The 52,977-nt window shown below is 73.0% G+C and carries 55 protein-coding genes and 1 pseudogene; 34 read left to right on the plus strand and 22 right to left on the minus strand.

Going from position 1 to position 52,977, the window contains the following annotated elements; all coding sequences use genetic code 11:
* The first annotated feature begins 235 nt into the window (after positions 1-235).
* Positions 236-640, plus strand: coding sequence for a hypothetical protein (locus ACWEOZ_RS38070; protein WP_451915531.1), 405 nt, complete (start codon positions 236-238; stop codon positions 638-640).
* Here the strand turns inward: ACWEOZ_RS38070 and ACWEOZ_RS38075 are convergent.
* The 5 genes from ACWEOZ_RS38075 to ACWEOZ_RS38095 form a co-directional block, all read right to left on the minus strand.
* On the minus strand, positions 612-1,634 hold the full coding sequence (locus tag ACWEOZ_RS38075; protein ID WP_451915532.1) for a hypothetical protein: 1,023 nt from the start codon (positions 1,632-1,634) through the stop codon (positions 612-614). The genes ACWEOZ_RS38070 and ACWEOZ_RS38075 overlap by 29 nt on opposite strands.
* A 93-nt stretch (positions 1,635-1,727) precedes the next feature.
* Positions 1,728-2,006: a hypothetical protein gene (locus tag ACWEOZ_RS38080; RefSeq protein ID WP_451915533.1), complete on the minus strand. Its 279-nt coding sequence runs from the start codon at positions 2,004-2,006 to the stop codon at positions 1,728-1,730.
* Between the two features lie 60 nt (positions 2,007-2,066).
* Positions 2,067-3,176, minus strand: a complete 1,110-nt coding sequence (locus ACWEOZ_RS38085; RefSeq protein WP_451915583.1) for a M24 family metallopeptidase — start codon at positions 3,174-3,176, stop codon at positions 2,067-2,069.
* A complete protein-coding gene (locus tag ACWEOZ_RS38090) occupies positions 3,163-3,699 on the minus strand; it encodes a DUF309 domain-containing protein (protein WP_451915534.1) in 537 nt (178 codons plus the stop codon). Before ACWEOZ_RS38090 ends, ACWEOZ_RS38085 begins: the two co-directional genes overlap by 14 nt.
* Positions 3,659-4,867: an FAD-dependent oxidoreductase gene (locus ACWEOZ_RS38095; RefSeq protein ID WP_451915535.1), complete on the minus strand. Its 1,209-nt coding sequence runs from the start codon at positions 4,865-4,867 to the stop codon at positions 3,659-3,661. The genes ACWEOZ_RS38090 and ACWEOZ_RS38095 overlap by 41 nt, the downstream gene beginning before the upstream one ends.
* Positions 4,868-4,965: 98 nt before the next feature.
* Here ACWEOZ_RS38095 and ACWEOZ_RS38100 point away from each other — a divergent pair, with 98 nt between their 5' ends.
* The 7 genes from ACWEOZ_RS38100 (at position 4,966) to ACWEOZ_RS38130 (ending at position 11,950) form a co-directional block, all read left to right on the plus strand.
* A complete protein-coding gene (locus ACWEOZ_RS38100; protein ID WP_451915536.1) occupies positions 4,966-5,565 on the plus strand; it encodes a TetR/AcrR family transcriptional regulator in 600 nt (199 codons plus the stop codon).
* A 65-nt stretch (positions 5,566-5,630) separates the two neighbouring features.
* Entirely contained in the window at positions 5,631-6,191 is a 561-nt protein-coding gene (locus ACWEOZ_RS38105) for a hypothetical protein (protein WP_451915537.1), read from the plus strand.
* A gap of 61 nt (positions 6,192-6,252) precedes the next feature.
* The gene (locus ACWEOZ_RS38110; protein WP_451915538.1) at positions 6,253-9,168 is read left to right on the plus strand and encodes a WD40 repeat domain-containing protein; all 2,916 of its coding nucleotides are present in this window, start codon (positions 6,253-6,255) and stop codon (positions 9,166-9,168) included.
* A 78-nt stretch (positions 9,169-9,246) separates the two neighbouring features.
* Entirely contained in the window at positions 9,247-9,537 is a 291-nt protein-coding gene (locus ACWEOZ_RS38115) for a hypothetical protein (protein ID WP_451915539.1), read from the plus strand.
* A 29-nt stretch (positions 9,538-9,566) separates the two neighbouring features.
* Positions 9,567-11,102 carry a molybdopterin-dependent oxidoreductase gene (locus tag ACWEOZ_RS38120; protein WP_451915584.1) on the plus strand — a complete coding sequence of 512 codons (1,536 nt, stop codon included), beginning with the start codon at positions 9,567-9,569 and terminating at the stop codon, positions 11,100-11,102.
* Entirely contained in the window at positions 11,093-11,488 is a 396-nt protein-coding gene (locus ACWEOZ_RS38125) for a molybdopterin dinucleotide binding domain-containing protein (RefSeq protein ID WP_451915540.1), read from the plus strand. The genes ACWEOZ_RS38120 and ACWEOZ_RS38125 overlap by 10 nt, the downstream gene beginning before the upstream one ends.
* 3 nt (positions 11,489-11,491) lie before the next feature.
* Complete coding sequence (locus tag ACWEOZ_RS38130) at positions 11,492-11,950, plus strand: hypothetical protein (protein ID WP_451915541.1); 459 nt, start codon at positions 11,492-11,494, stop codon at positions 11,948-11,950.
* An 8-nt stretch (positions 11,951-11,958) separates the two neighbouring features.
* Here the strand turns inward: ACWEOZ_RS38130 and ACWEOZ_RS38135 are convergent, their stop codons facing one another.
* The gene (locus tag ACWEOZ_RS38135) at positions 11,959-12,489 is read right to left on the minus strand and encodes a DUF2267 domain-containing protein (RefSeq protein ID WP_451915542.1); all 531 of its coding nucleotides are present in this window, start codon (positions 12,487-12,489) and stop codon (positions 11,959-11,961) included.
* 203 nt (positions 12,490-12,692) lie between these two features.
* Here ACWEOZ_RS38135 and ACWEOZ_RS38140 point away from each other — a divergent pair, with 203 nt between their 5' ends.
* From ACWEOZ_RS38140 to ACWEOZ_RS38165, 6 genes are all read left to right on the plus strand, one after another.
* Entirely contained in the window at positions 12,693-13,289 is a 597-nt protein-coding gene (locus ACWEOZ_RS38140) for an ATP-binding cassette domain-containing protein (protein ID WP_451915543.1), read from the plus strand.
* Positions 13,286-14,524, plus strand: a complete 1,239-nt coding sequence (locus ACWEOZ_RS38145; protein ID WP_451915544.1) for an ABC transporter substrate-binding protein — start codon at positions 13,286-13,288, stop codon at positions 14,522-14,524. Before ACWEOZ_RS38140 ends, ACWEOZ_RS38145 begins: the two co-directional genes overlap by 4 nt.
* Positions 14,521-16,305: an ABC transporter permease gene (locus ACWEOZ_RS38150; protein WP_451915545.1), complete on the plus strand. Its 1,785-nt coding sequence runs from the start codon at positions 14,521-14,523 to the stop codon at positions 16,303-16,305. The genes ACWEOZ_RS38145 and ACWEOZ_RS38150 overlap by 4 nt, the downstream gene beginning before the upstream one ends.
* Entirely contained in the window at positions 16,302-18,677 is a 2,376-nt protein-coding gene (locus tag ACWEOZ_RS38155; RefSeq protein ID WP_451915546.1) for a hypothetical protein, read from the plus strand. Before ACWEOZ_RS38150 ends, ACWEOZ_RS38155 begins: the two co-directional genes overlap by 4 nt.
* Positions 18,678-18,777: 100 nt before the next feature.
* Complete coding sequence (locus tag ACWEOZ_RS38160; RefSeq protein ID WP_451915547.1) at positions 18,778-19,101, plus strand: YciI family protein; 324 nt, start codon at positions 18,778-18,780, stop codon at positions 19,099-19,101.
* Complete coding sequence (locus ACWEOZ_RS38165; protein WP_451915548.1) at positions 19,098-20,327, plus strand: RNA polymerase sigma factor; 1,230 nt, start codon at positions 19,098-19,100, stop codon at positions 20,325-20,327. Before ACWEOZ_RS38160 ends, ACWEOZ_RS38165 begins: the two co-directional genes overlap by 4 nt.
* Positions 20,328-20,338: 11 nt before the next feature.
* On the opposite strand, the gene map is transcribed toward ACWEOZ_RS38165, so the two are convergent.
* Positions 20,339-21,154 carry a type I methionyl aminopeptidase gene (gene map, locus ACWEOZ_RS38170; RefSeq protein WP_451915549.1) on the minus strand — a complete coding sequence of 272 codons (816 nt, stop codon included), beginning with the start codon at positions 21,152-21,154 and terminating at the stop codon, positions 20,339-20,341.
* A gap of 78 nt (positions 21,155-21,232) precedes the next feature.
* Here map and ACWEOZ_RS38175 point away from each other — a divergent pair, with 78 nt between their 5' ends.
* The 5 genes from ACWEOZ_RS38175 (at position 21,233) to ACWEOZ_RS38195 (ending at position 26,030) form a co-directional block, all read left to right on the plus strand.
* The gene (locus ACWEOZ_RS38175) at positions 21,233-21,499 is read left to right on the plus strand and encodes a helix-turn-helix domain-containing protein (RefSeq protein ID WP_360833978.1); all 267 of its coding nucleotides are present in this window, start codon (positions 21,233-21,235) and stop codon (positions 21,497-21,499) included.
* 119 nt (positions 21,500-21,618) lie between these two features.
* Positions 21,619-22,257: a hypothetical protein gene (locus ACWEOZ_RS38180; RefSeq protein ID WP_451915550.1), complete on the plus strand. Its 639-nt coding sequence runs from the start codon at positions 21,619-21,621 to the stop codon at positions 22,255-22,257.
* The gene (locus ACWEOZ_RS38185; protein ID WP_451915551.1) at positions 22,254-24,383 is read left to right on the plus strand and encodes a GAF domain-containing sensor histidine kinase; all 2,130 of its coding nucleotides are present in this window, start codon (positions 22,254-22,256) and stop codon (positions 24,381-24,383) included. The genes ACWEOZ_RS38180 and ACWEOZ_RS38185 overlap by 4 nt, the downstream gene beginning before the upstream one ends.
* A complete protein-coding gene (locus ACWEOZ_RS38190) occupies positions 24,380-25,036 on the plus strand; it encodes a response regulator (RefSeq protein WP_451915552.1) in 657 nt (218 codons plus the stop codon). Before ACWEOZ_RS38185 ends, ACWEOZ_RS38190 begins: the two co-directional genes overlap by 4 nt.
* A gap of 127 nt (positions 25,037-25,163) precedes the next feature.
* Complete coding sequence (locus tag ACWEOZ_RS38195) at positions 25,164-26,030, plus strand: RNA polymerase sigma-70 factor (RefSeq protein ID WP_451915553.1); 867 nt, start codon at positions 25,164-25,166, stop codon at positions 26,028-26,030.
* 44 nt (positions 26,031-26,074) lie between these two features.
* Here ACWEOZ_RS38195 and ACWEOZ_RS38200 read toward each other — a convergent pair whose 3' ends face one another.
* Positions 26,075-26,809: an SDR family oxidoreductase gene (locus ACWEOZ_RS38200; protein WP_451915554.1), complete on the minus strand. Its 735-nt coding sequence runs from the start codon at positions 26,807-26,809 to the stop codon at positions 26,075-26,077.
* A 113-nt stretch (positions 26,810-26,922) separates the two neighbouring features.
* Between ACWEOZ_RS38200 and ACWEOZ_RS38205 the strand changes: the two genes are divergently transcribed.
* The gene (locus ACWEOZ_RS38205; RefSeq protein ID WP_451915555.1) at positions 26,923-28,329 is read left to right on the plus strand and encodes a glucose-6-phosphate dehydrogenase; all 1,407 of its coding nucleotides are present in this window, start codon (positions 26,923-26,925) and stop codon (positions 28,327-28,329) included.
* Positions 28,330-28,383: 54 nt separating this feature from the next.
* Positions 28,384-28,946, plus strand: a pseudogene (locus ACWEOZ_RS38210) (IS5 family transposase); the annotation flags it as partial.
* Between the two features lie 152 nt (positions 28,947-29,098).
* Here the strand turns inward: ACWEOZ_RS38210 and ACWEOZ_RS38215 are convergent.
* The 6 genes from ACWEOZ_RS38215 to ACWEOZ_RS38240 form a co-directional block, all read right to left on the minus strand.
* A complete protein-coding gene (locus ACWEOZ_RS38215) occupies positions 29,099-31,456 on the minus strand; it encodes a glycoside hydrolase family 65 protein (protein ID WP_451915556.1) in 2,358 nt (785 codons plus the stop codon).
* A gap of 32 nt (positions 31,457-31,488) precedes the next feature.
* Positions 31,489-32,136, minus strand: a complete 648-nt coding sequence (locus tag ACWEOZ_RS38220) for an adenylate kinase (protein WP_451915557.1) — start codon at positions 32,134-32,136, stop codon at positions 31,489-31,491.
* A 77-nt stretch (positions 32,137-32,213) separates the two neighbouring features.
* On the minus strand, positions 32,214-32,546 hold the full coding sequence (locus tag ACWEOZ_RS38225; RefSeq protein WP_451915558.1) for a TraR/DksA family transcriptional regulator: 333 nt from the start codon (positions 32,544-32,546) through the stop codon (positions 32,214-32,216).
* Between the two features lie 16 nt (positions 32,547-32,562).
* Entirely contained in the window at positions 32,563-33,318 is a 756-nt protein-coding gene (locus tag ACWEOZ_RS38230) for a CBS domain-containing protein (RefSeq protein WP_451915559.1), read from the minus strand.
* The gene (locus tag ACWEOZ_RS38235) at positions 33,311-34,093 is read right to left on the minus strand and encodes a CBS domain-containing protein (RefSeq protein ID WP_451915560.1); all 783 of its coding nucleotides are present in this window, start codon (positions 34,091-34,093) and stop codon (positions 33,311-33,313) included. Before ACWEOZ_RS38235 ends, ACWEOZ_RS38230 begins: the two co-directional genes overlap by 8 nt.
* The gene (locus tag ACWEOZ_RS38240) at positions 34,090-34,323 is read right to left on the minus strand and encodes a hypothetical protein (protein WP_451915561.1); all 234 of its coding nucleotides are present in this window, start codon (positions 34,321-34,323) and stop codon (positions 34,090-34,092) included. The genes ACWEOZ_RS38235 and ACWEOZ_RS38240 overlap by 4 nt, the downstream gene beginning before the upstream one ends.
* Positions 34,324-34,466: 143 nt before the next feature.
* On the opposite strand from ACWEOZ_RS38240, the gene ACWEOZ_RS38245 reads away from it, so the two are divergent.
* Positions 34,467-35,684: a PucR family transcriptional regulator gene (locus ACWEOZ_RS38245; RefSeq protein ID WP_451915562.1), complete on the plus strand. Its 1,218-nt coding sequence runs from the start codon at positions 34,467-34,469 to the stop codon at positions 35,682-35,684.
* A 5-nt stretch (positions 35,685-35,689) separates the two neighbouring features.
* Here ACWEOZ_RS38245 and ACWEOZ_RS38250 read toward each other — a convergent pair whose 3' ends face one another.
* The gene (locus tag ACWEOZ_RS38250) at positions 35,690-36,799 is read right to left on the minus strand and encodes a globin domain-containing protein (protein WP_451915563.1); all 1,110 of its coding nucleotides are present in this window, start codon (positions 36,797-36,799) and stop codon (positions 35,690-35,692) included.
* Between the two features lie 109 nt (positions 36,800-36,908).
* Here ACWEOZ_RS38250 and ACWEOZ_RS38255 point away from each other — a divergent pair, with 109 nt between their 5' ends.
* Together ACWEOZ_RS38255 and ACWEOZ_RS38260 are read left to right on the plus strand one after the other, a co-directional pair.
* Positions 36,909-37,265 (plus strand): DUF488 domain-containing protein, encoded by a 357-nt coding sequence (locus ACWEOZ_RS38255; protein WP_451915564.1) that lies wholly within the window; start codon positions 36,909-36,911, stop codon positions 37,263-37,265.
* Between the two features lie 93 nt (positions 37,266-37,358).
* The gene (locus ACWEOZ_RS38260; RefSeq protein WP_451915565.1) at positions 37,359-38,960 is read left to right on the plus strand and encodes a methyl-accepting chemotaxis protein; all 1,602 of its coding nucleotides are present in this window, start codon (positions 37,359-37,361) and stop codon (positions 38,958-38,960) included.
* Positions 38,961-38,993: 33 nt separating this feature from the next.
* On the opposite strand, the gene ACWEOZ_RS38265 is transcribed toward ACWEOZ_RS38260, so the two are convergent.
* Positions 38,994-39,554, minus strand: a complete 561-nt coding sequence (locus ACWEOZ_RS38265) for a TetR/AcrR family transcriptional regulator (protein WP_451915566.1) — start codon at positions 39,552-39,554, stop codon at positions 38,994-38,996.
* Between the two features lie 91 nt (positions 39,555-39,645).
* On the opposite strand from ACWEOZ_RS38265, the gene ACWEOZ_RS38270 reads away from it, so the two are divergent.
* Both ACWEOZ_RS38270 and ACWEOZ_RS38275 read left to right on the plus strand, forming a co-directional pair.
* On the plus strand, positions 39,646-40,386 hold the full coding sequence (locus ACWEOZ_RS38270) for an SDR family oxidoreductase (RefSeq protein WP_451915567.1): 741 nt from the start codon (positions 39,646-39,648) through the stop codon (positions 40,384-40,386).
* A gap of 70 nt (positions 40,387-40,456) precedes the next feature.
* A complete protein-coding gene (locus ACWEOZ_RS38275) occupies positions 40,457-41,014 on the plus strand; it encodes a GNAT family N-acetyltransferase (RefSeq protein WP_451915568.1) in 558 nt (185 codons plus the stop codon).
* Between the two features lie 8 nt (positions 41,015-41,022).
* Here ACWEOZ_RS38275 and ACWEOZ_RS38280 read toward each other — a convergent pair whose 3' ends face one another.
* Complete coding sequence (locus ACWEOZ_RS38280) at positions 41,023-41,643, minus strand: TetR/AcrR family transcriptional regulator (protein WP_451915569.1); 621 nt, start codon at positions 41,641-41,643, stop codon at positions 41,023-41,025.
* Positions 41,644-41,736: 93 nt separating this feature from the next.
* Between ACWEOZ_RS38280 and ACWEOZ_RS38285 the strand changes: the two genes are divergently transcribed.
* A complete protein-coding gene (locus ACWEOZ_RS38285) occupies positions 41,737-43,881 on the plus strand; it encodes a 2Fe-2S iron-sulfur cluster-binding protein (RefSeq protein ID WP_451915570.1) in 2,145 nt (714 codons plus the stop codon).
* A gap of 23 nt (positions 43,882-43,904) precedes the next feature.
* A complete protein-coding gene (locus ACWEOZ_RS38290) occupies positions 43,905-45,269 on the plus strand; it encodes a hypothetical protein (protein WP_451915571.1) in 1,365 nt (454 codons plus the stop codon).
* A gap of 7 nt (positions 45,270-45,276) precedes the next feature.
* On the opposite strand, the gene ACWEOZ_RS38295 is transcribed toward ACWEOZ_RS38290, so the two are convergent.
* The gene (locus tag ACWEOZ_RS38295) at positions 45,277-45,960 is read right to left on the minus strand and encodes a SprT-like domain-containing protein (RefSeq protein ID WP_451915572.1); all 684 of its coding nucleotides are present in this window, start codon (positions 45,958-45,960) and stop codon (positions 45,277-45,279) included.
* 362 nt (positions 45,961-46,322) lie between these two features.
* Complete coding sequence (locus ACWEOZ_RS38300; RefSeq protein WP_451915573.1) at positions 46,323-46,718, minus strand: hypothetical protein; 396 nt, start codon at positions 46,716-46,718, stop codon at positions 46,323-46,325.
* Between the two features lie 265 nt (positions 46,719-46,983).
* Here ACWEOZ_RS38300 and ACWEOZ_RS38305 point away from each other — a divergent pair, with 265 nt between their 5' ends.
* Positions 46,984-47,115, plus strand: coding sequence for a hypothetical protein (locus tag ACWEOZ_RS38305; protein WP_451915574.1), 132 nt, complete (start codon positions 46,984-46,986; stop codon positions 47,113-47,115).
* Between the two features lie 124 nt (positions 47,116-47,239).
* Positions 47,240-47,578, plus strand: coding sequence for an STAS domain-containing protein (locus ACWEOZ_RS38310; RefSeq protein ID WP_451915575.1), 339 nt, complete (start codon positions 47,240-47,242; stop codon positions 47,576-47,578).
* A 9-nt stretch (positions 47,579-47,587) separates the two neighbouring features.
* Here ACWEOZ_RS38310 and ACWEOZ_RS38315 read toward each other — a convergent pair whose 3' ends face one another.
* Complete coding sequence (locus ACWEOZ_RS38315; RefSeq protein ID WP_451915576.1) at positions 47,588-48,145, minus strand: TetR family transcriptional regulator; 558 nt, start codon at positions 48,143-48,145, stop codon at positions 47,588-47,590.
* Between the two features lie 88 nt (positions 48,146-48,233).
* On the opposite strand from ACWEOZ_RS38315, the gene ACWEOZ_RS38320 reads away from it, so the two are divergent.
* Positions 48,234-49,070, plus strand: coding sequence for an SDR family oxidoreductase (locus ACWEOZ_RS38320; protein ID WP_451915577.1), 837 nt, complete (start codon positions 48,234-48,236; stop codon positions 49,068-49,070).
* Here the strand turns inward: ACWEOZ_RS38320 and ACWEOZ_RS38325 are convergent.
* Positions 49,050-50,774 carry a SulP family inorganic anion transporter gene (locus ACWEOZ_RS38325; RefSeq protein ID WP_451915578.1) on the minus strand — a complete coding sequence of 575 codons (1,725 nt, stop codon included), beginning with the start codon at positions 50,772-50,774 and terminating at the stop codon, positions 49,050-49,052. The two genes, ACWEOZ_RS38320 and ACWEOZ_RS38325, sit on opposite strands and share 21 nt — an antisense overlap.
* A gap of 163 nt (positions 50,775-50,937) precedes the next feature.
* Here ACWEOZ_RS38325 and ACWEOZ_RS38330 point away from each other — a divergent pair, with 163 nt between their 5' ends.
* Positions 50,938-51,270, plus strand: coding sequence for an ArsR/SmtB family transcription factor (locus tag ACWEOZ_RS38330; RefSeq protein WP_451915579.1), 333 nt, complete (start codon positions 50,938-50,940; stop codon positions 51,268-51,270).
* Between the two features lie 7 nt (positions 51,271-51,277).
* Here ACWEOZ_RS38330 and ACWEOZ_RS38335 read toward each other — a convergent pair whose 3' ends face one another.
* Positions 51,278-51,649, minus strand: coding sequence for a hypothetical protein (locus ACWEOZ_RS38335; protein WP_451915580.1), 372 nt, complete (start codon positions 51,647-51,649; stop codon positions 51,278-51,280).
* A gap of 186 nt (positions 51,650-51,835) precedes the next feature.
* Between ACWEOZ_RS38335 and ACWEOZ_RS38340 the strand changes: the two genes are divergently transcribed.
* On the plus strand, positions 51,836-52,198 hold the full coding sequence (locus ACWEOZ_RS38340; RefSeq protein WP_451915581.1) for an ArsR/SmtB family transcription factor: 363 nt from the start codon (positions 51,836-51,838) through the stop codon (positions 52,196-52,198).
* Positions 52,199-52,292: 94 nt separating this feature from the next.
* Positions 52,293-52,865 carry a hypothetical protein gene (locus tag ACWEOZ_RS38345; RefSeq protein ID WP_451915582.1) on the plus strand — a complete coding sequence of 191 codons (573 nt, stop codon included), beginning with the start codon at positions 52,293-52,295 and terminating at the stop codon, positions 52,863-52,865.
* Positions 52,866-52,977 lie beyond the last annotated feature (112 nt).

Below are 52,977 nucleotides of genomic sequence, written 5' to 3' on the forward strand. Positions count from 1 at the left end.
CCGGGGAGCCACCCGCGCTGCCCCGGCAGCGGGAGCCGGAGCCCGGCCCGCGGCAGCCGGCGGCTGACCGGGTCGCGGTGACCGTCGGTGAATGACCGCGCGGAATGCTTCCGGGAGCCCCTGGCGGGGGGCTCCCGGGAGGCCAGGGCCGGTCAGGCAGCGGGCCGACCAGGACGGCGGGCGGCGTTCCTGCTGCCATCCGACAGCAGAACCGGCGGGCGGCGGGTCACTACGGGTGGCGTGCACCAGAGAGGATGCCTATGTGCACACCCGCGAGATACCTGAGCACATTCTCGATCAGCTGCTGGTCAGCGTCGTGTTCTACGAGGCCGAGCTGACCCTGGAGCACTCGGAGCCGGGCACGGCCGCGGTGCTCGGCGACTCGTTCGGCTCCGTGTTCACCTGGCTGTGGCGGGAGAACCCGGCCAAGGCCACGGTGCTGATGGCCGACTTCCTGGCCGAGCTGCGGTTCTACCACCACAACGCCAACCGGGCGCTCGGCCTGGAGGAGGTGCTGCGCGGCCTGCCGGCCTGCCTGCGCGGCGTCTCCGCCGACGAGGTCCGGGCGATGCAGGAGCAGCTGCGCAGCGAGGTGCCCGAATTCGTCAGTCTCAGCGACACCGAGCCCCGGCGGAGGTAGGCGGAGCCGCGGCCAGGCGGTCGGACTCGTACCGTACGACCGTCAGCAGCAGTACGGTCACACCGAGCGCGGTGACGGCCGCGAACTGGTTGACCACGAACGTGAAGACCTGCCCGACCAGCAGGTTGACCAGCAGCGACAGGCGGAGCAGCCGGAACGCCCCCGCCCGGTTCCGGCCCAGTCGCAGCAGCGCCCCGGCGGCGAGCACGGACGACACCACCGCCGAGACCGCCACTGCCAGCGAGGCACCGAGTTCCGGGTCGCGGACGAGGTCACCGGTCAGAGCCTCACCGGCAGCGCCGATCATCGTGACGAAGGGCAGCGCGATGACTCCGCCGACGCTGACCGCCACCAACCGGGCCCGGCGGCCCGGGGTCAGCGTGGCCCGGATGAGGTCCACGACTGCCTGCCGGCGCTCGTCCCAGGCGTCGCGCCGGAGGGGCACCGCGGCGAGCAGCTGGGCCACCGCCCGGTCGGCTTCCCGGTCGGAGCCCTCGACCAGCTGGGCCGCGGCGGCGTGCTGCCGGGCGGTCAGCCCCGTGGTGACCCCGGCGGCGGCCAGCTGCGCGGCCTCGGCGGTGCGCTGGTCCGGCGAGGCCGGGCCGCGGCGGACCCGCCCGGTGAGCACGGCCGGCGCCGCGAAGGCGAGGTAGATCAGGCCGGCGGCCGGCTGATAGAAGTAGTCGGTCTGCGCGGTGACGAACTTGCCGACCTCGTCGATGAACAGCCCGAAGCCGACGCCGCCCAGCACGGCCGCGCCCAGCCGCCCCGGCCGCCCGGCGAGGGCCAGTGCGGCGCCGAGGCCGGCCAGCATGAGCAGACCGCCCCAGAGCACGTGCGCGATGTGCAGCCCACCGCCGCCCAGCTGGGGATAGCCGGTGGCCGCGAGGAAGCCGCGGGTGATCAGGACCGTCGCGATGCCCGACAGCAGCAGCACCCGCAGGTGCGGCACCGCGGCGTCGGATCGCACGAGCGAGGCTCGGACACTTCCCATGCCTGCGAGCCTCGCCCGCGGCGCGGCGGCGAGCCATCCGGTCATCCCCGGAGACGACCCCGGTAAGACCCCGAGGGCGCGGTCGGGCCGGCCTCAGAAAGGTGCGGGCCCGCGGCCGACCAGCGACATCAGCACCTGGGTGGCCAGCAGCTTGCGGACGCCGGTCACGGCGACCTCGCCGATCTGGTCGTAGGGCAGCTCCAGCTGCAGCCCCTCGGTCGCGTTACGGATCTCCGTGCTGACCTCGTTGGGCCGGAACGTGCCGCTCCAGCCGTTGAGGTTCCCCCGGTTGTTGGTGCCGAGCGAGGCCATGCCGGTGACGCGTGCGCCGTCGACGAGGATCAGCGTTGCCGGACCCGAGTAGGTCGTCATGTCGTAAACCGTAGCGGCTCGCCGCATTTGCGGTACCCACGGGTTGCGCCTGAACGAGCGCTAAAGATGGACCAGGCCGGTGTCCGTGGTGTTGAGCCGCCGTACGCCGTCGGGGGTGCAGACCACGATGTCCTCGATGCGGGCCCCGTGCGCGCCGGCCCGGTAGATGCCGGGCTCGACGGAGAACGCCATGCCTTCCCGCAGGGCGTCGGTGTTGCCCGCGACGATGTACGGGTCCTCGTGCGTCTCCAGCCCGATCCCGTGACCGGTGCGGTGCAGGAACAGCTCCCCGTAGCCGGCCTGCTCGATGGGGCCGCGCGCGGCGGCGTCCACTGCCTCGGCGCTCACCCCGGGTCGGACCGCGGCCACCGCGGCCCGCTGGGCGTCCTGGAGCACGGCGTAGTAGTCGGTGAAGTCCGCGGGCGCCGACGGCCCGATGACGTACGTGCGGGTGCAGTCGGAGCAGTAGCCGCTCGGCATCGTGCCGCCGATGTCGACGACCACCGGGTCGCCGCGTTCGATGATCCGGGAGCCGCTGCTGTGGTGCGGGCTGGCGGCGTTCGGGCCGGCCGCGACGATGACGAAGTCGGTGCGGGCGTGCCCGGCGTCGCGGATGGCCACGTCGATGTCGGCGGCGACCTCGGCCTCGGTGCGGCCCGGGCGCAGCCAGCGGTGCATCCCGCGGTGCACCTCGTCGATGGCCGCCCCGGCCTCGGCCAGCGCCGCGATCTCCGCGGGTGACTTCACCGCCCGCAGCGATCCGGTCGCCCGGCCGGCCTCCACCCAGCGCAGACCGGGCCGCAGGCGTTGCAGGGGGAGCAGGTGGGCGGCGGGCATCGCGTCCACGACGCCGACCACCCCGGCTGTGTCCGGCAGCGCGCCGGCCAGCAGCCCGGCGGCGTCACCGCCGTCGGGATGGTCGGTCAGCCGGAGCCGCAGGTCACCGAGCGCGGCCTCGGCGGCGGCCCGCTCCAGCCGGGGGACGATCAGGGTGGCCTCGCCGGCAGCCGGCAGCACCAGGCAGGTGAGCCGTTCCAGCGGCATCGCCTCGTACCCGGTGAGATGGCGCAGGTCCGGGCCGGGTGTGACCAGCAGGGCCGTCCAGCCCTGCCGGGTCACTTCCCGGCGGGCCCGGTCCAGCCGGCGGTGCAGTTCCTCAGCTGTCCACAGCACCCGCCCACGGTAGCCCTGCCGGCCGGAGCTGCGGTGTCAGCGCCTGCTCGGACAGGCTGCCGTCCGCACGGTCGATGAGCTGCGCCGTGCTCCGCGCCCAGGTGGTCAGCGCCGCCACGGGTACGCCGTACGGCGGCGCCGCCGCGTAGTCCTCGATCCGGTCCGCCGCCCGCCGCAGCAGCCGGGCCGCGCCCTCGGTGTTGCCCCGGCGGGCGTGGGTCAGGCCGACGGCGAGCTGGGCCAGGCCCCGCCAGAACTCGCGTTCCGGCCGGCCCGACGCCTTCCAGGCCCCTTCGAGCACCTCGTGGGCGTGGAACGGCCGCCCGGCATCGAGCAGGCGCTGGGCCTCGCGCAGCGCCTCCACGGGCGGCAGGACCAGGTCGTCGGGCGTGGTCGGCACGCCGGGCATCCCCTTGGGCAGCGGCCGGCCCAGCCCGTCGCGGGGCCGGGCGTTGCGGGGCCGCCCGGCGGCGTCTCGATCACGTGCCTGAGGCCCGGTGGCCGGTTCGCTCGGTTCCATACTGCGATTCTTCCCCAGCCGCCGGTCCGGCGCGGCGCTGGTCGAGCCCGGAGAGCCGGTAGGCCAGGCGGCGGCGGAACGCCGGGATCCGGGCGAGCGTGGACAGCAGCGCGTTGCGGACGGGGCGCAGCGGTGCCGGCACGGTCGCCAGCCGGGTCAGCTGCGAGGCGAAGCCCACCACGGCCTGGGCCACGGGACGGCGCTCGGCCGCGTACCGGTCGAGGGGTGCCTCGGAGCCGGACCGCAACGCCTCGGTGAGGGCGCCGGCCAGCGCGAGGCCGTCCTTGAGGCCGAGGTTCATGCCCTGGCCACCGGCCGGGCTGTGCACGTGGCCGGCGTCGCCGGCCAGCAGGACCGGCCCGGCGCGGAAGGTGTCCGCGACGCGGTGATGGACGCGGAACCGGGAACCCCAGACCACGTCGGCGACCCGCGCGGGGGAGCGGGCCGGCCCGCGGTGGTCCAGCAGGGACTGCACGTAGGCGGTGTCCGGGTGCTCGGGGGCGTCGTCGACGGCGGCCACCAGGCGGACCGTGCCGTCGGGCAGCGGCGCCCAGACGAGCAGGCCGGCGCTGGAGAAGTACAGCACGACCTCGTCGCGGGGCGGTCCCCCGTCGACCTTCACGTCGGCCAGGGTGAACGACTCGCCACCGGAGGACGGGTTCCCGAAGCCGATGCCGGCCAGCTCGCGGATCGTGCTGTGCATCCCGTCGGCGGCGACCACGTAGCGGGCGGTCACGCTCTCGCCGTTGGCGAAGGTCACCGTGCCGCCGGACAGGCCGACGGCCTCGTAGCCGCGCAGGACCCGGCCACCGGCGGCCACCAGGCGGTCGTGCAGCACGGCCTCGGTGGTCGACTGCGGCACCATCAACGCGTACGGGAAACGGGTCGGCAGGCCGGCGAACGAGATCGGGACCAGGGTGCGGTCGCGGTCGCGGATGGTGAAACGCGGCGCCGGGATGCCGGCCGCGGCCAGCGGGACGGCCGCGCCGATCCGGTCGAGCACTTCGAGGGTGTGTGCGTGCACCACGGCGGCCCGGCTGGTGTGCGCGGCGGTCGCGGCGCGGTCGACGACCGTGACGTCGACCCCGGCCCCGGTGAGGGCGGCGGCCGTGGCCAGGCCCACGGGACCAGCGCCGACGATCAGGACATCGGTGGTTGCGGGGAGCATCGGAGTCACCTGCCAACGTTTGTTTGCCAACATCTGTTGACCTGAAGGTAGCCCTCCTCGGCGCGCGGGTCAACAGGTGTTGGCATACACTTGTTGGCATGAGCGAAGAACGACCACGGCGGTCCGACGGGACCCGGGCGGCGATCCTGCGCGCGGCCCGGGAGCGGTTCGCCGCCGACGGGTACGAGCGGGCCACCATCCGGGCCATCGCGGCGGACGCGGCCATCGACCCGTCGATGGTGATGCGCTACTACGGCACCAAGGAACGCCTGTTCGCCGCGGCGGCCGAGTTCGATCTGCGGTTGCCGGAGCTGTCCGGCGTACCGGTGGACGACATCGCCGCCCTGCTCGTCGGCCACTTCCTGGACCGCTGGGAGGGCGACGAGACGCTGATGGCGCTGCTGCGGGCCGGCGTGACCAACCCGGCCGCCGCCGAGCGCATGCGGGAGATCTTCGCGGCCCAGCTGGGCCCGCTGGCCGAGCGGATCGCCCCGGACCAGCCGCACCTCCGGGCCGGGCTGGTGTCCAGCCAGGTGCTCGGGCTGGCGCTGTGCCGGTACGTGCTCAAGCTGCCCCCGGTGGTCGCCATGGGACGGGCCGACCTCATCGCCTGGCTCACCCCGACCGTGCGGCAGTACCTGCTCGGCCCGCCGCCCGTGGGGCCGAAGGTCCCGGAAGGTACGGCAGTGCGGCACTGATCACGGGCGGGGTTCGCGGCTGGAATAGGGGTGTAGCCAACGAACTCGGAAAGGACGTGGACGCCATGACCGCCGTCCAGCACCGCACCACCCGGGTCTCCCGCGAGACCGGTGGCACGACCGTCACGGAGTCCCGTCGCAGCAAGGCCACCCGCTTCACCCTCGCCGGACTGCGTCTGGCGCTGGGCTGGGTGTTCCTGTGGGCGTTCATCGACAAGCTGTTCGGTCTGGGTCTGGCCACCCCGGACAAGGGGGCCTGGATCAACGGTGGCAGCCCGACCAAGGGCTTCCTGGGCAACGCGGTCGCGGGCCCGTTCGAGGGTGTCTACCACTCCATCGCCGGTGCGGCCTGGGCCGACTGGCTGTTCATGCTCGGTCTGGCCGGGATCGGCATCGCTCTGATCGCTGGTATCGGTATGCGTCTGGCCGCGGCCGCTGGTGGTCTGCTGCTGGTGCTCATGTGGACCGCGGTCCTGCCCCCGGAGAACAACCCGTTCATGGACGACCACCTCATCTACGCCGGTGTCCTGGCCGTGCTCGCCCTGACCGCTGCCGGTGACACCCTGGGCCTGGGCAAGATGTGGGCGCGGCTGCCGCTGGTGCAGCGCCTGCCCTGGCTCAAGTAACCCCCGATCCCGCACGACCGGGCGGCACCCACCACGGGTGCCGCCCATTAGGCTGCCGCGGATGGAAGCCCCGACATCCCCCACAGTGGAGTCCGGATGGGCCGAGGATCCGGACGTCGCGCCCCATCTCGTGCTGCGCGGGCCGGTCGACCGGGCCCGCGCCGCGACGATGGTGACGGCCGCGGGACGCCCGGTGCTGGTGGTTCCGGCCCCGGACGACGGCGAGCCCGGCTTCGTCAGGGCAGTCGACCTGACCACCGGCGCGGTGCTGCCGGACCGCTCAGGACTGCGCCGTGAGCAGCACGACTCCCTGGCGCTGGGCGCGGGTGGCCTGGTCGCGACCGCGGGCCGGCCCAGCGGAACCGTCGTCGTCCGGGACGCGGTGACGGGTTCACCGGTCGGCGTCCCGCTGCCGCTGAAACCCCGGGGCATCTCCCTCGCCGTGCTCGACGGGCGGCCGGTCGTGATCGCCGCCGGATCCGGCCTGGCGGTCCACGACGTCCAGACCGGCGCGCCGATCGCCCGGCACGGCCGCCGCAACGGCTGGTGCCTCACCGAGTTCCAGGGCCGGCACCTCCTCGTGGCGCAGGAGTCGGCCACCTCCCTGCGGCTGTACGACGCACTGACCGGGGAGCCGTACGGGCAGCCGTTCAGCTGTGACTTCTCTGGGTCCGTCTTCCGGATGGCGGCGGTGGACCACGACGGCCGCATGCTGGTCGCCTTCCTCGATCATCACGCCGCCTGCAAGGTCTCACTGTGGGACGTGACCACCGGTGCGGCGCTGCCCACGGCGCCACCGTTCGACGACGTCCAGGAGATCGATGTCGCGACGGTGCACGGACGGCCGCTGCTGCTCGTCGCCCGCTCCGGCAAGGCGGCCTCACCACTGACCCTGTGGGATCTGGCCACCGGGCAGCAGGTCTTCCCGGACTGCTTCGCCGGATATCACGGCCATTGCGCGCGGGTGGCGCTGGGCAGCCTCGCCGACGGCTTCTTCGCGGTCACCGTCGATCGGGACGGCTCGTCCGCGCTGTGGGTGTGCTCATCGCGGGGGACCCGGCGGACCGCGCTGACAGACGGCGGTGTGTCGCGGACAGCCCTGGGCGAGGTCGGCGGCTCGGCCACGGTGGCGCTCGGCGGCGCCGGCGGAGCACTGCGCCTGTTCGACGCGCGGACCGGTCAGGAGTTCAGCAGCCCCTTCTACGGCGGATCACCGGACGACAGCGTCATCGGTGCCACGGGCGACGTCGGTCGGGCCGTCGTCCTGCAGCGCGGGCGGCCCATGCGCCTGTGGGACGTCGAGGCCGGCGTTCCGGTGGCCCGGCTGGAACGGTCCGCCGACCGGATCGCCGCCGGCGAGGTGGCCGGGCGCAGAGTGTTCGCCCTCGTCACCGGCGGCCGGGACGGCGGGGCCGGCCTCAGTGTCTGGGATGCCGATGCCCAGGCGCTGGTCGCCGAGGTCACGCTGGCGCACACCACGGCCGACGACGACCCGGCCGGCGTGGTGTTCACCCGGATCGACGGCCGCGCGGCGGTGGCCCTGGCGCTCGGCCGTACGGTCCGATCGTGGGACGCCCTCACCGGTGAACCGCTGGGCCGGCCGTACCGCGGGGCGGCCGCGTCCGTGTCGACGATCGCCGCCGGCTGGATCGGCGACCGTGCGGTGCTCGTTACCGGCGGCCGGGACAACGCGGTGCACCTGTTCGACCCCGCCACCGGCGCGCCCGTCGTGCCGCCCATGGCCGGCCACTCCCAGGGACTGACCGCCCTGGCCGTCGGCACCGTGGCCGGCCGGACCGTGGTGGCCTCGGGAAGCTGGGACAAGACCGTACGCGCCTGGGACGCCGCCACCGGTGCCTGCGTCGGCGGGCCGTGGAGCGGCCACGGCGATCGCATCGTCGCCGTGCACGTCACCGAGCGGGACGGCGAACCGGTCGTGGTGTCCCACGCGGCGACCGGCCCACCGCGCCTGTGGCGACTGCGCGCACCGGCCGCGAGCAGCGGACACACCGACGCCGTCCACACCGTCGCCGCCGGCCGGTGGCAGGGCCGCCCGGTGTTCGCCTCCGGTGGCGCCGACCGGACCGTGCGCCTGTGGGACGCGGCCACCGGGCAGGCCCTCGGCCCGGTGCTGACCGGCCATGCCGCGGAGGTCACGCACGCCGCCTTCACCGGCCCGGACCGCGACGTCCTCGTCACCGGCGACGGGAACGGGGTGCTGTTGCGCTGGCAGGTCCACGCCGGTGTTCCTCGGAGCAAGCCGCTGGCCCGGCTGGACCGGCCGCTCGCCGGGATCAGCTCGGCCGAGGTGGGTGGTCGCGCGGTGGTGGGGACCGGTACGGCGGACGGTGTCCTGCGGATCTGGGACGCCGTGACGGGCGAGCCCGTCGCCGAGTTGCACCCCGGCGCAGACCTGCGGGTGAGCCGCACCGACCTGGGCGTGCTCGACGGGCGGCTCGTCGCCCTGACGATCGGCTACGACAGCACCGGTGACTGCGACAGCCCGACGCTGACCCTGTGGGACGTCGCCGCCGGCGAACCGCTGTACGAGCCCATGACCGTGCCGGAGGAGTGCGAGGTCGGGACGCTGGCGATGCTGGACGGGCGGCTCGTGGTCGTCCAGGGCATCGACGCCGCCGCGGGTGGCCCGCAGTACCACCCGGAAGAGGCCGCCGACATCCAGGTGATCGACGTCGCCACCCGCACGGTGCTCAGCCGGCACCGGCCGGAGCGGGGCTGGAGCTACCGGGCCACGACCGCCCCGGGCGCCGTCGTGCTGGTCACGGCCGAGGACTCGGTCGTCGGGGTGAACGCGTACGGGACCGGCGGACCCGGGAAGTTCCGGTACGACGGGCACCGCGAGTTCGTGAGTTGCGTGGCCACCGCCGACGTCGCCGGGCGCACGATCGTGGCGTCCGGCGACCGCGGCAACGCCCTGCACTTCTGGGACGCGGACACCTGCGAACGCCTCCGCTGACGCCGCTGCCGGGCCCCGCGTGGTCGCACGAGTATCCGGGCCCGGGACGGGTAGACCGGGTTCGTCAGGAGGTGGGCCATGGTTGACCGGATCGCCGAGCCGTGGGGGCCGCGCACGCCGTACGGGCCGGGGGAGGCCTGGCCGGTGCGCGTCGACACGTTCCTCGACGGTGATCTCACCGAGGCTGACGTCGACGCCTGGCGGCAGAGCGCCTCGGTGCTGCACGCCAACGGCGACGCCATGGACATCGCCGTCAAGGACGGCCGGATCGCCGGGGTGCGCGGCCGGGCGGTCGACCGGATCAACCACGGTCGACTCGACCCAAGGACCTGTACGGCTGGCAGGCCAACAACAGCCCCGACCGGCTGACCCGGCCGCTGGTCCGCGAGGGCGGGAAGCTGGTCGAGAGTGACTGGGACACCGCCATGGGCCGCATCGTCGAGCGGTCGCGGCAGCTGCTCGACGGCCCGGGCGGGTGGGGGCACTTCGGCTTCTACACCTCCGGCCAGTTGTTCCTGGAGGAGTACTACACGCTCGCGGTGATCGGCAAGGCCGGCCTCGGCACCCCGCACATGGACGGCAACACCCGCCTGTGCACCGCCACCGCCGCCGCGGCGATGAAGGCGAGTTTCGGCGCCGACGGCCAGCCCGGCTCGTACACCGATGTCGACTCCTGCGACGCGATCGCCCTGTGGGGGCACAACGTCGCCGAGACGCAGACCGGGTTGTGGAGCCGCATGCTGGATCGCCGCCGCGGGCCCAACCCGCCCGCGATGCTGGCGGTCGACCCCCGGGTCACCCCGGTCGCCCGGGAGGCCGATGTGCACCTGGCGGTGCGGGCCGGCACGAACGTGGCCCTGGTCAACGGCCTGCTGCGCGAGATCATCCGGCGCGGCTGGCACGACCGGGCGTACGTCGGCCGGCACACCATCGGGTTCGACGAGCTCTGCGCGACCGTCGACAGATATCCGCTCGACCGTGTCGCCCGGATCTGCGATGTGCCGGTGGCGCGGCTGGAACGCGCCGCGGAGCTGCTGGGCACCTCGCAACGCCTGCTGTCGACGGTGCTGCAGGGCTTCTACCAGTCCAACCAGGCGACGGCCGCCGCGTGCGGGGTCAACAACCTGCACCTGATCCGCGGCATGATCGGCCGGCCGGGCGCCGGGCTCTACCAGATGAACGGCCAGCCCACCGCGCAGAACACCCGCGAGACCGGCGCCGACGGCGACCTGCCCGGCCCGCGCAACTGGAACAACGAGGAGCACATCGAGCAGCTCGCGCAGCTGTGGAACGTCGAGCCCGGCACCATCCCGCACTGGGCCCCGCCGACCCACGCCATGCAGATCTTCCGGTACGCCGAGCAGGGCTCCGTCAAGCTGCTGTGGATCACGGCCACGAACCCGGCGGTGTCGCTGCCCGAGCTGGCCCGGATCCGGCGCATCCTGGCCGCCCCCGAGCTGTTCGTGGTGGTGCAGGACCTGTTCCTGACCGAGACCGCCGAGCTGGCCGACGTGGTCCTGCCCGCCGCCACCTGGGGCGAGAAGCTGGGCACCTTCACCAACGCCGACCGCACCGTGCACCTGAGCGAGAAGGCCGTGGACCCGCCCGGGGAGGCCCGGGCCGACCTGGACATCTTCCTCGACTACGCCCGCCGGATGGACTTCCGCGACCGCGACGGCGACCCGCTGATCACCTGGCAGGGGCCCGAGGACGTGTTCGAGGCCTGGAAGAAGTGCTCGGCCGGCCGGCCGTGCGACTACACCGGCATCACCTACGGCAAGCTCCGCGGCGGCAGCGGCATCCAGTGGCCGTGCGACGGCGACCACCCGGAGGGCACCGAGCGCCTCTACACCGACGGTGTCTTCGCCACCGACCCAAGACCGGCCGTACCCCGCAGCTCGACGCGGCCGCGCCCGACGCCTGGGTGGAGCTGAACGCCGGCGACGCCGCCCGGCTGGGCATCGCCGAGGGCGACGTCGTCGGCATCGCGTCGCCGCGCGGCGCGATCCGGGTCCGGGCCCGGATCGGCCGGGTCCGGCCCGGCGTGGTCTTCGTGCCGTTCCACTACGGCTACTTCGACGTCGACCCGGCCGACCGGACGCCCCGGGCCGCGAACGAGCTGACCCTCACCGCCTGGGACCCGGTGTCCAAACAACCGATCTTCAAGGTCGCCGCGGTACGCGTGGCCAGGCTCGCGGACGGTGGCGGCACCCCGGCCCCGGCCCCGACCATCGGCGGCAGTGCCCCGCTCGACGACACCGTGCCCGCCACGACCGGCGGTCCCGCGGCCGAGGCGACCTCACGAACCGAGGGGGACTGACCGATGCACCTGGCCCACTACCTCGGACTCCTGCACCGGGCCCAGCTCGACCTGGCCGACGCCTTCCGGCAGGTGGCCACGGCCCACGCCGCCGAGCCCGACATCTTCCACCTGTGCCGGCAACAGGCCGTCGTCTGCGACCGCCACGCCGAGAAGCTGCAACCGTTCGCCCGGAGCTACGCCGAGGAGGCGCCGGAGGAACCCGACCGGCTGCACTCGGAGCTGTTCGGCGGCACCCGTACCGGGGGCATCGGCCTGCTGCGCGATCTGCAGGACCTGTACCTGATGGCCGCCGGGTGCGACATCTGCTGGACGGTCGTCGGCCAGGCCGCCCGCGGCGCCCGCGACGACGACCTGCGCCAGGTGGTGCAGGACTGCGAGGACGAGACCGCGATGCAGCTCAAGTGGCTACGGACGCGGATGAAGGCCGCCGCCCCGCAGGCGCTGGTGGTGGCCGGCTGAAAGCCGGCTCAGCTCGCGAGGTGGCGTTGCCGCCGGGCGGTCACCGCCGGACGGTCGGCCGTTTCCTCCTCGGGACGGACCGGCACGCGCAGGCTGAGGCCGGCGACCGCCGAACTCAGCGTCCGCACCAGCTGCCGGTGCCGGTGGGCCGGATCCTCGGCCCGGGCGGACATCAGCGGGCGCAGGCCGGCGGGAAGCGACGCGGCGAGCCCGGCCGGGGTGGTGCCGCGGCAGTAGGCATTGAGCTGCTCGAGGGTCACGCGGGTGTAGAAGGCGGCGTCCGGCTCACTGACGTGCAGCTCGTCGGCGACATCCCGGATGAGCTGCTGAGCTGAGCCGGCCCCGCCGGTGTGCTCCCGGCGAGCGGTCACGACGAGACCGACCTCGGCCGGCAGCTGCCGGGCCAATCCCAGGTACGCCGGATCGGGAAGGACGTTCCGCAGCGCGTGCATGACGGCTCGGATGACGCGTCCGGTGTGGTTACGGCCGTACAGGCGAGCGCGTATCCGGAGCTCGGTCACCAGGTCATCGCGATGCATGATCACCGTCTTTCCGGATTCAGCTTGGGCCGACCGGATTACCCCACCACTCCGGCTCCAAACCGACAGGACCCGCTCCTCCGGCGCCCGCCGGGGCCGGCAGTGCCACGGGACACCGGGGACGGGCACGGGATCGATAGGCTGCAGTGACCGACTGTCGATGTCCGGGCCGGTGACCGGGGAGGTGTGGGGCGATTCTCGACGTGGTTCAGCTGGTGGTCGTGGTGTCCGGCGTGGCCCGGCCCGCGGTCTCGTTCTCCGCCCTCGAGGCCGGCCCCACTGCGGTGCTCGCCGACGCGCCGACCGCCACGGCGCTGGCCCGTACGGTGGCCGGCCTGGCGCAGCCGCTGTCCGGACGGGTCCTGGTCGGCGACCGCGACGTCACCGAGCTGCCGCCCGGCCGCCGGCAGATCGGGTACGTGCCCCGCGGCGGAGCCCTCCTGCCGCACCTGACCGTCCGGCAGAACATCGAGTATCTGGTCTGGCGGCAGGAGTCGGTGCGCGAGATCGTCCGCGGCTGGGCGTCCACCTTGATCTACCAGCTCGAGCTCGGGCCGGTGCTGGAGCAGCGACCGCACGAGATCACCGCGCAGCAGCGGATGCGCGGCGCCCTGGCCCGGGCGGTCGTCTCGATGCCCGAGGCGCTGGTCCTCGAACGGCCCGACCCCGCTGTCTGCGGCCCGCTGGACGATCTGCTGGCCCGGATCGAGTCGCCGGTCTCCGCCGCCCCGGCCACGGTTGTCTTCGGTGATCGGCAGTCAGCCCCCGAGGGTGCCCTGACTGTGGCGGTGACACCGTGACGAGCCGGCGCACCGTCCTGGGTGGAGCGCTCGGCGCCGTCGTCGCCGGGACCACCGGCTGCGGCCGACCCCGGCGGCCGGTGCAGGTCGCCGTGGTGTGGAGCGGCGGGGAGCTGGTCCGGTTCCGCGAGGTCGTCCGCCAGTATCCGCAGCCGGTCGACGTGATCAGCACCCGCAACGACATCGACGCCTTCCTCAGCGCCCGCTACCGGGCCGGCAACCAGCCCGACGTGGCGATCGTGCCGCAGATCAGCCTGATCGCCGACTACGCCCGGCGGGGCTGGCTGCAGCCGGTGCCGCAGGAGGTGACGCAGCGGTTCACCGACCAGTGGCGGGCCATGGTCACCGTGGACGGGCGGCAGTACGGCGCCTGGGTGAAGGCCGCGCACAAGTCGCTGGTCTGGTACCACCCCGACCGCCTGCCCGCACCGCCCGCCACCTGGGCCGAGTTCGTGTCGCTGGTCCGCGGTCTCGCCTCCGGCCGGCCCGCCCCGCTGGCCCTGGGCGCGGCGGACGGCTGGGTCCTCACCGACTGGCTGGAGAATCTGCTCATCGGTTTCGCCGCGTCCGGCGAATACCAGGGCCTCGTGGACGGCACCGAGCCCTGGGACGGCCCGCTGGTGCGCACCGCGCTCACCCAGCTCGCCGCGGTCTGGTCGATCCCCGGCGCGTTCCCGGACGGGATCGGCCGCGCCCTGATCACCCAGAACGAGGAGTCGGTCATCCAGGTGACCGAGGGCCGCGCCGCGATGATGGTCGAGGGTGACTTCGTCGCCGCCGTCGCGGACAGGTTCCGCCCGCCCGGGGCGCCGTCCCTGGCCGCCGCGCGGTTCCCGGCCGGGCCCCGGGCGCTACCGCTGCTGGTGGCCGGGGACGCCGCGATGGTGTTCGCCGGCTCGAGCGCCGGCGGTGAGCTGGTGGAGTGGCTGACCCGGCGGGACTCGTTCCGGCCGTGGATCACCGCCGGCGGCTACCTGTCGCCGAACACCCTGATCCTGCCGGACGCGTACGGCCCGGCGGCGGCCCGGGCGGCCGAGCTGCGCGATCCCGCGGGCGCCCTGCAGTTCGACCTGTCCGATCAGCTGCGCGGCTCGCTCGGCGGCCCGGACGGGCTGGGCAGCTGGAAGATCCTGCAGGACTTCCTGGCCGAGGTGAGCCGGCCCGACGCCGTCGACCGGGCCTGCCGGCGACTGGTCCGGGCGGCCGCCCAGGCCCGGCGGGAGGCCGGCTCGTGACGGAGCCGGTACGCACCCGGACGGCCGCGGCCCGGCTGCTCGGGGAGACGGTGGTCATCGACGACGTCGGTCCGGGCCGGCGCAGCCGGGCGTACCCGAGCGGCGGATTCGCCTCGATGCTGCTGACCCCGATCGCCCTGCTGCTGGGCGGCATCCTGCTGTGGCCGGTCTCCCGGACGGTGCAGGCGAGCCTGACCGGCCCGGACGGCCGGTGGGTGGGCCTGGAGAACTTCCGCACCGCCCTGGCCGCGGAGGGCACCTGGGAGGTGCTGGGCCGCACGGTGTTGTGGGCGGCGGTGGTCCCGGTCGTGGTGATCACCCTGGGCTGCCTGCTGGCCGCGTCGCGCCGCACCGGCACGCTGCTGTTGCTCGCGCCGATGGCCTTGCCGCTGGTCGTCACCGGCGTGATGTTCCGGCTGTTCTACGACCCCGACCCGGCCCGGGGCGCCGGCACCGCGGTGCTGACGGCCCTGGCCGGCCTGTTCGGGGTGCCCGCCGACGCGGCGCCGGCCTGGCTGGGCTCCGGCCTGATCACGGTCGCGCTCATGTCGGCGTTCGTGTGGGCCTGGATCGGCCTGCCCGTGGTGGTGTTCCGGGCGGCCCTGGACGCGCTGCCGGCCGACCTCTCCGACGCGGTCCGGGCCGGCGGCGGCGGACGGCTCGACGTCTTCCGCGACGCCCTGTGGCGGCCGTTGCTGCGGCGCACCGCGGCCATCGTGTTCGCCCTGGTGGCGCTGGGCACGGCCCGGGCGTTCGACCTGATCCTGGTGATGGCGCCGGGCTCCAGCCTGGACGAGGCGGCCAACCTCGCGGTCCGGGTGTGGCAGACCTCGGGCAGCGCCACCACCGGACCGGCCGCCGCCCTCAACACCCTGTGGCTGGTCGCGCTCGGCATCGGCGTCGTGGCCGCGGCGATCGGCGGGCGGCAGGCGTGGCCACCGCCCACGCTGGAGGACACGCCCGTGCGTACGGTGGCCGACCGCACCCGGTCGCCGGTCCGCCGGGCCCTGCCGGTCCTCGTCGCCCTGCTCTGGGCCGTGCCGGTGCTCGCCCTGGTGGCCACCTCGCTGCACTCACCGCGCGAGGCCGCCACCCAGGGCTGGTCCGCCGCGTCGTTGCGGCTCAGCTCCTACGTGGACGTCCTCACCCAGCAGGAGGTCATCCGCTCGTTCGGCTTCACCGCCCTGCTCGCCGTATCCGTGACAGTGCTGGTGATCATCGTGGCGTTGCCGGCCGGGTACGCCCTGGCCCGGCTGCGGCCGCCCGGTACGGCGGCCGCCGGGGCTCTGCTGGTCGCCGCGTCGGCGGTCCCGGTGCAGGTGGTGGCCGGTCCGATCAACGAGGTGCTGGAACGCGTGGGGCTGGCCGGCACCGGCGTCGGCCTGGGGCTGGTGCACGTGGCGCTCGGCGCGCCGTTCGCCGTCCTGGTGCTGCGCAACGCACTCGCCGACGTGCCCGGCGCCCGGATCCGCGCGGCCCGCACCGCCGGCCGGCGCGAGTGGGGCGTGCTGTGGCGCACGGTGCCCGCCGCGGTGCCGGCCATCATCGCGGTGGCCGTGCTGGAGTTCGTCCAGGTGTGGAACGACTTCGTGGTCGGGCTGCTGTTCGGCGGCTCGGGCACGCCGCTCGGGCTGATGTTGTTCGGCCAGACCCGGCAGTTCGTCTCCAACAGCGGCACCCTGGCCGCGTTCGCGCTGCTCGCCTCGGTGCCGCCGCTGGTGATCATCGTCCTCGCCCGCCGTCAGGTGATCGCCGGCCTGGTGTCGGGGGCGGTGCGATGAGCCACCAGCCCGGACCGCCCCGGGCGACCCGGCCCTGGCAGTGGGTGCTGACCCTGTCGATCGCCGTCGGCTCGGTGGTGGGCGGCATCGCCAGCAACATCCTGGCCGACATGATCGACCCCGATCTGGGCGCGATCACCTGGATCGTCGCCGCGGGCGGCGTCCTGATCGCCGGGGTGCTCGCCACGGTCGAGGTGCGCAGCCGCCGGGCGCTGCAGGCCGGCGCGGCGGTCGAGCCGCCTCCCGCGGTGCCGGTCCAGGAGGCCGGGGTCCCCACCGACCTGCCCGACACCACCGGTTTCGTGGGCCGGCGCACGGTGGTGGACTGGCTGGCCGGGTCCATCCGCGCCGAGCACGCCGTCGCCCTGCTGGGCCGGCGGGCGGTCGGCACCTCCGCCTGCGTCGTGCAGGCGGCCAACGCGGTCCGCAGCCACTACCCCGACGGCCAGCTCTACCTGGACCTCCGCAAGGTCGACCGGCGCGGTCCGGCCCGCTCGCTACGGCCCCGGGAGGTCGTCGACGCGCTGTGCCGCAAGGCCGGCATCGACGAGACCGCCCTGGGCCAGGCGGCCGACCTCGACGCGGCCGGCGCGCTGTTGCGCACCGCGCTCGGCGACCGCAGGATCCTGCTGGTCCTCGACAACGTCGACGCGCCGGAGCAGGTGCGGCCGCTGCTGCCGCCGGCTCGGCGCAGCCGGCTGCTGATCGCCGGCAGCACCACCCTGAACGGGCTCGAAGGGGTCCGGGTCCGGCGGCTGGCCGAGCCGTCCGCCGACGACGCGGTGGAGCTGTTCGTGGCGGCCGCGCGGGACGCCGGTTCGGTGCGCCGCGGCCTGCCGGCCGAGCCGAGCGTCCGGCACATCGTGGAGCTGGCCGGCCGGCAACCGCACGCGGTCCGGGTGCTCGGCTCGTGGCTGGCCGCGCAGGGCTGGTCGCCGCAGGACCTGCTGGCCGCGCTGCGCCACGGGCTGGCCAACGACCGGGTCGACGCCACGCTGACGCTGCTGGCCAGCCGGGACCGGGCGTACGCGGGGCTCGGCGCCGACACCCGGCGCCTGGTCCGGCTGCTCGCGCTGGTGCCGCAGCCGCTGAGCCGCAACGCCGTGGCCGCGCTGACCGGCACCAACCGCGGGCACACCGACCGGATGCTCGACCAGGCGGCCGACAGCGCGTTCGTCACCGTGACCCCCGACGGCCGGTACAGGCTGCGGCCGCTGCTGGCCGCGTACGCCCGGGTGCACCTGCTCTGCGACGAGCCGCCGCGGCGCCGGGTGGCCGCGCTGGCCCGGCTGGTGCGCTACCTGGCCCGGCAGGCCGAGCGCTACGCCGAGGCCGTGCTGCCCGACCAGCCGGCGGGCGCCGAGCCCGGCGACGACTGGTTCGGCCGGCACGAGGCGCTGCTGCGGACGCTGATCTGTGAACCGTGGGGCCGTCCGGGCGCGCTGCCGGGCGAACCGCCGCGCCGGATGCGCCGCTGGTGGCTGCGGCTCGCGGTCGCCCTCTGCACCTGGTACGCGTCCGCCGGCCGGCTCGACGACTGGGCCGCGGTCTGCCGGGCGGTGCTGCACAGCCCGGTCGCCCGCCACTCGGCCGCGGTCGCGGGCTGGGCGCACAACGAGCTCGGCGCGGTCTACCGGTGGCAGGGCGACCCGCACCGGGCCGCCGTCGAGCTGACCGCGGCGGTGGCGCTGCGGCACCGCCGGGGCGCCGCCCAGTCCCGGACCAACCTGGGTCTGGCCCTGCTCGACCAGGGCGACGTCGACGGCGCGGTGGACCAGCTCCAGCGGGCCCGCCAGCAGCGCTCCCCGAGCGACCGGGCCGGCCAGGCGCTCACCGAACTGGGCCTGGGCGTGGCGTTCCTGGCCCGCGAGGAGCCGCGGTTCGCCGGCCGTCACCTGATCCGCGCGGCCAACCAGTTCGAGGCCGTCGGCGACCGGCGCGGGTACGCCGCCGCCCTGACCAACCTCGCACTGGCCCAGTGGTGGCTCGGCGAACGCCTGGACGCGGCCCAGGCCTGGAGCGCGGCGCTGGAGTGCCACCCGGCCGTCAAGGACCGGCAGGGCCAGGCCGCCGCGCTGCTCAACGCCGGGGCCATCGTGGCCGCCGGGGCCGGCGCCACCGGTGCGGGCGCACCCGGCAGCCGGCGACGGGCGACCCAGGCACAGCAGCTGCTGCAGGAGAGCCTGCGGATCCGCCAGGCCGACGGCCGGCCGACCGGCCGCACCCGCCTCTACCTCGGGGACGTCGCGCAGCTCCTCGACGACCCCGACGACGCCCGGCAGCACTGGGAGGCGGCGGTCGAGGCCTGCGAGAAGGCCGGCGACGCGGACGGCGCCGAGGCCGCCCGGGCCCGCCTGTCGGAGAATTCCTGAACGAGTTCCGGTGGCGGTGTCGGATCGCGGCGCCGGTGTTCGTGGTACGGGTGAAGCGGCCGCCCACCAGGGGGCCCGGAGCACAGGAGATGATCGTCAGATGCAGTACCTGGTTTCCGTCATCGACGACAAGAGCAATCCCGGCCGCACCGACCGGGAGCCCGCCATCAGCGCGTTCAACGAACGACTGATCGCCGAGGGCCACTGGGTGTTCGCGGGCGGGCTGGCGGACACCGGCGCGGCCACGGTCATCGACAACCGGGGTGAGCAGGCGGTGTTCAGCGACGGGCCCTTCGTGGAGTCGAAGGAGTACCTCGCCGGCGTCTGGGTGTGGGAGGCCCCGGACCTGGACGTGGCGCTGCGGCTCGCCACCGAGGCGTCGAAGGTCTGCGATCGCAAGATCGAGGTGCGGCCGTTCCTGTGACTCCGCTCGCCGGCGAGGCGGTCGCCCGGGCCCACCGCGCGGAGTGGGCGCGGGTGGTCGCCGCCCTGACCAGACGGTTCGGTGATCTCGACATCGCCGAGGAGGCGGCGGCCGAGGCGTTCGCGACGGCCGTCGAGCGGTGGCCGGCCGAGGGCGTGCCCCCGAATCCCGGCGCCTGGCTCACCACCACCGCCAACCGCAAGGCCATCGACCGGATCCGGCGCGAGAACAAGCGCGACGACAAGCACAAGGAGGCCCAGCTGGTGTTCGACGACGAACCGCCGGAGCCTCTCGGTGCCATCGAGGACGAACGGCTCCGGCTGATCTTCACCTGCTGTCATCCGGCGCTCGCGATGGAGACCCGGATGGCGCTGACCCTGCGGATGGTCGGCGGCCTGACCATGCCCGAGATCGCCCGCGCGTTCCTGGTGCAGGAGGCCGCCATGGGGCAGCGGATCACCCGGGCCAAGGCCAAGATCAAGGCGGCCCGGATCCCGTACCGGGTGCCGTCGGCGGAGGATCTCCCGGCCCGCGTCTCCGGCGTGCTCGCTGTGCTGTTCCTGGTCTTCAACGAGGGCTATCTGGCCACCGGGCCCGGCACCGATCCGGTACGGCACGACCTGACCGCCGAGGCGATCCGGCTCACCCGGCTGATCCGGGCGTTGCTGCCGGACGACGGGGAGGTGGCCGGGCTGCTGGCACTGATGCTGCTCACCGAGGCCCGCCGCACCGCCCGGGTCTCGGGCAGCGGCGAGCTGGTGACCCTGGGCGAGCAGGACCGCGGCGCCTGGGACCGGACCCTGATCGCCGAGGGCCACCGGCTGGTCCGCGAGCGCCTGGCCGCCGGGGTGGCCCCGGGCCGCTACCAGATCCTCGCGGCGATCAACGCCGTGCACACCTCGGCCCCCGACGTCCGCGACACCGACTGGTCGCAGGTCGTCGCCCTCTACGACCAGCTCATCCGGCTCGACCCGTCGCCGATCGTCGCGCTCAACCGGGCCATCGCCGTCGCCGAGCTCGACGGTCCCGAGGTGGCGCTGGCGGCGGTCGACCGCCTGGACGACAAGCTGGCCGGCTATCACGCCTACCACGCGACCCGGGCCGACCTGCTGCGGCGGCTGGGACGCGGGCCGGAGGCGCGCGAGGCGTACGGGAAAGCGATCGAGCTCGCGGGCAACACGGCCGAGATCGCCTACCTGAACCGCCGCCGCGACCAGCTGGCCTGACGCCGCCGTAGCTACCGCTGGTCGGCGAGCGTCGCCGGGGCCGCGGGGGAGTCCTCGCCGCCGGGACGCCCGGTCAGCACGCGGGGACCGGCCTCGGTGATCGCCACGGTGTGCTCCGAGTGCGCCGTCCGCGATCCGTCCGCCGACCGGATCGTCCAGCCGTCCTCGTCGGTCCGGATCTTGTCGGTGCTGCGGCAGAACCAGGGCTCGATCGCGATGGTCAGGCCCGGCTCCAGCCGCATGCCCCGGCGGGCGCGGCCGCTGTTGGCCACGTGCGGGGCCTCGTGCATGGTGCGCCCGATGCCGTGGCCGCCGAACTCGCCGTTGACGCTGTAGCCGTAGCGCCCGGCGACCTCGCCGATCGCGGCCGAGACGTCGCCGAGGTGGCCGCCGGGCCGGGCGGCCGCGACCCCGGCGGCCAGCGCGACCTCGGTGGCCTCGATCAGCTTCAGGTCGGCCGGGTCCGGGGTGCCGGCGATGACCGACAGCGCCGAGTCGGCGGCCCAGCCGTCGATGGTGACCGCCATGTCGATGCTGAGCAGGTCGCCGTCGCGCAGAACGTAGTCGTGCGGCAGGCCGTGCAGCACCGCGTCGTTGACCGACAGGCACAGCACGTGGCGGAACGGGCCCCGGCCGAACGATGGCGCGTAGTCCCAGTAGCAGGACACGGCGCCGCGCTCCTTGATCCGCCGGCGGGCGAGGTGCTCGAGGTCCATCAGGTTGACCCCGACGGCGGTGGCCGCGCCGAGCTCGGCCAGCAACTCGCCGACGAACCGGCCGGTCACGGCCATCTGTTCCACCTCTGCGGCGGACTTGAGCTCGATCACGACAGCCTCCCACTCTCTGAATGCGGTATTTTTATACCACGCTCGGCCGGGGCGCTCCCGGGGGACTATCCTGCTGGCATGGTTCGCCAACCGCTCACCGCCGAACAGATCGCCGCCGGCCGGCGACTCGGGGCCGCCCTCCGGGCCGCGCGAACGGGCCGCAGCCTCGTCGAGGTGGCCCTGGCGGCCGGCATCTCACCCGAGACGCTGCGCAAGATCGAGGTGGGCCGGCTCCCGGCACCGGCGTTCGGCACCGTGGTCAGCCTCAGCGAGGTCCTCGACATCCCGTTGAGCGAGCTGGCCGAGGTGTGGCTGGCCGGCACACCCGTCAGCCAGGCGTCCTAGCGGTTCGGGGCGGGACCGCTCGGCTGGGACGGCCGGGTCGCATTGTCTCTGGTGCCCGGGACGCCGGGACCGCGAGCGTTCAGCACATGGATGGTGTGTTGAAGCCCGAGGAGATTCCGATGCCCCTGCTGCAGACCCAGAACCCGCGCCGGACCCGGCTGGATGCCTGGTTGCTCGCGCTGTCGCCGCTGCCGTTCGTGGCCTGGCTGGTCGCCGTCGTGACGGTGATGTCCGGACCTGGCGTGACGGACTCCGCTGACCTGACCAGGGAACAGATGGCGTCCATCCGCGGCGGATGGTTGCTGATCTGGCCCCTGTACGCGGCGGCGGTGATCATCGGTGGTGCGGGGATGACATTGCTGAACCGAACTCTGCGAGGTACGGCCGGACACCGGTGGGCGGTGCTGTCCCAGGTCGCCTGCGGCATCTCGGCGATCGCCGTGCTGGCCAACCTCGTCCTCAGCGAGGTGGCGGGTGGGTTCACCGAGGCGCGGCTCGGCCTGAACGGCGCGTTCGAGGCGGCGCTGGTCGCGAGCTACGCATCGATCTGGGCGGCTGCGGCGGCCGTGGTCCTCACTGGGGTCGCACTGCGGGTGAGCGGTGTTCTGCGGCGCACCGGTCTGGTCGTGGCGATCATCGCCGGAGTGTTCCTGCTGCTTGATGCGCTGACCCGGGGCTTTCCGCCGTTCGTCGTGGCGTTGTTGTGGCTCGCCGTGGGAGTCGCGCTGCTGCGCCGGCGCGTAGCGTCTGCACCATGAACTCGACGGCGACCGTCCCGGCCGGGACGGTCGCAACGGGCGGTCCCGCCGGCGCGCGTGCACTGCGCGCCGGCCGGGTCGCCGTGATGGCGGTCGTCGGTGTCCTGCTGGCCGGGTTCGCCATCGGCATCGTGGTGTGGGCCGTCCACGCCGACGAGCTGCTGAACCTGTGGACGGCACCCGACGGATGGTCCTCACTCCAGGTTCGCGCGGTGCTGGCGAACTGGGGCATGCCGGTCGCGTGGTACGTCGGGTACTTCCTGACCTTGGAGGTGTTCCTGGTCGCGGTGAGTGTGGTCGCGGCCTGGTTCGTGCTGCGCGGCACTCTGTCGTGGTTCCGCCTGTATCTGGTCTCGGTCCTCATCCTGTTCGCGACCGCCGGCGGCGGGGTGCCGCTCGTCGTCGCCGCTGTCCACCCGTCTGTCGGTGCGCCCGTCGAGCTTCTCCAAGGCGTCGCGTGGATCGCGCTGCTGCCGCTGGCGTACCTGTTTCCGGACGGCCGGTTCGTCCCCGGCTGGAGCCGTTGGCTGGCCGCCGGCTGGGTCGCCTGGCTGGCTGTGGTCGTGGCGACCGGCTCGACCGGTGAGGGTCCGGTGGCCGGCGTCGTCCTGTTGACACTCTTCTGCAGCTGCGTGGTGGCGTCGGTGTACCGCTACGTGCGGGTCTCCGGGCCGGTCGAACGGGTGCAGACCAGGTGGATCGTGTACGCCGTCGCGCTCCGCGTCGGATACACCGTGCTCCTGGTGACAACCCCGATCGGCGGCGTGCAGGACGAGACGACGCCGCGAGGGCTCGCCACCTACGCCGGTTCGATGCTGGTGAGCTACCTGATCGCCGCCGCGCTCCCGGCCGCCATCGCGACCGCGATCGTGCGCTACCGGCTGTTCGACATCAACGTGGTGATCAGCCGCACTCTGGTGTACACGGTCCTGACGGCGTTCGTGGTGGGTACGTACGCCGTTGTGGTCGGCGGGGCAGGTGCGCTGTGGCACGGCGGAGGCGACATCGCCCTGCCCCTGGTGGCCACCGGGCTGGTGGCCACTGTGTTCAGCCCGATCCGTGAGCAGGTCCAGCGCCGCGTCAACCGGCTTGTCTACGGCGAACGCCACGATCCGTACGGCGTCCTCGCCCGGCTCGGCCGGCAACTGGCCACGCTGGTACAGCCGGAGGCGGTGGCGCCGGCCATCGTGGACGCGGTCAGCCGGGCGCTCAAGGCGCCTTACGTCGAGATCTCGTTGGGCTCGTCCGGGGACGTGGTCGCGTCGGCCGGGACGAAGACCCCCGGCAGCGAGACCTTCCCACTGCACCACCGTGGCGAGCGGCTCGGTGTGCTGACGGTCGGATATCACACCCACGCCGGCCGGCCGTCCACGCCGGACCGCCGTCTGCTGACCGACCTCGCCCACCAGTGCGGCGCTGCGCTCTACGCCGCGCAGGAGTCGGGCCGGGTACGCCGGCTCGCCGTCGACCTGCAGCACACCCGCGAGCAACTGGTCTCCGCCCGTGAGGAGGAGCGCCGCCACATCCGTCGTGAGCTGCACGACAGTCTCGGCCCGGCCCTCGGCGGCCACATGCTCGCCATCGACACCGCCCGAACCCTGCTGACCACCGATCCCGCCGCCGCTGACGAGCTGCTCCGTGACCTCAAAGCGCACAGCCAGGAGGCACTCGCCGAGGTCCGTCGGCTGGCGCGCCGGTTGCGGCCGCCGGCGCTCGACGATGTCGGGCTGACCGCTGCCCTCCGGCACACCTGTGAGCAGTACCAGCGGCACGGGCCGCAGGTCACCGTCGAGATCCCGGACCTGCCGGCGTTGCCCGCCGCGGTAGAGGTGGCCGTGTACCGCATCGCCCACGAGGCGCTCACCAACGTGGTGCGGCACGCCGGAGCCCGCACCTGCCGGCTGACGGTCTCATTGGCCGACCGGGTCCTGCAGGTCGACGTCACCGACGACGGCCGCGGCATCGCACGCGACGACCCGGCCGGTGTGGGGACAGCTTCGATGCGGGAACGGGCGGAAGAACTCGGTGGTTCCCTGCGCATCGAAGCCGTTTCCGGGGACGGCACCCGGGTCACGGCCCGGATACCGCTGCGGGACGACACCACGGGGACGGGCCTGAACACATGACCGAGATCCGGGTCCTGCTCGCCGACGACCATCCGATGTTCCGCTACGGTCTGCGCGCCGTCCTGGCGTCCGACCCCGACACCCTGCTCGTCGGCGAGGCCGGCACCGGCGAAGAAGCCGTTGACGCGGCACGCCGGCTGCAACCCGACGTCGTGCTCATGGACGTGGCGATGCCGGGCCTGAACGGCGTGGAGGCCACCCGCCGGATTCTGGCCGGCCATCCCCACATCAACGTCGTGGTCGTGACGATGTTCGACGACACCGCGTCCGTCCTGGCGGCTCTGCGAGCCGGCGCCCGCGGCTACCTCGTCAAGGGCGCCGATCGCGAAGAGGTCCTCCGAGCCGTGCACGCGGCCGCCGCCGGCCAGGCGATCCTCAGTGCCACCGCGGCCCAGCACCTCACCCAGCAGCTCGCGGCCGGTCCACCGGGCACCGGACCGACGCCGTTTCCCGCGTTGACCAATCGCGAGCACGACGTGCTGAGGATGCTGGCCGCCGGTTACACCAACAGCGCCATCGCCGAACGGTTCCGGCTCAGCGCGAAGACAGTCCGGAACTACGTCTCCACCGTGCTGGCCAAGCTGGAGGTCACCACCCGGGCCGAGGCGGTGCGCCGGGCCCGCGAGGCCGGCCTCGGCGGACCGGACCGGTGACAGCGACCACCGCGGACGGTGGCCCGGCCAATCCGATCGCGACATGCCGACGGTGTGCTGGTGTCCACCGCCTCGTCGGCCGACGATGGGCCCGGCGGCGGTCGCCGGATGACCGGATGGAGGCAGGGTGACGGAGGACCTCCAGGAGGCTGCGGCGGTCTTCGCGAGCGTACGGTCACGGCTGTTCGGCATCGCGTACAGGATGCTCGGCAGTGCCACCGAGGCCGAGGATCTGGTGCAGGACGTCTGGTTGCGGTGGCAGACGACCGACCGCAGCGTGGTCGTCAACCCGGGCGCGTTCCTCGCGACGACCGCCACCCGGCTGGCCATCAACGCCCTGCAGTCCGCGCGGGTGCGGCGCGAGACCTACGTCGGGCCGTGGCTGCCCGAGCCCGTCGACACCAGCGCCGACCCGTACCTGGGCGCCGAGCGCGGTGAGGCGCTGCAGCTCGCGACCCTGCTGCTGATGGAGAAGCTCACCCCCAGCGAACGCGCGGCCTACGTGCTGCGCGAGGCCTTCGATTACCCGTACGCGCAGATCGCCGGCATTCTCCAGTCGACCGAGCCCGCGGTGCGCCAACTGGTCAGCCGCGCCCGCAGGCACGTGAGCGGGGATCGGCGTACGCCGGTGAGTGCGGACGAGCAGAAGGAGCTGCTGACGACGTTCATCGCGGCTGCCCGTTCCGGGAACCTGAGCGCGCTGGAGAAGCTCTTCGCGGCCGACGTGACCAGCGTGTCCGACGGCAACGGCGCGTACCGGGTCGCCCGTCAGCCCGTGGTGGGCGCGGAGCGGGTGGCCAGGTTCCTCGCCGCGATCTCCACCTGGTTCTGGGACGACATCGACGTGCGGTGGGCGACCACCAACGGGCAGACCGCCGCCGTGTTCCGCCGCGGTGATGCCGTCTACGGCCTGCTCACCATCAGTGCCTCGGCCGAGGGTATCGACCAGCTGCTGTGGATCGTCAACCCCGACAAGATCGCGGCGGTGTCCTGACCGTGCCGGGCCCGCCCGGTGCTGCCGTGCGGGCCCGGCCGGGATCAACGGGCGAGCCACTCCCGGTACGACGTCTTGGCGATGACGGCGTCCTGCTCGGCGATCAGGGCGTCGCCCGGAGCGGCGGCGAACATGCCGGCGCTGTTGTCGGTGACCACGGTGCGCTTGTCCCCGTGGGCGGCCAGGGTGATCCGGCCCAGCTCGTCGAGGGCGAAGACCTCAGGACCGGCGACGTCGCGGGTGCCGTTCAGCGGCGAGCCGACGGCCACCTCGGCCACGGCCCGGGCGACGTCGGCCGCGGCCATGGGCTGGACGGGCGTGGCCGGCAGCCGGACCGTGTGCTCGTCGGAGGTCCAGGACAGCACCGCGTCGATGAACTCGAAGAACTGCGTGGCCCGGACGATCGAGTACGGCACCGGGCCGGCCTTGAGGATGTCCTCCTGCAGCACCTTCGCGCGGTAGTAGGCCAGGTCCGGCACCCGCTCGGCGCCCACGATGGACAGGATGACCGCGTGGCCGACCCCGGCGCGCCGGGCCGCGGCGAGCAGGTTGTCCATGGTCGTCCGGAAGAAGGCGGGGGAGGCGTCGTCGAAGGTCGGCGAGTTCGTCAGGTTGACGACGACGTCGGCGCCCCGCAGCGCCTCGTCCAGGCCCTTCCCGCTGAGCAGGTCGAGGCCGGTGGATGGCGAGTGCGGCACCGCCTCGTGCCCGCCCGCGTTCAGCATCTGTACCACCTGCGAGCCGATGAGCCCGGTGCCACCGATGACGGCGATCTTCATGTGCGTGACCTTTCTGGTCGGAGAGTTCGTCCACCCGCTACGACCGGACAGCCCCCGCCGTTGTGACAGCCGCGCGGAGATTAGTGCCGGGGCGGCCCGGGCATGGTGGGGGCATGACGACAAGATCTGCGGGGCCGGCCGGAGCCGGCGAGGAACAGAGCCTGCTCGTGCTCGGCGCCAGCGGCGACCTCACGGCCCGGCTGCTGCTGCCCGGACTGGGCGGGCTGCTCACCGCGGTCCCCGGCCAGCCCCTGTTCCTGCTGGGCAGCGGAATGGACGACTGGGACGAGGAGCGCTGGCGCAAGCGCGTCGACGACTCCTTCTCGTCGGTGTCCGCCACCGGCCCCCAGGTCACCGCCACGATCGAGGGCACGCGCTACATGCAGGCCGATGTGACCAAGCCTGAAGACCTGCGCCGTTTGCTCGACGCCTGCCGCGGACAGATCGTGATCTTCTTCGCCCTGCCGCCGGCCGTCACCGCGAAGGCCTGCCAGGCCCTGACCGGCCTCGACCTGCCGGCGGGCACCCGGCTGGTGCTGGAGAAGCCCTTCGGCACCGACACCGCCGGCGCCGAGCGGCTCAACCAGCTGCTGGCCACGCTGGTGCCCGAGGAGCAGATCCACCGGGTCGACCACTTCCTCGGCAAATCCACCGTGCTGAACATCCTGGGCCTGCGGTTCGCCAACCGCCTGTTCGAACCCATGTTGAACGCCGATCACGTCGCCAGTGTCGACATCGTCTTCGACGAGAGCCTCGCCCTCGAGGGCCGGGCCGGCTACTACGACTCCGCGGGCGCCCTGGTCGACATGGTGCAGAGCCACCTGCTGCAGGTGCTGGCCCTGCTCGCCATGGACGCGCCGCCCAGCATCGACGCGCGCGAGGTGCGCGACCGCAAGGCCCAGGTCCTGCGGGCCACCCGGCTGTGGGACGACGACGCCCGCACCTGCACCCGCCGCGCCCGGTACACCGCCGGCGAGATCGACGGGCGGCGGCTGCCCGCGTACGCCGAGGAGGCGGGCGTCGACCCCGGCCGGAACACCGAGACGCTGGCCGAGGTGGTGCTGACGGTGGACACCTGGCGGTGGGCCGGGGTGCCGTTCCGGCTGCGGTCCGGCAAGGCGATGAGCGCCACCCGCAAGGAAGCGGTCATCACGTTCAAGCAGCCGTCCCGGGTGCCCGACGGGCTGACCGGCTACGACCGGCCCGATCGGCTGCGGATCGGCTTCGGCCCGGACCGGCTCGCCGTCGACCTCAACATCAACGGCCCCGGCGACCCGTTCGAGATTGATCCGGTCACCCTCGATGCCGACTTCGGGCCGGGAGAGCTGCCCGCGTACGGCGAAGTGCTGCGCGGCGTCCTGGACGACGACCCGCTGCTGTCGGTCCGGGGTGACACCGCCGAGCAGTGCTGGCGGATCGTCGAGCCGGTGCTGAGCGCCTGGCGGGACGGGACGGTCCCGCTGCTGGAGTACCCGGCGGGCAGCGAGGGCCCGGACGACTCCCTGCTGGCGACGGACTAGGTTCTGTCTCTTAGATCATCGTGGCGATCATGAGCGTCGATCGTTGGATCCGGTGTGGCGCGTGGTGACCTGACGAACGAGGAATGGGCTGTGCTGGCGCCGTTGCTGCCGGCGCAGCCGGTCCAGGGCCGCCGGTGGCGTGACCATCGGGAGGTGATCAACGCGATCTGCTGGGTCAAACGCACCGGCTCACCATGGCGTGACCTGCCCGAACGCTACGGACCCTGGAAAACGCCGTACCAGCGGTTCCGCAGGTGGGCCGCCGACGGCACCTGGGCGAGGCTGAAAGCCCAGGTGGTGACGCTTGCCGAGCTCGATGACGACATCGATGGGGACGCCCACATCGACGCGACGATCGTGCGCACCCATCAGCACGCGGCCGGAGCGGCAAAAAGGGGATCAGCATCGCCGGAACACAGGCACGCGAAGGCATCGGACACTCCCGCGGCGGGCTGACCACAAAGATCCACACCCTCGCCGACGGCCGGGGCCGGTCCCTCGCCTCGCTGATCACACCGGGACAAGCCGCCGACACCCAGCAGTTGATTCCGTTGCTGAACCAGGTCCGGGTCGCCACGCCCGGGCCGGGGCGTCCACGAGTACGTCCGACCTCGTTAACCGGGTCGTAGCTTCAACCGGCGCAAGCACTGGCGCGGCCTGGCCACCCGCTACGACAAGCTCGGCGCCCACTTCAAGCCACCCTCGACCTCGTCGAAATGCTCGACTGGCTCCGCGCCGTACCCGACGGCCTTGATCTAAGAGACAGAACCTAGGGGGTGCCGGCGCGTTCGGGGGCGTAGCCCGGGGGCTGGTGGGGTGGCGGGAGCAGGGGTTCCAGGGCGGCGACGGGGCGCTGGACGGAGCCACCGGCGGTGAGCTCGATCGGCTCCCCGTAGAGCTTGATCGTCAGGCGGGCGTCGGTGCCGTCGCGCAGGCTCACCCGTACCGTTGTGGGGTCGGCCTCGACCAGCAGGCGCAGACCGCTGTGCCGCAGCCGGAAGCGCAGCCCGGTGATGCCCTGGGGCAGCCGCGGCGCCAGCGCGAGCACGTCGTCGTGCTCGCGCAGGCCGCCGAAGCCTTCGACGATCGCCGACCACGCCCCGGCCAGCGAGGCCAGGTGCAGCCCGTCACGGGTGTTGGCGTGCAGATCGCGCAGGTCGACCAGGGCGGCCTCCCAGGCGTAGTCGTGGGCCAGCTCCACGTGGCCGACCTCGGCGCACATCACCGCCTGGGTGCAGGCCGACAGCGACGAGTCGCGCACGGTGATGCGCTCGTAGTAGTCGACGTTGCGGGCCTTCTGCTCGGGGGTGAAGGCCTCCGGGCACCAGTGCAGCGCCAGCACCAGATCCGCCTGCTTGATCACCTGCCGGCGGTACAGCTGGAAGTACGGCGCGTGCAGCATCAGCGGCTCGCCCGGATGCTCGGGGGCGAAGTCCCACGGGGCATAGCGGGTGAAGCCGGCGGACTGCTCGTGCACGCCGAGCCGTTCGTCGTAGGGCACGTGCACCGCGTCGGCGGCGGCCTGCCAGACCGGCGGCTCGTCCGGGCGGACACCGAGCTGTTCGGCGGCCTCGGGCCGCCGGGCGCACGCGGCAACAGCGGCCCGCAGATTGCGGGCGGCCATCAGGTTGGTGAAGACGTTGTCGTCGGCGACCGCGCTGTACTCGTCCGGACCGGTGACGCCGTCGACGTGCCAGTGGCCGGCGGCGTCGTGGTGGCCGTGGGAGACCCACAGCCGGGCCGTCTCGACGAGGATCTCCAGGCCGCACTCGGCCTCCAGCGAGTCGTCGCCGGTGACCTGGCGGTAGCGTTCGACGGCGCGGGCGATCACCGCGTTCAGGTGCAGCGCCGCGGTGCCGGCCGGCCAGTACGCCGAGCACTCCTCGCCGTGGATGGTGCGCCACGGGAACGCCGCACCGGCCAGGCCGAGCGTACGGGCGCGGTGCCGGGCCTGGCCGAGGATGCTGTGCCGCCACCGCAGCGCGTCGGCCGTGGCGTGCGGGGCGATGTAGGTCAGCAACGGCAGGACGTAGCCTTCGGTGTCCCAGAAGGCGTGCCCGTCGTACCCCGGGCCGGTCAGTCCCTTGGCGCCGATGGCCCGCCGCTCGGCCCGGGCGCCCGCCTGGAGCACGTGGAACAGGCCGAAGCGGACCGCCTGCTGCAGCACCGGGTCGCCGTCGACCTCGACGTCGGCGGCGTCCCAGAAGTCGTCGAGGTACGCGCGCTGCTCGGCGGCGAGATCGTCCCAGCCGGCGTACTGCGCCCCGGTCAGCGCCGCGGCCACCTGGTCACGCAACGCCTGCGGCGACCGCCGGCTGCTCCACGCGTACCCGAGGAACTTGGTGATCCGCAGCCGCTCGCCGGGCCGCAGCACGGTGACCACCGTCGTGCGGGCCCAGTCCTCGCGGACGTCGGTCTCCTCGTCGTAAGCGCCGGGCGCGGTGACGGCGTGGTCCATGCCGGCCGCCATCAGCAGCTCGCTGCTGCGGGTGCGGTGCAGCAGCACCGCGCCGTGCTGCTCGGTGTCCTGGGCCACCGCGACCAGCGGACGGTCCAGCGCGGCGGCGACGCGCGGGTCCTTGGATTGCTGCGGCTGCTCCTCGTTGGCCACCAGGCCCGACTGCAGGGTGATCCGCACCTCGTGGCCGACCGCCTCGACCTCGTAGTCGACGGCGGCCACCGCGCGCTGGGTGAAAGAGACGAGCCGGGAGCTGCGGATCCGCACCCGTCGCCCGGCCGGTGACTCCCAGTCGACCTCCCGGCGCAGCACACCGGCCCGCAGATCCAGGACGCGCTCGTGGGCGTGCAGCCGGCCGTGCGCCACGTGGAACGGCTCGTCGTCGACCATCAGCCGGATCAGCTTGCCGTCGGTGACGTTGACGACGGTCTGTCCCTGCTCCGGATAGCCGTAGCCGCCCTCCGGGTACGGCAGCGGCCGCTGCTCGTAGTACGAGTTCAGATAGGTGCCGGCGATGACGTGCGGCTCGCCCTCGTCCAGGTTGCCGCGCAGCCCGATGTGGCCGTTGGCCAGCGCCAGCACCGACTCGGCCGGCCCGAGCCGGTCCAGCTCCAGGACGGCCTCGCGGACCTGCCACGCCTCGACCGGGAACCGGGCCTCGCCGATCATGTCGCCTCCGCTGCTGGTCCGGGCCGGGTCGGTCAGCTCTGGCCGAACGCGGCGCCGAGCCCGGTCAGGTCGATGGAACGCCGGGCGTTCTCGGGAACGAGGTCGACCAGCGTGCTCATGCTCTCCAGAGCGGTGAGCACCTGGTGCGCGACCTGGGCGACCGGGCGCATGGCGTCCACGGACACGAGGATCCCGCGGCTGCTGTACCACTCCACGATCGGGTACGTCACCTCGTGGTAGAGGGCCAGCCGCCGCCGGATGATCTCCTCGGTGTCGTCGGAGCGGTGTTCCAGCGCCGCGCGGGCCAGCAGCCGGCGGATCAGCTCGTCGTCGTCGGCCTTGAGGTGCAGCGCGACGTTCGCGGTCATCTCGAGGTCCTTGCCGACCTGGTAGAGGGCCCGGGCCTGGGCCATGTTGCGGGGCATCCCGTCCAGGACGTATCCGCCCTGGTCCCTGGCCTCCAGGAAGGCGTCGCGGACCATGTCCAGGACGATGTCGTCCGGGACCAGCTCACCGCGGTCCAGGTGGGCCCGGACGGCCGTGCCCAGCGGGGTCCGCCGGGCGACGTGATCACGCAACAGGTCACCGGTGGCGATGTGCGGCACGGCGAAATGGGTGGCGATCAGCGCACCCTGGGTCCCTTTTCCCGCTCCGGGAGGGGCGACGAGCAGCACCCGCATGGCTGTCCTCTCACCGGTCGGAGCACGTCCGTCTCACGATCACGTGGCTGTCCCGACGATCGTAGACGTACGCGGGATCAGGACGTCCGGCGCCGCTCGCAGCGGGTGCAGTGGCCGGCGTGCGGCAGGGTGTGCAGCCGGCCGAGGGGGAGCGGCTTGTGACACTCCACGCACAGCCCGTACGTGCCTTCGGACATCCGCCGGAGGGCCTGCGCCGTCTCGGCGATCCGCTCCCGGGTGGCCGCGATGAGCGCGTCGAGGGTGTCGGGGTCGTGGCCGGCGTGCCGGGCGTACACGGTGAGCTGGGTCAGGCGGGCGGTGTGCACGGCGAACTGCTCCTCCAGCATGCCGCGGAGCAGCTCCATGTGGTCGGCGGACGTACGGGTCGGGCCGTGCAGCGTGGCGGTCATGGTGCCTCCGAAGTCCTCATGCGGCCCACCCGCCGGGACGGAACGGGTCGGCGCTGAACGGATGGGTGCGGTCGACCCTGGAGCGGGCCAGGGCGGCGTCGTCGAAGTCGTAGCCGATACGGTCGACCACCCCGGTCACCCCGGGCACCGCGGTGGCCAGCCTGGTGACGATGCCGGCGGTCGAGCGCCGGCCCACCGCCCCGGTCAGCGTCGCCGTGCCCTCGTTGACCCGGACGGTCACCTGTTCCGGGCGGATCCAGAGCCGGCGGCACAGCACTGCCTCGACCTCGCGCCGGATCGCCGCGTCCGGCCGGGCGTACGGGCGCAGCAGGTCACCGCGGGACACCACACCGAGCAGGCGGCCCTGCGGCCCGGTGACGAACAGCCGGCGGACGTTGCGGGACTGCATGGTCCTCGCCGCCTGCTTCAGGGACGCCCCCGCGTCGATGGACAATGCCGGGGCGGTCATCACATCCCCGGCGCAGGCTGAGCGTTTGGCTCGCGGCCTGCGCCGCTTCCCGTCGGCGACGCCGGCCAGCAGGTCGGCCTGGGAGACGACGCCCAGGACGTCGCCGGCCGGGGTGGTCACCGGTACGGCGCTGATGCCCTCGCGGTCGAGCAGGCCGGCGATCTGACCCACGGGCGTGTCGGCCCCCACGGTGATGACCTCGCGCGTCATGACGTCGTCCACCTGCCACTGCATGTCGGCCCTTCTCCGGACCGGGCGGGCCGCGGTCCTGGTCCGGCGGTCGGCGGTGCGGACGTCAAGCATGGCTGTGTTCCTTTCCGCCCACCATGGCCGGCGACGGCGACGAATGGACTCGTTGTTTGCCAGGTGTCGGCAAGGAAGCGTCCCCGGCAGTCCGCGCGGGCCGGCCGGGCCGGATCGCCGCGACGGTGTCGTCGAGGCCGAACGTGAGCTGGTCGACGACGCCGGTGACGCCGGGGACCGTGGCGGTCAGCCGGGCAGCGGCGACGGCGGTCGTCCTGCGGGCGGTGTGCCCGGGGAGTGTGACGACTCCTTCGTCGACGTCGGCCCGGACCGCGCCGGGCCGGATCATCAGCGTGCGGCGCAGGACCTGCTGCATGACCTCGTCGCGGATGACAGCGTCCAGCCGGGCGTGCACCTTCAACAGGTCCGACCGGGTGACGATGCCCCGCAGCCCGCCGTCACGGTCGACGACGAGCAACCGGCGGACGCCGCGGCGGTACATCGTCCGGGCCGCGGCCGGCAGCGACGCGTCGGCTCCGACGGTCAGCGCCGGGCCGCTCATCACCTCCACGGCCGTACCCTCGGGCCACCGCAACCGCCGGGGCACCCGGCGGCGCCACCAGCCGGCCGGGGAACTGCCGGCCGGGCCGATGGTGATCTTCCGCCGCAGATCCGTCCACGAGACCACGCCGAGCACGACGTCGAAGCGGTCGGTGATCGGCACGGCGGTGATCTGCCGGTCGGTGAGCAGGGCGACCAGGTCCGCGACGGATGCGTCGTCGGGCGCGGTGATCACCTCGGTGGTCATCACATCCTGGACCCGCCAGGTCGTCATGATGTCTCCTTCCCGGTGCTGACGGTCTCGCTGCGCGGTTCGGCCCGGCGGCTGTACAGCGTCCGGGCGCGGGCGTGGCGGCGCAGCGTGTAGAGGCCGGTCAGCACGGCGACGAGGACGGTCAGCAACAGCGCGTCGGCGGCACCGTGATTCAGGAACACCGCCACGGCCAAGGCGAGGACGCTCGCGACGGCGACCGCGGGAACCACGTGTGAGCTGCGGACCTGCATGTCGTTCTCTCCTTCCTGGGGCTGCCTCCATCGTCGCCGGGACCGGTGGGCTCCCGGCAGGGCCACGGTCTCCAGACCTGGCGGGTCTAGACTGCCGACTGTCGGCAACGAACGGCCGGCGCGGCGCGGGTCTGGAGGCGGCGGTGACCGGCAGAGCTCAGCGGGGCCCGGAGGACGCGTGGCTCGTCGACGTCGCCGAAGGGGCCAGCCGCGACGCCGGCGGCGTACCGGTGGAACTGCTCGGTGACTACCTGCCGCTGCTCGCCGACGCGGCCACCCACGGCCGCCGCGCGAAGCGGCGCGAGCTCGACGCGGTGGCCCTGCTCGGCCGGCGCGCGGCCGAGCAGGGCATCTCGGCCGGGCGCGTGGTGCAGCTGTATCTGTCCGCGGCGCGGCGGCTGTGGCAGGACCTGCCGGTGGTCGTGCGATCCCGCGACCGGGAGGCGGTGCGGGCCGCGGCGACGGCTGTCCTGCAGGTCGTCGACGACGCGGTCGCCACGCTCGCCGAGGGCTACGCGGTGGCCCGCCGTGACCTGGTGCGCCGGGAGGAATCACTGCGCCGGGACCTGATCGACGACCTGCTGCGCGGCGACTCCGACCTCGGGACACTGGTGGAACGGGCCGAGCCGTTCGGGCTCGACCTGGCCCGGGTCCACCAGGTGGCGCTGGCCGCGCCGAGCCGGCGGTTGCCGGACGCCGACGCGGCCATCAGCGCCCTGGAGGCGGTCGTCTTCGACCGGCTCGGTGACCGGGACGTCCTGGTCGCGACCAAGGACGGGCTGCTCGTGGTGCTGGCCCCGGCCGACGCCGCGGCCGCCGGCCGGCCCTCGCCGGCGCTGGACGCGAGCAACGAGCTGGGCGGGCTGATGCACCGCGAGCTGAGCCGGCTGCGCCGCGGACGCCCCTGGCGGGTCGCGGTCGGACGACCCCACCCCGGCCTGTACGGCATCGCCCGCTCCTATGAGGAGGCGCGCGAGGCGCTCACCATGGCCGGCCGGCTGCACGCCGACACCCCGGTCATCAACGCCCACGACCTGCTCGTCTACCGGGTCCTGCTGCGCGACCAGCCGGCCATCGTGGACCTGGTTCAGGCCGTCCTGAGCCCGCTCACCGGGGCCCGGGGCGGGGCCGGCCCGCTGCTCGACACCCTGCACGCCTACTTCGAGACGGGCGCGGTGGCCACCGAGTCGGCGAAGCGGCTGCACGTGTCGGTCCGTACGGTCACCTACCGCCTGGCCCGGGTGCGGACCCTGACCGGCTACGACCCGGGCGATCCGGCGCACCGCTTCACGTTGCAGGCGGCGGTGCTCGGCGCGAAGGTCCTCAACTGGCCCCAGGAGCCGCTGCCCGCCTCCGCGTGACCGGCTCAGGCGTCGGTGAAGGCGTCGTACTTTATCCGGGTGGACGGGATCCGCATCTCGGTGAGCCGGCGCAGGGTGGCGTTGACCATGGCGCCCGAGCCGGCCACGTAGAAGTCGTGGTCCCGCCACGGCCCGTGCCGGGAGACGACGTCCGGGATGGCGCCGCGCTCGCCCGGATAACCCTGCTCGTCGCTGACCGCGCGGACGATCGTGAGCCAGGGACAGCTCTCGGCGATCTCGTCGAGGTGCCGGCGGTCGTAGAAGTCGTCGTCCTGCCGTTCGCCACGGAACAGGTGGATGAACCGGGTGCGGTTGTAGCGGGTCAGCTCGTCCAGCAGGGCCTTGACCGGGGCGAGGCCGGTGCCACCGGTGACGAAGACGATGTCGCGGCGCGACTGCGGGTCGAGAGTCATCGAACCCATCGGGGCGGCGATGCGCAGCATGTCCCCGGCCTTGAGCCGGCGTACCAGGGCGCTGGACACCCAGCCGCCGGCGGCGGCGCGGACGTGGAAGTCCAGGGTGCCGTCCTCGCGGGGCGCGTTGGCGATGGAGTACGTGCGCCACAGCCGGGGCTGGTAGCCGCACTCGACGCTGACGTACTGACCGGCGCGGAACTTCAGCGGTTGCAGCGGCCGGCAGGTGAACACGGCGATGTCGGCGCCACGCCGCTCGTGGTGGACGACCTCGGCATACCGGTACGGCGGTTCCGTGTCCTCGGCCGCACCGGCGATCATCTTCGCGGCGATATGGTCGTACACGTCGTTCCAGGCCTGCTCGTACACGGCGTTCCACCGTTCACCGGCGTGGGCCCGGACGGCGTCGATCAACGCGGCCTTGACCTGGCTGTAGTGCTCGGGGGTGACATGGAACTTACGGTGGTCGCGACCGAGCGAGCGCAGGTAGCCGTCGATCTCCTCCGGACTGTCGAAGTTCTGCACGGCGGTGACGATCGCGCCCAGCAGCCGGCCGCGCTGGATGTCCATCTGCACCGGGAAGAGGTCACGCAGCTGCGGGTCGGACAGGAACAGCCGGGCGTAGAAGTGCTGAGCCACCCGGTCCTGACGGTCCTCGACCAGGCCCCAGCTCTCCTTGAGGACGGTCGACAGGCTGGTCATCGCTGCTCCTCCGACATGGTGGTCCGGTACTGCGGATCAGCGTCGCCGAGCCCCCGGGGGCAGCCGTCGCACCCGCGGTGCGATCCCGCCCCACCCCCGAGGAGGCGTCATGCGGGCTGACCTGAGACTTCGCCGGGTGTACGAAGCACCGGCGCCCGGCGACGGCAAGCGGGTTCTGGTGGACCGGCTGTGGCCGCGCGGGCTCACCCGGGACGCGGCCCGCCTCGACGAATGGCTCAAGGACGTGGCTCCCTCCACGGCGCTGCGCCACTGGTACGGCCACCGTCCGGAACTCTTCGACGAGTTCCGGACCCGCTATCTCGCCGAGTTGGGCGGCCCGGAGCCCGCCGCGGCGCTCGGCCGGCTCCGTGAGCTGTCCGGGACGGGAACGCTCACTCTGCTCACCGCCACCAAGGACGTCGATCTCAGCCACCTGACGGTCCTCGCCGGTCTGCTGCAGGACTGATCGCTTCTCACCACAGTTTCCCCGGAAACGCTTCGTCGCCCGGCGACGGCTCGTAGGTTGTGAGTGACCCCGGCGTTCAGGAGAGGCACGGTCATGAAGCTCGGTGGAGCGTTCGACAACGGTTCACTGCGTACCAAGATCGGGGCTGTGGTCCTGACCGCGGCCGTCAGCGGCCTCATCGTCGGGGCAGTGGCGATCAACATGGTGCGGGACCTCAACAACGAGGCCGCCGCCGCGCAGCGGCAGACCCTGGCGGTCCAGGCCGCCGCCGGGTCCTACGGCAAGAACATCGAGGCGTTCAGCGGCAACACGTCCTCGTTGCAGCTCTACCCGAGCCTCAAGGGCCGGATCACCGAGGCGTTGACCGCCAACAAGCAGGCCATCACCGAGGCGCTGAACGTGCTCGGCACGAACCTGTCCCAGGAGGACGGGGGCGCGCAGGTCGTCGCCAAGGCCAAGCAGGACTGGGAGGCCTATCTGGCCTTCAACGGTGGGGGCGCCGCCGCCTCGTCGACGCCGCCGGCGCCGTTGACGCCGGAGCAGCTGGCGGAGGCCGTCAAGCAGTACGACGCCCTCTACAACGCGCTGGGTGAGGACCAGGTGGCGCTGGAGAACCGGGCGAAGGCCATGTCGGCCGCCAACATCGAGCACTCGGCGACCGAGGCCCGCGAGGCGGTGACGGCGATCGCGGTCGTGCTCGGGGTCGGCCTCCTGCTGAGCATTCTGCTCGCGATCCGGGTCGGCAGCCGGCTGCGCCGGGCCATGACCGGGGTCTCGCGGCTCGCCGACGGGCTCGCCGACGGCGATCTCACCCGGGAGTCGGGGGTCGACGGCAAGGACGAGGTCGGCCGGATGGCCGCCTCCCTGGACCGGGCGATCAGCCGGTTGCGGGCGGACGTCGTGCAGCTGGCGGGTAACGCCGGCACCCTCAACGAGGCGGCTCAGCAGCTCACCACCGTGTCCGGCACGGTCGACGCGGCCGCCGCGGACGCGGCCGCCCAGGCCGGCTCGGTCGCCTCGGCCGCCGATGTGGTGTCGAACAACCTGCAGGTGGTGTCCTCGGGCTCGCAGGAGATGGGCTCCTCGATCCGCGACATCAGCGTCTCCACCACGGAGGCGTCCGAGGTGGCGGCGCAGGCCGTCGAGGTCGCCACCGCGACCAACGCGATCGTCGCCCGGCTGGGGGAGTCCTCGGCCGAGATCGCCACCGTGATCAAGGTGATCACCTCGATCGCCGAGCAGACCAACCTGCTCGCCCTGAACGCCACCATCGAGGCCGCCCGCGCCGGTGAGCTGGGCAAGGGCTTCGCCGTCGTGGCCGGTGAGGTCAAGGACCTCGCCCAGGAGACCGCCAAGGCCACCGAGGACATCTCCCAGCGGGTCCGCACGATCCAGACCGACACCGACGGCGCGGTCACCGCGATCGGCGAGATCTCCGCGATCATCGAACGGATCAACGGCATCCAGCTCACCATCGCCTCCGCCGTCGAGGAGCAGACCGCGACCACGCAGGAGATGAACCGCACGCTGTCGGACGCGGCGACCGGTGCCAGCAACATCGCCGTGACGATCACCGGGATGTCCGACGCGACCCGGCGGACCACGGACACCGTTTCGGCCACCCGGCATGCCGCCGGTGAGCTCGCCACGACGGCCGGTCAGCTGCAGACCCTGGTGTCCCGCTTCCGCTACTGACGCGCCTGACGGGCTGAGCCCAGCTCAGGGACGCTACGTCCCTGAGCTGCGGGTCCGCAGGCCGTCGAGCACGATGCCGAGCAGGTGCCTGGCCCGGGCGTCGAACTCCGCCGCGTCGAGGCGGGACAGGTAGCTGATCAGGATGATCACGTCGCGGGCGTCGACGTCGGCCCGGATCTCGCCGGCCGCCCGGCCGGCGTCGAGCAGCAGCGTGACGGCGTCGCCGATCGGGCCCAGGCTGTGCGCTGAGAGATCCTCGCCCGTCGCGACCTCCAGCGCCGCGAACACCCCGCGTTTGACCTGGGCGTACTCGGCGACCCGGTCGAACCAGGCGCGCAGGGCGGTGAGCGGGTCGTGCCGCTGCAGCAGGGTGCGCGCGGTGGCGACCAGGTCGTCGACGTCGGTGCGGTAGACCTCCGCGAGCAGGTCGGCCCGGGTCGGGAAGTGCCGGTAGAGGGTGCCCTGGCCGACGCCCGCCCGCTGGGCGACCGCGTTCAGCCGGATGTCGGCGTCGCGGGTGATCTCGGCCCGGGCGGCCTCGATGATGCGGGCGCGGTTCTGGGTGGCGTCGGCCCGGCGACGTGCAGGTGTCACCGGTACGTCGTACCACACACTGGTCAACCGGACACGTGTCCGCTACCGTTGCCTCCAAGTGGACACGTATCCGCTTGGAGGAGGGAGATCTGTGTCAGGCATCGCGGGAAAGGTCGTGGCCATCACCGGCGCGAGCAGTGGCATCGGCGAGGCGACCGCCCGGCTGCTGGCCGCACGCGGGGCGCTCGTGGCTCTGGGCGCCCGGCGCACCGAGCGGCTGGACGTCATCGCCGGTGAGCTCCGCGACCGGGGCGCGGCCGTGATGACATGCCGGGTCGACGTCACCCGTCGCGCCGACGTGGAGGCGTTCGTGGCGCGCACGGTCGAGCGTTTCGGCCGGATCGACGTCCTGGTCGGCAACGCCGGCATCGCCAAGATCGGCCCGATGGCCGACCTGGACACCGACGGCTGGACGGCGATGATCGACGTCAACCTGCGGGGCGTCCTGAACGGCATCGCGGCGGCGATGCCCGCGTTCCGGCGGCAGGGCCGGGGACACTTCGTCACCACGGTGTCGACCGCCGGGCTGAAGATCACGCCGACGATGGCGGTCTACGGCGGCGTCAAGAACGCCGTCCGGACCGTCCTCGAGGGACTGCGTCAGGAATCGACCGACGGCGTCATCCGGACCACGGCGGTCTCCCCGGGCTACGTGCGCACCGAGCTGGCCGATTCCATCGACGACCCGGCGGTCCGCGAGCTGACCCGCCGGACCATGGCCGAGTTCGCGATCGCGCCGGAAGCGGTGGCCCGGACGATCGCCTTCGTCGTCGAGCAGCCGGACGACGTGGAGATCGGCGAGATCGTCATCCGGCCGACGCGGCAGGGATGACCGCTGCCGGCCGCGGCGCGCCACCCGCCGGGGCGCCGGACCCGGCCTGCGGTCAGTCATCATGGTCGGCGTGACCGATCCGCAGCTACGCGAGAGCAGGACCCGGCGGCTCATTCTGCGGGTGCCCGAGCCCGACGACCTGGAGCGGCTGTTCGACCTCTACTCCGATCCGCGGGTGTGGGGGCCCGATCCGCTGAGCCGGCACGAGGATCCCGCGCAGACCGAACGGATGATCGGGAACTGGCGGGCCGCGTGGGAGCGCGACGGCCTCGGCATGTGGACGGCCTGGGACGGCGGCACGTTCGTCGGCATCGGCGGCTGCTTCGTCCGGTACGGCGTCGCCTGGAACCTCGGGTTCCGGCTGAGCCCGCCGTCCTGGGGGCGGGGCTACGCGCAGGAGATCAGCGCGGCGGCGATCGAGGCGGCTCGCCGGCGGCGGCCGGAGCTTGCGGTCACCGCGTACCTGCTGGAGGGCAACGACCAGTCGCTGCGCGCGGTGGAGCGCACCGGCCTCGGCCGGGTCTGGCGGGGACCGGACGCCGGCAATCCCGACGCCGGCGCGATCCGGCTGCTCTACAGTGACCGGCCGTTGACGCCGGCGGCGTTGAAGGCCCTCACCGAGAACTGATCCGGCGGTCAGCGGTCGCCGCGCAGGTAGCGGGTCACCATGTCCACCAGCTCGTTCTCGAACGTCTCGACCGGGATGGTGCGCGGGTCGGCCATGAGTTTGTGGGTGTTGAGCTCCACCGTGAAGATGATGAGCTCGGCCGCGGTGTCGATGTCGCGGACGTGCACGTCCGGGTGCCGGGCCAGCAGGTCACGCACCTGAGCGCCGCGTTGCCGGCCGTGGCGGTCGATCGTCTCGAGCAGCTCCCGGGACATCGGGGCCTCCTCGATCATGATCCGGAGCAGCTGCGGGTCGTCGCCGTGATTGTCGATCGCGTCGCGGACCAGGGCCCGTACCGTCGCCTCCAGGGTGCCGGGGGAGAGGTCGAGCTGGTCGGCCTGCGTCCAGGTGCCACGGTCCAGGTGGCGCATCAGCAGCTGGGCGAGGATGGCGTCCTTGTTCGGGAAGTACTGGTACAGCGAGCCGATCGAGATGCGGGCCCGATCGGCGATGCGGTTGGTGGTGCCGGCGGCGTAGCCGTACTCGGCGAAAACGTGAGCAGCGGCGGTGAGGATCCGCTCCCGGGTGAGCTCGGCCCGGACCTGGCGGGGCGTGCGACGTGGCTGAAGGCGACGGTCGGCCGACGGCATCGGGGGGCCTCCTGGGGGCGCGGAAAGCGAGTAGCCAAAGACCTGAGCTATTGTTCACAATAGAGCGATGAGCTGCAAAAACAAGGTTGCCGCGTGAGGTCCGAAGGTCAGCCGCAGCAGGTGCTGACGACGGTGGACGAGATCGAGGCGGCCGTCGGGCGCCCGGCACCGATGATCATGCTCAAGCAGATCGGCGCCCTCGACGAGGGCTGCCGGACGGTCCTCGCCCGGTGCCCGATCGCGGCGTTCGGCTACCGCGACACCGGCGGCACCAGCAGGACGACTTTCGTCGGCGGCGCACCGGGGTTCACCCGCGTCCACTCACCCACGCGGATCTCGTTCTCCCTCACCGAGCCCGGCGACCCGCACGGCCCGGTCTCGTTGTTCTTCCTCCTGCCGGGCGTCGGCGAGCTCCTGCGCGTCAACGGCACGGTCGCCGCACGCCAGGGCTCCGAGACGACGGTCGAGATCAATGAGGCGTACGTGCACTGCGCTCAGGCCGTACTCCGGTCCGGTCTCTGGCGGCCACGCGCCCAGCTGCAGCCGACCGCCGAGCTCGCCGGGGACGGGCCCCTGAGCCGACCAGGTGTCGCCGGCTTCCTGGCCGGTGCGCCGTTTCTCGCTCTGTCCAGCTGGGACTCGTCCGGCGGCAGCGACACGAGCCCGCGCGGCGATCAGCAGGCGGTGGCGCGGATCCTGGACAGCCGCACGCTCGTCATCCCGGACCGGCGGGGCAACAAACGCGCGGACACGCTGCACAATCTGCTCCAGGACGACCGGCTCTCGTTCGCCGCCCTGGTTCCGGGCCGTAGCGGTGTCCTGCACGTCCGCGGCCGCGGCGCGATCACCGCCGATCCGGCACTTCTGGAGACGATGGCGTTGCGCGGCACGCCCCCGCACGCGGCGTTGCTCATCGACGTCGAGCACGCCGAGGTGACGGGCAACGACGCCGTGGCCCGGTCCCGGCTGTGGTCGCCCGGTGCCCACCTGGACCGCGGCACGGCGCCGGACCTGATAGCGCTGGCCGGGGAGCACCTCGCCGCCAACGCCGACGGTCGTTCCACCACGTTGCTGGTGAGGGTGGTCGCGGTGATCCCGGGCATGACGCGGTTGCTGCGGCTGGTGATGGACCGCGCCTACCGTTTCGGCTTGCGCAAGGAGGGCTACGGGGACATCGCGCCCGTCCCGGGCGGCCGTCGCCGGAGCCAGGCCGAGGTGGGTGATCCGCTGCGGCAGGTGCGCATCACCGAGGTACGCCGGGAGACGCCGAGTGCGGTCACTCTCGTCCTGGAGGACGCGGGTGACCGCCGCGACGTGTTCGAGTTCCGGCCCGGGCAGTTCTTCACGCTGGTCGCCGACATCAACGGCCGGCCGGTGCGGCGGGCGTACTCGGCGTCCTCGGTGCCGGGCACGTCGCGGCTGGAGGTCACCGTCAAGCGGGTGGAGCTGGGGCGGTTCTCCACCCACGTGCACGGCGGCCTCCGCGCCGGGGACCGGCTCGCGGTGCTCGGCCCCTCCGGGTCCTTCCACGCCGGGCCGCACGCCCCGGAGCAGCTCGTGCTGGTCGCGGCGGGCAGCGGCGTCACACCGATGATGAGCATGATCCGTACGCGGCTCGCGGCCGAATCGGCCTCGGACCGGATCGCGCTGCTCTGCAGCAGCCGTGACGCGGACGAGGTGATCTTCGCTGAGGAACTGACCCGGCTGGCCGGGGAGCATCCCGGCCGGCTGTCGGTCACCCACGTCCTGACCCGCCGGGACGGCCGGCTGGACGCGGAGGGTGTGCGGCGGTGGATCACCGGTGTGGCCCCGGGTGCGGACGCTCACTACTACGTGTGCGGGCCTGAGCCTTTGATGGATGTCGTCCAGGAAGTGCTGGCCGGGCTCCGGGTGCCGGACGCCCAGGTGCATCAGGAGCGCTACACCAGCGGAGCTGACACCGGGAACGCGACGACCGTGCCGCAGGAGATGACCGTCGAGGAGAACGGGCGGCCGGTGGGGACGGTGGTGGTCGAGCCGGGGCAGACGCTGCTCGACGCGGGGCTGGCCGCGGGGCTGCCGATGCCGTACTCGTGCACGGTCGGCAACTGCGGCGACTGCACGGTGCGGTTGCACAGCGGCGAGGTGAGCCAGAACGAGCCGAACTGCTTGACGCCGGGGCAGCGGGCAGAAGGTTTGGTGCTGACCTGCACGGCCTGCCCGCTGTCGGCGGTGACCCTCGACATCGCGAGCTCTTGACGGTCCTCCGTACCGTATCGGCCATGGCTTCTCCGAAAGGACGCGTCCGTAGCGTCCTGAGCATCTTCCCCGGTCTCCCGCGCCGCGGGCCCGCGATCATTCTTGTCGCTCTGGTAGCCCTGGCCGGTGCGTGGTACGGCGGTGCCGCGGGCCATCGCGTGGGCCTGGAGCTGGCTCCCGAGCTGCCCCGCGGTGCGGCCGCGGCGCAGATCACCGGGACGGTGCTGCCCGGGTTCAAGGTGTGGGGCGGCGGCGACCCCGATCCCGTCGTCTCGCAGCCGGACGGGGAGGGCGTCGAGTACGGCTACGCGACCTACTGGGTGCGCCACAACGACGCGACGCGCGACGTCGGCGGTTACAGCGCCGCGGCGCGGGACCGGCTCGTGGCCGCCGGGTGGGAGGTGCACGACTTCACGCTCACCGGCCCGGAGGACTACGTCGACAGTGGTCAGGGCACCGGGGCGACCTTCTGGGCGGACCGCTCGGGGCTCGTGCTCGGGTACGACAATTCGCTGCTGACGGGGTTTCCGGCGTACGACTCCGACGGTGGTGTCCAGCTGACGCTGCGCCGCGGCAGTTCGTCCGGGGCGGTGGTGGCCGGGTGGGCCGGCGCGGTGCTGGGCGCGCTGCTCGCGTGGTTCCTGGGCGCCTGGGTCAGCCGTACCCTGTCCGGGGCCGCGGGCGGTGCGGCCGTCTCGGGTGTGCTGGGCGTCGGCATGCTGGTCCTGTCGCTGCCGGCCATGGTGATGAACTCCCCGCCGGACCCGCCGGGCGCGTCGCCCTGGTGGGGCGGCCTCGGCTACCTCGGCCTCTTCACGACCGTGCTGGCCGCCCTCGCCGCCACGCTGCTGTTGTTCCTCGCCGGGGTAGTGGCCCTGAGCCGGAGCGGGAGCTGGCGCCGAGCCCGCGGGTCGGCCGCCGCCGTGCTGCGCCGCCACCCCCGGGTTGCCCTCGCCGGCCTGGCCGTGGCGGTCGCCGGGCTGGTCGCCGCGATCGTCCTGCCGTCGTCGCCGGCCGCGCTGCCCGCGGTCAAGGCGGCGTGCCGGCCGGCGCCCGGCGTGCCGGCCGAGGCCCCGGCGGAGGAGACCCGGGACAGCCTGCTCGCCCACGTGTACGTCGATCCGGCCTCCACGCCGGACGAGCGGAACCTGATCACCGCGGCGATCCGCCGCAGCTGGGCGGGCGACACCCAGGGGATGATCTGGGATCCGAACGCGGCCGAGTTCCGCGACACCTACTGCGACGGCGGGCCGGTCCAGGCCGAGGCCGTCGCCGGACTGCCGTACTTCTTCCCCGTCGACCTGGGCGTGGCGAGCGACTTCCCCGCGCTGGTGCAGGAGGTCCAGGGCATGCCCGGCGTCGTCGCCGTCCAGCACAGACCGGCCTGAGCCGCGGTCAGTCGAGGGTCAGGGGCTGCACCAGCGGGAACGAGGCGCTGAGCATGCCGGCGCTGGTCTGCACCTGGTAGCGGCTGCGCCCCCGCTTGACGATGGTGCCGGCCAGCCCGGCGTACCGTCCCGCGCCGGCCAGCCGGACCCGGTCGCCGACCTTGAGCTCGACGGGTGCCGGCTCGCTCCGGGGTGCGCGCAGCCGGGCGAGCTCGGCCGTGTAGCGAGGATGCATCGGAGCCGGCTGTCCCCGGTAGGTCCAGGTGTAGAGCGCGGCCAGGTCGAAGGTCGCGCAGCAGACGGCACACGAGCGCACCCGGACCGGCCGGCGATGAGCCGTCGTCCGATGACCCGCCGCGCAGACCCCCTCCCACGCCCCGTCCACCTTCGGTGCGTCGACCGGCATGCACCGCTGCCCCGAACAACCGATCCGCCGCGCCGCCGCCCGCCACACCCGGTCATGACCGTGCCGCGGGCCGACAAGAGCGTGGGCGATCTCGTGCAGCACGGTCTCCCTGACCTGGTCCGGGGAGTACAGGCTCATCAGGTGCCGCGACAGGCCGATCACCTTACGGTCCGAGTGGCAGATCCCGGCCCTCGTCCGGGCGTTGTCGAGCACCAGCCGCCAGCCGGTGAGCCCGTGCTGGTCCATCAGCCGGGCGGCGAGCTCCCGGGCCTGCGTGTGGTTCAACCGCGATACTCCTCGTCGTGGGTCCTGACCGCCCGTCGATGGTGCCACGAGCCCACGGCGACCCTCCGGCCCGCACCGCGTTCAACGGCTCTGAAGGCCGGCGCGGAGGCTCTGCGGGCCGATGACGAGCTCGTCGGCCCCGAAGCGCAGCACCAGACCTGCGCAGGCGGCTCGCCGCCCAGGGCGGGGATCACGGCCCCGGCGTCGAGCCGCTGCCCGACGAATCCGGACAGGACACCGTCGCTCAGGCCGCCCGAGGGGGGCGGGTCATCCCGCACCAGCCGGAGCTCACCGTCCCGGCCGTGCAGCCCGAGCGGCAGGTCACCCGCCAGTAGCAACCAGGCATCCAGCCCGGGAGGTGGTCATCGGGCCCGCAGCCGCGTCACCGCGGCCAGGATGTCCCCCCGGTTGTGGCGCGACTTGAGCCACGCCGGCAACTTCTCGATCAACGACATCGAGCAGCCCCCGTACAGGCCCCGCTCCCGCAGCCCGGCGGCGACGAACTCGGCCAGCAGGTTCAGGTGGGCCCGGTTGTACGCCCACAGCCGATGCCCCCGCACGGTCGCCGTGAGCCACAGCGGCTGCCGGAAGAACGGGTCGACGCCCGCACCCCGGCACGACGAGCGGTCCCGTGACGCCCAGGTGGCCACGTGCCCGCACGCGCGGCACACCAGCCGCCGCGGCTGGGCCGTCGGTAGCTCCTCGACGGCCGGATCCGCGACCACCTGGGCGTGGGCGGCACAGCGCGGGCACACCACGTCGATCGGCTGCCGGGCCAGGTTGTACAGGAGTAGTCCGACGTCGGATCGCGGAAGCGGGACACCTGGGCGGCCTTCATGCGCTGGACGGTACCGCTACGGCCGGTCCCGGCACCGCCGCATTTCCCGCCCACGCCACCTGCCTGGGACGTCAGGGCCGAAGGGCCCGCGTCGGTAGGTGCCTGCGCCTCTGCCGGCTGCCGTAGCCCGTGCGGTCTGCTGGAGGTGTCAGCAGCAGGCAGGGCGCCGAAGGAGGAGAGCCATCATGGTGAAGCGCCATCTGATCGCGGCCGGGTTCGCCGTCGCGTTGCCGGTCTCCAGCACGTTCGCCATTCTTCTGGTCGCCGCCGGCATCGAAGGAGCCGTCACCGGCGTCCGCCGTCATGTCCGTCGGTGAGGTCGGGCCGGCACCGTCGATGCCGGGAGTGGATCACCTGTCGACGCCGGCAGAATGATCACATTGGGTTACTCGACTGGACCGGATCGTGACCTTGTGCCATCGTCGACGGGTGTCATTGCTGATGCGTGCTGAATTGCTCGCCGACCACACCGTGGTTCTCGCCCTGTCCGGTTCGGTGGTCTATCAGAGCCCGGAGCAGATCCCGGGGGCGGTGCGGGCGGCGATCGTCCGCTGGGCGCCCCAGGCGATCCTGCTCGATCTGGCCGACGTCCGCGTGCTCGACGCCGCCGGGATCGCGGCGCTGCTGGACAGTCACCGCGCGGTCAGCTGGGCCGGGATGTCCTTCGCGCTGATCAACGTCGACACGTTCGTGATGGGCCAGCTGCGCGACATCGGCGTGGCCAGTCTCATCCGGGCCCAGCAGCCGGCCGAGGAGGACCGGGCCACCGTCGACGTCTGACCCGGCCCGTCAGAGCACCCGGACCAGCCCGGCCACCGCCTTCTCGACCGTGGCTCGGCGGTTGCTGGTGGGTTCCTCGTGCAGCGCCTTCAGTGACCACGAGGCGGTGTCCCAGCTCGTCACCAGGGCCAGCACCATGGCCAGCAGTTCCGCCGCCGGGATGTCAGTGCGAACCTTCCCCGCCTGCTGGGCGGTTTCCAGGGCTTCGACCTTCGCCCGGTACGCCGTGACCTCGGCGTCGATGGGCTGCGGCCGTTCCAGCGCCGCCCACTGCGTCAGCCGCCGCACATGCGGGCGCGCCTCCAGCAGCGTGAACAACTCACCGGCATAGCCGGGCAGGTCCGCGGCGTCGAACGGCGCAGCCTCGGCCAGCTCCAGCAGGCTGCCCGCGACGATCAGGTCGAACAGCTCTTCCTTGGCGCCGAAGTGCATGTAGATCGACCGTTTGTTGGCGGCCGCGGTGTCGGCGATCCGGTCGACCCGGGCGCCGGCCAGGCCGTAGCGGGCGAACTCGTCGACCGCCGCTTGCAGGAGGCGGCGTTTGGTCTCAGTGGCGTCAGGCGGCATGTGACCCATCGTACGTAACCACCCAGTTGCTTACCATGCGCTGACGGGGCACGATGAATGTATCCAGTTAGTTACCTACGGAGGCATCATGTCCCGCACCTGGTTCATCACCGGCACATCCTCAGGCTTCGGCCGCCACCTGACCGAGCAACTACTCGAACGCGGCGAGCGCGTTGCCGCCACCGCCCGCCGCCCGGAAGCCCTCGACGACCTGGCGGCCCGCTACGGCGACCGTCTCTGGCGCGCCCGCCTGGACGTCACCGACACCACCGCCCTGCGCGAGGTCGTCGACCGGGCGTTCACCGAGCTCGGCCACATCGACATCATCGTGTCCAACGCCGGCTACGGCCTCTTCGGCGCGCCCGAGGAGCTCAGCGACGAGCAGATCGACCGGCAGATCGCCACCAACCTCACCGCCTCGATCCAGCTGGCCCGCGCGGCCACGCCGCACCTGCGCCGTCAGGGCGGCGGACGCTACTTCCAGATCGCCAGTGTCGGCGGCCAGGTGGCGTTCCCGGCGATGAGCCTCTACCACGCGACCAAATGGGGGATCGAGGGCTTCTGGGAGTCCTCGGCGCCCGAGCTCGCGCCGTTCGGCATCGGCGTGACGATCGTCGAGCCCGGTGTCTCCCGCACCAATTTCGCCGGCGGCGCGGTGCTGGGTGCGCCGCTGCCCGAGTACGCCGACGGCCCGTCGGGACAGTTGCGGCGCATGCTCTCCGGCGAGCTTCCGCCCCTGCCCGCTCCCGGCGACCCCGCGAAGATCGCGGCGGCCGTCATCGCCTCCGCCGACCTGCCCGAGGCGCCGCTGCGCCTGACGCTCGGCTCGGACGCGTACGAGGCGGCGACCGCGGCCCTGCGCAACCGCATCGAGGCCCTCGAAGCGGCTCGGGACCTCGCGTACTCAACCGACGCCATCGAGTGAAGGTGGTCGGCCATCGCTGAGCGGGGGTGGCAGGAGGTGGCTGCGGGCGTACGCGATGGCACTGGGCGTGTCCGCGAAGACGCAGCCGTCGCGGCGCAGGTGCTCGGCGACGCCGAGAGTGCTCAGCACCTCCTCGTGGCTGGTGGCGATGCCCGAGAGCAGCACGGTGATGCCGCGCCGTTGCAGCCGGGCGATGGCATCGCCCAGCACGTGCGCCCCCGTGGCGTCCATGGTCGACACCCGTGACATGCGCAGGATCACCACCTGGGCGTCGGTGATCTCGGACAGTTGCAGCAGGAACGTGTGGGCCGCGCCGAAGAACAGCGGTCCGTCGAGGCGGTAGGCGACGATGTGCTCGGCGAGCAGGGCGTGTTCCTCGGTGCTGTGATCGCCCTGCTCCAGCGGGATCTGCTCGATGCGGGCGGTGCGGGCCACGGCGCGCAGGGCCAGCACCATCGCCACGGCGATGCCGACCACCACGGCGGTGACCAGGTCGACGGCGACGGTCACGGTGAAGGTGAGGACCAGCACCAGCGCGTCGCGGCGGGTGGACCGGGCCAGCGCGAGCAACGACGCCGCCTCGACCATGCGGACGGTGGTGGCCAGCAGCACCCCGGCCAGCGCGGCCAGCGGGATGTGCGCGACCAGCGGGGCCGCCGCGAGCACGATGACGGCCAGGACGGCGGCGTGGGTCAGCGACGCCAGTTTCGAGCGGGCGCCGGCGCGTACGTTGACCGCGGTGCGGGCGATCGCCGCCGTCGCCGGGATCCCGCCGAACACGGGGGAGACCAGGTTGGCCAGCCCCTGACCGAAGAGCTCGCGGTCGGGGTCGTGGCGCTCGTTGACCGTCATGGCGTCGGCGACCGTGGCCGACAGCAGGCTCTCCAGCGCGGCGAGCGCCGCCACCGCCACCGCGGCGGGCAGCAGCGTCCGCACGGCGCCGATGTCGAGGAAGTCCAGCGACGGAGCCGGTAAGCCCGCGGGCAGGCGACCGATGCCGGGCAGGGTGAGGGGCGTGACCTCGACCAGGATCGTGGCGGCGGCCACTGCGATGAGGGAGAACGGCACGCCGGGGCGCAGGCGGGCGCCGAGCAGCATCACCGCCGCGACGCCCAGAGCCACCGCGACAGCGGCCGGGTGCGGGTCGCGGGCGAAGCGGGCCACCGCGTCGGCGGCGACCGCCCACACCTTGTCGCCGTGCGCGCCCGAGACGCCGAGGGCGGCCGGCACCTGCTGCAGGGCGATGACCACGGCGATGCCCGCGGTGAAGCCTTCGATCACCGGGGTCGGCAGGTACCGCACGTAGCGGCCGAGCCCCGCCACCGCCAGCCCGACCAGGATGACCCCGGCCATCGCGCCGACCATCAGCACCCCGGCCGGGCCGACCTGCGCGACGACCGGCACCAGGACCACCGTCATCGCCCCGGTGGGCCCGGACACCTGCAGGTTCGAGCCCCCGAACACGGCGGCGACCGCGCCGGCGACGATCGCGGTGACCAGCCCGGCCTGTGCCCCCAGGCCCGACGTGACGCCGAAGGCCAGCGCCAGCGGCAACGCCACCACGGCCACCGTCAGCCCGGCGACCAGGTCGGCGCGCGGGGCGCGGCGCACCGCCGCCCAGTCGGCGCGTTGCGGAAGCAGCCGGACGAAAGGCACGGACCCGCCCACGGCACCCTCATCTCCCACCGGCCACTGCCACGTCATCTCGCGACTTGCGAAGATTAGCAATTAAGCAAGACGATAGCCTCAGGGGTGCCGGTGGACCCGGTCGCCCGCGCGGTCGCCGTCGTGGAAGCATCAGCACGGCGCAGGCCGCGACCGCGACCCGCCGCCGGCCGGCGGGGGACTGAGGACCGAGGTGGTGACGGTGAGCCGACCGCTGTACCAGTTGAAGGCCGAGTTCTTCAAGACGCTCGGCCATCCCGCGCGCATCCGGGTGCTGGAGCTGCTCAGCGAACGCGAGCGCTGCGTGGCGGAGATGCTCCCCGAGGTGGGCATCGAGCCCGCCCACCTGTCGCAGCAGCTGGCCGTGCTGCGGCGGGCCAACCTGGTCGTCACCCGCCGCGAGGGATCCACCGTGTACTACGCGCTGACCAGCCCGCACGTCGCCGAGCTGCTGGCCGTGGCGCGGCAGATCCTGTCCGGCGTCCTGAGCGGCCAGGCGGACCTGCTGCGCGACCTGCACGCCGACCCGGCGTAGGCGCCGGTCAGAGTTCGAGGGTCCGCTCGATCGACCGCAGCCGGTGCCGGGCCATGGCCAGGTTCGCGCGGTCCCGGTTCAGCGCCAGGTACATGAACAGGCCCTGGCCGGACCCGCCGGTGACCGGCCGGATCAGGTGGTACTGCGAGCCGAGCGTGACCAGGATGTCGTCGATCTTCTCGTGCAGGCCCAGCAGGTCCATCGTGCGCAGCTTGGCCCGCAGCACCTCGGTGTTGGCCGCCGCGGCGATGGCCACGTCGAAGCTGCGGTCGCCGCCGGCCGTGCCGAGCGCCATCCTGCTGGTGTAGTCGACGATGGCCGCCACGATGGCGCCGTCCAGCTGCAGGGCGTCCTTGAGAGCCACGTCCATCTCCGCCATGTGCAAACCCCTCCCCAGTGGTGTGTTGTCCGGTCGAGGATCACGGACCCCGGCGGGGGACAGTCGGACTGCGTGTCCGCCCGCACCGTCACACGTCGATGAAGGATCGAGTCACAACGGGAACGACTTGCCAATGTTTGCAACTCGGTAGTGCAGCAACTTCCGTGAACGACAAGAGGGTGGCTGGTGTCGGTACCGCTCTATCAGGCCAAGGCGGAGATGTTCCGCGTCCTCGGCCATCCCGTACGGATCCGCGCGCTGGAGCTGCTGCAGGCGGGCCCGCTGCCGGTCCGTGACCTGCTCGCCGAGATCGACGTCGAGCCGTCCACCCTGTCGCAACACCTCGCGGTCCTGCGCCGGGCCGGCGTCGTCGCCTCCGTCCGCGACGACGGCCACGTCCTGTACGCGCTCAGCACGCCCGCCGTCGCGGATCTGCTCGCCGCCGGCCGGCGCATCCTCGGCGCGGTCCTGGCCGACCGGGACGGCTTGCTGGCCGAGCTGCGGGGCACCGCGTCGCCGGCCGCCGGCGCGGACGCACCGAGGTGGTGAAGACCCGGCCGGCAACCTGACACGTTCCTGACTTCGGCTTGCCAGGCTCCTTGCGCCCGGGACCGTCCCGGGCGCGGGAGAGAGAGGCAACCCGATGCGGAGAAGTCACCCGCTGCTGGTGACGGTCGTGGCGCTGGCGGCTTTGTCGGCCTGCGGACCGTCCGAGCCGGCCGCCGACAAGTCGTCCAAGGTGGCCACGCTGGCCAGCCCCGAGGCCAAGGCGTCCGCCTCGGCCAAGCCGGAACGCCCGCGGGAACGGCTGGACGGCACGCCCGAGGAGTTCGAGGCCATGCTCGGGCCCTACGACAAGTGCCTCAAGGAGCACGGCGCGCTGCCCAAGAGCGAATGGACCAAGGACAACAAGCGGCCGGATCCCAAGACGATCACCAAGCTGGCCGACAAGGCCGAGGCGGCCGACCGGATCTGCAATCCCCTGTACTTCCCGTTGCCGCCGTGGGAGAAGGATCCGGCCAACCCCGAGGCGCGCGACTTCGCCCGCGACGTGGTCAAGTGCCTGAAGAACAAGGGCATCAAGTTCGTCGAGACCGGCGACAACGGCATCGACATCGCCCTCGGCGGCGACCAGAACGACATGCCCTCGATCCGCAAGGGCCTGGACCTGATGCCCGAGTGCGAGCGTCAGGCCGCGGCCAAGCTGAAGAAGTGACCGTGCCGGGGCGGGGGGGGGGGGGGGGGCCGCCCCCCCCCGCGCGGCGACGGGGGGGGGGGCCGGGGGGTTTTTTTTAAGCAAAAAACCAAAAAAACAAAAACAAAAAAAA

The sequence above is a fragment of the Actinoplanes sp. NPDC004185 genome, from assembly GCF_053603475.1.

Excerpts from the sequence above, each read along its gene's own strand:
- ACWEOZ_RS38075 (WP_451915532.1), bottom strand. The coding sequence starts at position 1,634 with ATGGGAAGTGTCCGAGCCTCGCTCGTGCGATCCGACGCCGCGGTGCCG.
- ACWEOZ_RS38080 (WP_451915533.1), bottom strand. The coding sequence starts at position 2,006 with ATGACGACCTACTCGGGTCCGGCAACGCTGATCCTCGTCGACGGCGCA.
- ACWEOZ_RS38090 (WP_451915534.1), bottom strand. The coding sequence starts at position 3,699 with ATGGAACCGAGCGAACCGGCCACCGGGCCTCAGGCACGTGATCGAGAC.
- ACWEOZ_RS38095 (WP_451915535.1), bottom strand. The coding sequence starts at position 4,867 with ATGCTCCCCGCAACCACCGATGTCCTGATCGTCGGCGCTGGTCCCGTG.
- ACWEOZ_RS38100 (WP_451915536.1), top strand. The coding sequence starts at position 4,966 with ATGAGCGAAGAACGACCACGGCGGTCCGACGGGACCCGGGCGGCGATC.
- ACWEOZ_RS38105 (WP_451915537.1), top strand. The coding sequence starts at position 5,631 with ATGACCGCCGTCCAGCACCGCACCACCCGGGTCTCCCGCGAGACCGGT.
- ACWEOZ_RS38110 (WP_451915538.1), top strand. The coding sequence starts at position 6,253 with ATGGAAGCCCCGACATCCCCCACAGTGGAGTCCGGATGGGCCGAGGAT.
- ACWEOZ_RS38115 (WP_451915539.1), top strand. The coding sequence starts at position 9,247 with ATGGTTGACCGGATCGCCGAGCCGTGGGGGCCGCGCACGCCGTACGGG.
- ACWEOZ_RS38130 (WP_451915541.1), top strand. The coding sequence starts at position 11,492 with ATGCACCTGGCCCACTACCTCGGACTCCTGCACCGGGCCCAGCTCGAC.
- ACWEOZ_RS38135 (WP_451915542.1), bottom strand. The coding sequence starts at position 12,489 with ATGCATCGCGATGACCTGGTGACCGAGCTCCGGATACGCGCTCGCCTG.
- ACWEOZ_RS38155 (WP_451915546.1), top strand. The coding sequence starts at position 16,302 with ATGAGCCACCAGCCCGGACCGCCCCGGGCGACCCGGCCCTGGCAGTGG.
- ACWEOZ_RS38160 (WP_451915547.1), top strand. The coding sequence starts at position 18,778 with ATGCAGTACCTGGTTTCCGTCATCGACGACAAGAGCAATCCCGGCCGC.
- ACWEOZ_RS38175 (WP_360833978.1), top strand. The coding sequence starts at position 21,233 with ATGGTTCGCCAACCGCTCACCGCCGAACAGATCGCCGCCGGCCGGCGA.
- ACWEOZ_RS38180 (WP_451915550.1), top strand. The coding sequence starts at position 21,619 with ATGCCCCTGCTGCAGACCCAGAACCCGCGCCGGACCCGGCTGGATGCC.
- ACWEOZ_RS38185 (WP_451915551.1), top strand. The coding sequence starts at position 22,254 with ATGAACTCGACGGCGACCGTCCCGGCCGGGACGGTCGCAACGGGCGGT.
- ACWEOZ_RS38190 (WP_451915552.1), top strand. The coding sequence starts at position 24,380 with ATGACCGAGATCCGGGTCCTGCTCGCCGACGACCATCCGATGTTCCGC.
- ACWEOZ_RS38200 (WP_451915554.1), bottom strand. The coding sequence starts at position 26,809 with ATGAAGATCGCCGTCATCGGTGGCACCGGGCTCATCGGCTCGCAGGTG.
- ACWEOZ_RS38205 (WP_451915555.1), top strand. The coding sequence starts at position 26,923 with ATGACGACAAGATCTGCGGGGCCGGCCGGAGCCGGCGAGGAACAGAGC.
- ACWEOZ_RS38215 (WP_451915556.1), bottom strand. The coding sequence starts at position 31,456 with ATGATCGGCGAGGCCCGGTTCCCGGTCGAGGCGTGGCAGGTCCGCGAG.
- ACWEOZ_RS38220 (WP_451915557.1), bottom strand. The coding sequence starts at position 32,136 with ATGCGGGTGCTGCTCGTCGCCCCTCCCGGAGCGGGAAAAGGGACCCAG.
- ACWEOZ_RS38225 (WP_451915558.1), bottom strand. The coding sequence starts at position 32,546 with ATGACCGCCACGCTGCACGGCCCGACCCGTACGTCCGCCGACCACATG.
- ACWEOZ_RS38230 (WP_451915559.1), bottom strand. The coding sequence starts at position 33,318 with ATGCTTGACGTCCGCACCGCCGACCGCCGGACCAGGACCGCGGCCCGC.
- ACWEOZ_RS38235 (WP_451915560.1), bottom strand. The coding sequence starts at position 34,093 with ATGACGACCTGGCGGGTCCAGGATGTGATGACCACCGAGGTGATCACC.
- ACWEOZ_RS38240 (WP_451915561.1), bottom strand. The coding sequence starts at position 34,323 with ATGCAGGTCCGCAGCTCACACGTGGTTCCCGCGGTCGCCGTCGCGAGC.
- ACWEOZ_RS38250 (WP_451915563.1), bottom strand. The coding sequence starts at position 36,799 with ATGACCAGCCTGTCGACCGTCCTCAAGGAGAGCTGGGGCCTGGTCGAG.
- ACWEOZ_RS38255 (WP_451915564.1), top strand. The coding sequence starts at position 36,909 with ATGCGGGCTGACCTGAGACTTCGCCGGGTGTACGAAGCACCGGCGCCC.
- ACWEOZ_RS38260 (WP_451915565.1), top strand. The coding sequence starts at position 37,359 with ATGAAGCTCGGTGGAGCGTTCGACAACGGTTCACTGCGTACCAAGATC.
- ACWEOZ_RS38280 (WP_451915569.1), bottom strand. The coding sequence starts at position 41,643 with ATGCCGTCGGCCGACCGTCGCCTTCAGCCACGTCGCACGCCCCGCCAG.
- ACWEOZ_RS38290 (WP_451915571.1), top strand. The coding sequence starts at position 43,905 with ATGGCTTCTCCGAAAGGACGCGTCCGTAGCGTCCTGAGCATCTTCCCC.
- ACWEOZ_RS38305 (WP_451915574.1), top strand. The coding sequence starts at position 46,984 with ATGGTGAAGCGCCATCTGATCGCGGCCGGGTTCGCCGTCGCGTTGCCG.
- ACWEOZ_RS38310 (WP_451915575.1), top strand. The coding sequence starts at position 47,240 with ATGCGTGCTGAATTGCTCGCCGACCACACCGTGGTTCTCGCCCTGTCC.
- ACWEOZ_RS38315 (WP_451915576.1), bottom strand. The coding sequence starts at position 48,145 with ATGCCGCCTGACGCCACTGAGACCAAACGCCGCCTCCTGCAAGCGGCG.
- ACWEOZ_RS38320 (WP_451915577.1), top strand. The coding sequence starts at position 48,234 with ATGTCCCGCACCTGGTTCATCACCGGCACATCCTCAGGCTTCGGCCGC.
- ACWEOZ_RS38325 (WP_451915578.1), bottom strand. The coding sequence starts at position 50,774 with ATGACGTGGCAGTGGCCGGTGGGAGATGAGGGTGCCGTGGGCGGGTCC.
- ACWEOZ_RS38335 (WP_451915580.1), bottom strand. The coding sequence starts at position 51,649 with ATGGCGGAGATGGACGTGGCTCTCAAGGACGCCCTGCAGCTGGACGGC.
- ACWEOZ_RS38345 (WP_451915582.1), top strand. The coding sequence starts at position 52,293 with ATGCGGAGAAGTCACCCGCTGCTGGTGACGGTCGTGGCGCTGGCGGCT.